This window comes from Vibrio sp. 10N.222.55.B11, from assembly GCF_041473705.1.
In the GTDB taxonomy this organism is placed as follows: Bacteria; Pseudomonadota; Gammaproteobacteria; order Enterobacterales; family Vibrionaceae; genus Vibrio; species Vibrio crassostreae_C.
This window is the reverse complement of sequence record NZ_JBFRST010000021.1, coordinates 1-57,671: the sequence shown is the minus strand read 5'-3', so window position 1 is coordinate 57,671 and position 57,671 is coordinate 1. Positions and strand designations below refer to the sequence as shown.

The window sequence follows — 57,671 nt, the reverse complement described above, 5'->3', positions numbered from 1 at the left end:
CGCGCTTTCTCAACCAAGTGCTGCACAATTGCGGTACCCTGCCCTTGACCTTGCCAGCCAGCTTCGACACCCAGTGAACGGATTTCCGCTAGGCCAGAGTCATACACATAGAGTGATGCACAACCTGTCACCTCACCATGATGCTCTGCGACCGCAAACGAGCCAATATCACGCACCAGTTCATTACGAGAACGAGGTAGGTTTTCACCCATGTTCGCCCAGTAAGCGACCATACCTTCCAACGCTTCAATATCGGTCAGACGAGCAGGACGAACCTTGACGATGGACGTATCACGCTGTGATAAACGTTTCTCAGCTTGGTCAACCGCGTAAGCCACTTGCTGTGGAGATACACCGCCTAGCGCGCTACGTTTTTCAAGACACGATTCAATGGTCAGGATGTCATACACATCTTCCTCAATCACCTCAGAGAACTCTTTCATCTCTGCGATGGTTAATTCTTCTAATGCACAGCCTTTAGCAATCGCCGCCACTACCGTCACACCAACAATATGGTGAGCTTCACGGAAAGGAATCCCTTTCGCTACTAGGTAATCAGCCAATTCAGTTGAGTTCGCGTAGCCTTGTTTCGCGGCTTCAAGTGTACGTTCGCCGTTCACTTTAATGCCGTCAAAACAGAGTGCTGCCATTTCCATACAATCATTCCAAGTATCTAAAGCGTCGAACAGACCTTCTTTATCTTCTTGCATGTCTTTGTTGTACGCCAAAGGCAGAGCTTTTACTGTCATCATCATTGCCGCTAATGAACCGTAAACACGGCCAGTTTTGCCACGGATAAGCTCTAGCGCATCTGGGTTTTTCTTTTGTGGCATCAGAGATGAACCTGACGTCACGGTATCCGCTAACTCGATGAAGTTTGATTCACCTGAGTTGTAGAAAATCATATCTTCTGCAAGACGCGAAAGGTGAAGCATAGAGATAGAAGCAATCGACATTAGCTCCATCACATGGTCGCGGTCAGAAACTGAATCTAGAGAGTTGCGCGTTGCACGACGGAAACCTAAGTTGTGAGCTAACTCTTCACGGTCCATCGGGTAAGCTGTTCCAGCAAGGGCACCAGAACCCAGCGGACATGTGTCTAGACGCTTAATCGCATCATTCAAACGTGAATAATCACGCTCAAGCATTTCAACGTAAGCCAAGCACCAGTGAGCAAAAGTTACCGGCTGAGCACGTTGTAAGTGAGTGTAGCCAGGAAGCACGGTTTCTTGATGCTGAGAAGCAACGTTCACCATTTGGCTTTGTAGGCGATCCAATGCCAGTAGCAGTTGGTTACCTTGCTGACGACACCATAGTTTCAGGTCTGTCGCCACTTGGTCGTTACGAGAACGGCCAGTGTGAAGTTTTTTGCCCAAGTCACCGACTTTGCCGATAAGTTGCTGCTCAACCCAGCTGTGAATATCTTCTGCATCAGAACGTAGAATCTGTTCAGGATCTTCCATCACCTCAAGTTTTAGCTCATTCAGCGCTAACTCAAGCTTCTGTTGCTCTTCTTCTGTTAATACGTTGACCGACAGTAGAGCTTTAGACCAGGCAATTGAGCCCACAATGTCTTGCTCAGCCAATCGGTAATCAAAACGAAGAGAATCGTTAAAATCTTTGAACCGGGTGTCTGCTGCTTGGGTAAATCTACCGCCCCATAATGCCATTGTGTATCTCCTAATTGCACAGTGCTCACTGTTTTTGCAAATGATAATTCTGATTAAGATTCAGTATTTTTCTGATGGTTTAAACTTACGGCAATTCAAAATGAAAATAAAGTATTAATTCATTATTTTCACATATTTATTCACCAACAGTTCAATCCATTGATTATTTTTAGCGTGGAGCGCGAATTATATGCCATCCGATAGGAAAAACCGAAGCTGATTTATTAGGCAAATAGAAAGTAAAAAGCCCACTCACTAATCAATAGTGAATGGGCTTTGCATAATAATGTCTGTTTACTAACCTTCAATCTTTCATCAAAGGCTAGCTCACTAACTCATTGTTAGGATTACTTTTGGCTATTCAAAGCACGGATACGGCTTGATAGCGAGTAAAGGCGGATGAAGCCTTCAGCATGGCTTTGGTCGTAAACTTCATCTTCACCAAAGGTTGCAAACTCTTCTGAGTACAGGCTGTTGTCAGAACGCTTCTGAGTCACCGTTGCATGGCCTTTGTAAAGCTTGATAACCACTTCACCATTCACGTCTTGTGCTAGCTCTTCTGTCGCGGCAAGGATTGACTTACATAGTGGAGTGAACCAACGACCATCGTATACAAGGTGAGAAGCCTTAACACCGAGCTCTTCACGGAATTCGAATGCCGCTTTATCAAGAACCAGTTGCTCTACTGCACGCAGTGCTTCCATCATGATTGTGCCACCCGGAGTTTCGTAACAACCACGAGACTTCATGCCAACAAGACGGTTCTCTACGATATCGATACGACCAACACCGTGCTTAGCACCTTTCTCGTTTAGGTAAACCAGTGCGTTGTATGGCGTCATTGTTTCGCCATCAACCGCAACCACTTCGCCTTTTTCAACTTTAAGCGTCACTGTTTCAGATTCGTTTGGCGCTTGCTCAGGGTCTACAGTCCAAGCCCAGCAATCTTCGTTAGGTGCATTCCATGTGTTTTCTAGAACGCCGCCTTCTGTTGAGATGTGCCATGCGTTTGCATCACGCGAGTAAATCTTAGTAAGAGAAGCCGTACAAGGGATGTTACGCTCAGCCAGGTAATCTAGACACTCTTCACGACTCACTAGATCCCATTCACGCCATGGTGCAATTACGTGTAGATCAGGTGCTAGTGCAGCAAATGCGCCTTCAAAACGAACTTGGTCATTACCTTTACCAGTACAGCCGTGACACAGTGCGTCTGCACCTACTTTACGTGCGACTTCAACCTGTGCTTTCGCGATGATTGGACGCGCCATCGACGTACCTAGTAGGTATTTACCTTCGTAGTAAGCGCCCGTTTTCAGCGTTGGGTAGATGTAGTCAGCAACCATCTCTTCTTTAAGGTCTGCGATGTAACACTCAGATGCACCAGAAGCTTTTGCTTTCTCTTCGATACCAATCAACTCTTCGTCGCCTTGACCAACATCCGCAACAAACGCAACCACTTCACAGTCATAGTTCTCTTTCAACCATGGAATGATTACTGATGTGTCTAGACCGCCAGAGTAGGCTACTACAACTTTCTTTACGTTAACTTTGCTCATTTTCTTTCTCCTAGTTTCCATACTGCACATGGCGGTCAGCGTTGGAAATGACTTCATAATTATATGTTTATTTAATTTGTCTAAATTCTTTAAGTAGTGACTCGTTGTGAAACCTACTGAGGTAAAAACTGTGTTCCTATGCTTTTACCTGAAAACAGTTGTGTTAGCTTTTCTGGGTATCGCCAAGTGGCAACTTCGATTGGTCGTCCAAGGTCGTTAGCGGCTTCTAGTGCGGCTTGAACCTTAACGATCATGCCGTCGGTAATCACTTTGCCTGTAATAAGGTCATCGGCTTGCTGTTGATTAAGACTTGGAATGAGGTGGCCTTTGCCATCCAACACACCACTTACATCAGAAAGCAGTACCAGTTCAGCATCAAGTGCGCCCGCAACGGCAACCGCAGCTTGGTCGGCATTGACGTTCATCAGTTGACCTTGCTCAGTAAGACCAATTGAGCTAATGATTGGCAGTGCGCCCGCATTAAGAATCGCTTGCAGAACGGTTGAGTCGCCCGGCTCCGCTTTTCCTACCGCGCCCAGTTCAGGGTTCAGTTCGCTCACTTTGCATAAACCACCGTCTGCTAGGCTTAAACCAACGGCATTGATACCGTCTTTAATTGCCTGACCTTGAAGTAGTTTGTTGGCCGTGCCCGCTAGTGCACCAGCGATCACAGGGATCTGATCATAAGGAGTAACACGTAGCCCTTCTTTCTTAACGGTTTCTAGATTCAACTTATTCATCAAATCATCAACAAGGTAACCGCCACCGTGAACAATCACGATTGGTCGTTGTGCCTGTTGTTGGTAAGCAGAGATAGCACCAAATAACTTGCTAAGTGTTTCACCACAAGATAGCGCTGCGCCACCTAACTTTATGATTAATGGTTGATTATTAAGGCTCATATCTAGATTTCCTTACACTAACGCAGTTAATGGCGCAAAACCATAACGTAAATTTAAACACTGCATCGCTTGGCTAGATGCACCCTTTAATAAGTTATCAATCGCTGAAACAACGATGATGTGTTGACCTTGAACCTTCCAACCTAAGTCGCAGAAAGGTGTCTGTTCTACATCTTGAATTCTTGGCAGTGTCTCTTCGAGTAGTCTCACTGCTGGTTTACCTTGGTAAGCTTGTTCAAAGGCATCTTGTATCTGTTGTTCTGTCACGCCTTCAGCCAGTTTCATGGTGATGGTCGCTAAAATACCGCGCTTAAAGTTGCCGAGGTGTGGAGTGAAAATCACATCACATCCTAAATGTGCAGCCATTTCAGGTTGATGACGGTGATTGAAGACGCCATAAGCTTGCAGGCTTACTTCGCAGAAGCTGTTAACCATCGTCGTCTTGCGGCCTGCACCAGTCACACCGCTAGTCGCGTTAATCACTGGCCATTGGTTTTCATCCAGTAACTTGGCCTCAACCAAAGGTTTAATCGCCAGTTGTGATGCCGTTGGGTAACAACCCGCGACAGCGACAAGCTGAGCTTCTTTAATTTCTTGTTCGTTCCATTCCGCTAAACCGTAAGCCGCTTTGTCTAGCCATTGTTCGTGTTGATGTTCAAAACCGTAAAACTCTTGATAGAAGTTTTCGCCTTTAACTCTGAATGCTCCCGATAGGTCGAAGACTTGGCAATCGTTCTCTAGAAAGATTGGCGCTAGGTCGTGACTAACCTCGTGTGCCGTTGCTAAGAAAATCACATCAGACTGTTTAGCTACTTCTTCCGGATTTGTTAAAGGTTGTACTGGCATATCAATCAAACCAGCTAACTTACCGTGCAGTGCCGCAATAGGTTTACCTGCGTCTACACTATTGGCTGAGACATATAAACCTGATAGCGTGAGCTCAGGGTGTCTGTTTATCATTAGAGCCAGTTCTGCTCCTGTGTAGCCGCTTGCGCCAATGATCGTGGTTTTCAACATCTCAACACATCCATTTTTGAGGTAAGTTACATTTCAAATTTGACTATTCATACTTAATTTTTAGCTTTATTTGATTTCTTATGCATTAAATATGATTTAATATGTGTTTTACCGACTTATGGTTTTCCTGTCAATAGTAGAAGTGAAGTTATTATGCAATTACCGAGTTTTCTTGAGGTCTACAAAGGCCTAATTTCCACAGACTCTATTAGCTCGACCGATCCAAGCTGGGATCATGGCAACGAGAAAGTGATCGAAAAAATGGCTCAATGGTTTAAAGACGTAGGCTTTAGCGTTGAAGTCGTGGAAGTCGAACCCGGCAAGCATAATATGGTCGCTAAGATGGGATCGGGCGAAGGTGGCTTGCTACTCGCAGGACACAGCGACACAGTGCCATTTGATGAAGGACGTTGGAACTTCGACCCTCACGCACTAACAGAACACAACAATCGCTTCTATGGATTAGGCACAGCCGATATGAAAGGCTTTTTCGCTTTCGTTTATGAAGCGGCAAAGAAGATGGATTGGAGCAAACAGACCAAGCCGCTATATGTATTGGCAACCTGTGACGAAGAGACCACCATGCTGGGTGCGCGTCATTTCACTGAAAATGCACCGTTTAAACCGGATTACTGCATTATTGGTGAGCCAACCAGCCTTGTGCCGATTCGTGGCCATAAAGGCCATGTTGCTAACGCTGTGCGAGTAACGGGTAAATCAGGTCACTCTTCTGATCCTGCATTAGGTGTCAACGCCATCGAGATCATGCATGAAGTGTTGTTCGCTTTAATGCAACTGCGTGACAAGCTAGTCAAAGAGTATCACCACCCGGGTTTCGCAATTCCAAGCCCCACTCTAAACCTTGGCCATATCCACGGTGGCGACAGTGCCAACCGTATCTGTGGTTGCTGTGAGCTGCACTATGATGTGCGTCCTTTGCCAGGTATCAGCCTAGATGGCTTGGATAACATGCTGCGCAGCGCACTCAAAGAAGTAGAAGCAAAATGGCCGGGCAGAATTGAGATTACGCCACTGCACGAACCTATCCCGGGTTACGAGTGCCAACATGACCATCCATTTATCGGTGGCATGGAATCAGTTTGCGAAACTGAATCACAAACCGTGAACTACTGTACAGAAGCACCTTTCCTTCAAGAACTTTGCCCAACCTTAGTGCTGGGTCCAGGCTCAATCGACCAAGCTCACCAACCAGATGAGTTCCTAAGCTTCGATTTTATCGATCCAACGATTGATGTTCTGAGTAAGTCGATCCGCAAATATTGTTTCTAGTTATTACTTTTCTTCCAATATTTTCGTATAAAAGCTACCCGAAAAGGTGGCTTTTATTCTGTTATCCCAGACACAGCCTGATCTTGTAATTAAATTTCACTTTAATTCCGAACTATTGGGAAATTTACTTCTCCCGCATTTCGAAAACTAATAATTGCAAACTTAGAATGCTTTATTTGACTAGATACAGCACTTTTCGCTAGATTGTGTACTTAACAAGGAACAATGGATGTAATTTTTTTACGAGGCAGGATGACAATGAACGAGAAATACGCCGCTCTCAAGAGTAACGTAAGCATGCTGGGACGCTTGCTAGGTAACACAATCCAAGATGCACATGGTGACGTTATCTTAGAGAAAGTGGAGACTATCCGTAAACTTTCCAAATCCGCCCGCGCAGGCAACAAAGCTGACCGTGACAGCCTAGTTGAAGAAATCAAAAACCTGCCGAACGAACAACTCACTCCTGTTGCTCGTGCATTTAACCAATTTCTCAACCTCACCAACATGGCAGAGCAGTACCACACCATCTCTCGCCACTGTGAGGAGCATGTTTGTGAACCAGACGTGCTGCAATCTCTATTTTCCAAATTAAACCAGAATGACATCAGCAAGCTAGACGCGGCTCAAGCCGTTCGCGACCTGAACATTGAACTCGTTCTGACTGCACACCCAACAGAAATCACTCGTCGCACCATGATCAACAAGCTAGTTAAGATCAACGAGTGTCTGTCTAAATTAGAATTAAGCGACCTATCACACAAAGAGCGCGTGAAAACCGAACGCCGCCTAGAGCAACTGATCGCTCAAGGTTGGCACTCAGATGTGATTCGTCAACAACGCCCAACGCCACTTGATGAAGCTAAGTGGGGCTTTGCGGTTGTAGAAAACTCTCTATGGGAAGCCGTTCCTGACTTCCTACGTGAAATGGATGGCCGATTAAAAGGTTATCTTGGTGAAGGCCTGCCGATCGATGCACGCCCAGTACACTTCTCATCTTGGATGGGCGGTGACCGCGATGGCAACCCATTCGTAACGCACACCATCACTAAGGAAGTTCTGCGCCTATCTCGTTGGAAAGCTGCCGATCTTTACTTAGGCGACGTAAACGAGCTGATTACCGAACTGTCGATGACTAAGTGTAATGATGCCGTTCGTGAGCTAGCAGGTGATGAACACGAAGCTTACCGTGCAATCCTGAAGAACCTACGCACTCTACTGAACAACACGCTAGAAGTGCTGGATGCAAAATTGCATGACACAGAGGTTCCGAAGAAAGAAACACTACAGAACATCGACCAACTTTGGACACCGCTTTACGCATGTTACCAATCGCTGCACGAATGTGGCATGGGCGTAATCGCAGACGGTTCTCTGCTTGATACTCTGCGCCGCCTAAAAGCGTTCGGTGTACACCTAGTTCGTCTCGATGTTCGTCAAGAAAGTACTCGTCACTCAGATGTACTGTCTGAACTGACTCGCTACCTAGGCATTGGCGACTACGACCAATGGAACGAGCAAGACAAGATTGCTTTCTTAACCAATGAATTAAGCTCTAAGCGTCCGCTTCTTCCTCGCGATTGGGAGCCATCTGAACAGGTTAAAGAGGTTTTAGACACCTGCAAGGTTATTGCTGCTCAACCTCGTGAAGCCTTCGGTGCTTACGTAATTTCTATGGCTCGTACTGCATCAGATGTACTGGCTGTTCACTTACTACTGCAAGAATGTGGCTGCCCATACCGCATGGACGTATGTCCGCTGTTCGAAACGCTAGACGACTTGAACAACTCAGAAGCAGTAATGAAACAGCTAATGAGCATCGACTTGTACCGTGGCTTTATCCAGAATCACCAAATGGTGATGATCGGATACTCTGACTCAGCGAAAGATGCGGGCGTAATGTCTGCAGGTTGGGCTCAATACGATGCAATGGACAAACTGGTTAAGGTTTGTGATGAAGAAGGCATTGAACTGACTCTATTCCACGGTCGTGGCGGTACGGTTGGTCGTGGTGGTGCTCCGGCGCACGCTGCTCTTCTTTCTCAGCCACCTAAGAGCTTGAAAGGCGGTTTACGTGTAACAGAGCAAGGCGAAATGATCCGCTTTAAACTTGGCTTACCAGACGTTGCTGTAAACAGCTTCAACCTTTACGCAAGCGCGATTCTAGAGGCGAACCTTCTGCCGCCACCTGAGCCAAAACAAGAGTGGCGCGACCTAATGGAAGTGCTATCTCAAGTATCTTGTGAGGCTTACCGCAACGTGGTTCGTGGCGAAGAGAAATTCGTACCTTACTTCCGTCAAGCGACACCTGAACTGGAGCTAGGTAAACTGCCTCTTGGCTCTCGCCCTGCGAAACGTAACCCGAACGGCGGCGTAGAAAGCCTACGTGCGATTCCATGGATCTTCTCTTGGAGCCAAAACCGTTTGGTACTGCCTGCATGGTTAGGCGCTGGTGAAGCGATTCAGTACTCTGTAGATCAAGGCCATCAAGCCCTGCTCGAAGAGATGTGTCGCGAGTGGCCGTTCTTCTCTACCCGTCTCGGTATGTTGGAAATGGTGTACTCGAAGTGCAACATGGAAATCGCTAAGTACTACGACCAACGCCTTGTTGACGAAGAGCTATTACCATTAGGTGAGTTACTGCGTGAAAAGCTGCAAAAAGACATCAAAGCCGTGCTAAATGTTGAGAACAACGAGAACCTAATGCAGAGCGACCCTTGGGGACTTGAGTCAATCCGCCTACGTAACATCTACGTTGAGCCACTAAACATGCTTCAAGCTGAACTGCTTTACCGTACTCGTAAGTGTGAAACACCACCAGCAGAGCTTGAAGAAGCGCTAATGGTGACGATTGCAGGCATTGCAGCAGGCATGCGAAACACTGGTTAATTAGTGATTCCTACCATTCAACAGACAAAAGGTCGCCTAGTGCGACCTTTTTATTTCACAAAATAAGCAATACTGAGTTTTTTGTCAGTTTTTTGGGTTATTTTGTCCATGTATTCTACTTTATGCTTATTATTTAGATATACTACTGCTCCGCTGCGGAAACACTCCAAAAAATAATCTGCAGCATCTTGACCAATAAACTGGTCAACCTAGGTGATAAACGGCTTTGTAAGGTGACATAACCAACCGATGAGTTGGTGCTACTTAGACATAACCAATATAACGTGCCATTAGAAGCACACTTGTTGTTTAAGTATTTGTTTACTGTTTACCATTTGGATTTCAGACATGTCATTACCACACGTAATTCTAACCGTTTTAAGTACACGCGATGCTACTGGTTACGATATCACAAAAGAATTCTCCGCAAGCATTGGTTACTTCTGGAAAGCTAGCCATCAACAAGTTTACCGCGAGCTAAATAAAATGGCTCAGAACGACCAGGTAACTTGCGTGCTTGAGCCTCAAGAAGGCAAACCTGATCGTAAAGTTTACTCTATCACTGATGCTGGCCGTGGCGCGCTAGGTGAATGGTTTGAACAACCAACTGCACACCCAACCGTTCGTGACGAGTTCTCAGCTAAGCTAATGGCTTGTGCTGTACAACCTTCTGACGCTTACCGTGTACAACTTGCTGAGCTAGTAGAAGAGTCTCGCAAACTGGTTTCTCACTACCGTGAAATCGAAGCAGCTTACTACGCAACGCCATCGACACTAGACAAGCAAGCACGCCTTGAGCGTCTAACACTTCGTCGTAACCTACTTATCCGTGAAGCATGGATTGTATGGGCTGAAGAAGTACTGCTTGAACTTGGCGCTCTAGCTTAAGTTAAGCTAGAAAAGCAAAAGGCTTGAACTCTATGAGTCCAAGCCTTTTTTGTATCTATAGGATTTGAAATGTTACTGCCAGAGGCTTTTTACAAGTGCTTAGGCTTTACTTCTTAGACTTTTCTTACAGCGCAGCGACTTGCGGACGAACACCTAGCGTATGGCAAAGTGCATAAGTCATTTCTGCACGGTTTAGCGTGTAGAAGTGGAAATCTTTCACACCTTCACGGCTCAGTGTACGAACCATATCAATTGCTTGGCTAGCACCAACAAGCTGACGAGTCGTTGGATCATCATCCAAACCTTCAAACTGCTTCGCCATCCAGCCCGGTACTTTTACGTTGTTCATCGCAGCAAAGCGAGATGCTTGCTTGAAGTTAGAAACCGGCAGAATGCCCGGTACAATCTCAACATCAACGCCAGCCGCTACACAGCGGTCACGAAAGCGTAGGTAGCTCTCTACATCAAAGAAGAACTGAGTGATGGCACGGTTGGCACCCGCATCCACTTTACGCTTTAGGTTAATAAGATCAGATTGAGCGCTTTTTGCTTCAGGGTGAACCTCAGGGAATGCCGCTACTGAGATATCAAAATCGTGGCGAGATTTAAGTAGCTCGACTAGGTCAGATGCGTACATCTCTGGCGCGCCGCCGCCTGCTGGAATATCACCACGTAGCGCAACAATACTCTCGATACCATTTGCCCAGTAATCGTCGGCAATTTGAATCAGCTCTTCACGGCTTGCATCAATACACGTTAGGTGCGGTGCAGCCACTAGGCCGGTTTGGTTTTTAATTTCTTTAATGATTGAGTGGGTACGGTCACGTTCACCCGAGTTTGCACCGTAAGTTACCGATACAAATTTTGGTTGAAGTGTTTTAAGGCGGTGAACAGAGTTCCACAGGGTCTCTTCCATCTTCTCACTGCTCGGTGGAAAAAACTCAAATGACACATTGATGTTGTCAGAAAGCTCAGCGATATTCTGATTTAAAGCGTCGATATGACTAGCGTGTGTGTATCCCATCTTACTCTCCCTGTGGCAAAAGCAACCACTAAAAACTCAAATCCTTAAACGACGTTTAGACGTCTATATGTCTGTAGAATGTATTGAATACGATTTAATGTCAACAGATCCATTATGAATTTTTCTCAAGTAGATCGTGAGTAAAACTCAAGTCGTTAGATGGGTCGCAAAGCAGAAATAATGTAGAAAAAAGGCTGAAAAACACATCGTGCTTTCAGCCTTATTTATCTTAGTGAATAGTATGCCATTTACGTACTAAAACAATTGATCTGAGTTTCAAACCAACCGATCTGAGTATCAGAACAGGCTAGACATTCTGTTTAAATCAGATTGAATTGCACCTGCCGTTACTTCACGACCGGCACCTGGGCCACGAATAACCAATGGATTATCTTTGTACCATTTGCTCTCAATCGCAAAGATGTTGTCGCAAGGCAACAAGTTCGCCAGAGCATGTTCTTTCGACAGTGCTTCAACGCCTACGGTTGCCTTACCGTTCTTCTCCAAACGCGCTACGTAACGCAGAACTTTCTGTTGAGAGTGCGCTTTCTCTAAACGCTCAGCCAGCTCTTCGCTCAGTACAGAAGCTTTGTCGAAGAAGTCATCCACAGATAGATCTTGCAGCTCTGCAGGTACGAGCGATTCCACTTTTACGTTTTCAGGTTCGATATCCAAACCAGATTCACGCGCCAGAATCACCAGCTTACGCATCACGTCTGAGCCATCTAGGTCAGCACGAGGGTCAGGTTCCGTAAGGCCTTGTTGCCATGCTAAGTCAACCAACTCGCTGAACGGCACGGTGCCATCAAACTGTTGGAACAACCAAGACAACGTGCCCGAGAAAATGCCAGACAACGCAATGATGTCATCGCCACTTTCACGTAGGTCACGTACCGTGTGGTTAATCGGCAATCCAGCACCCACTGTCGCGTTGTACAACCAATGACGGCTGATCTTAGCGAAAGCATCTTGTACTTGATGGTAATACTCGCTCGATGCAGAACCTGCCACCTTGTTCGCCGAGATTAGGTGAATACCTTGTTGTGCGATTTGCAGATACTTTGCTGCAAGCACTGGGCTCGCAGTCACATCCAGAACCACTGCTTCGTCATAACCTTGAATAGAGCCCAAACGCTCTAACCAGTCGTTACCATTGTTAGCAATAGCTTCGTCGTCAAAGCGCTTACCTACCGAAGTCGCATCAATGCCTTGATCGTCGAACCAATAGGTTTGGCTATCAACCACGGCAACCAATTCAAAGTTCATTCCACGGCGCTTTTCAAGTTCCGCTTTTTGCTCAGCAAACAGGCTTAACCAGCTTGAACCAATATTGCCCTTACCACACAAGGCAATCGCAACACGCTTCTGCGCTTGGAACAGTTGAGAATGAATGCCTTTCACTAGACTTGATGTTTCACTCTTACGAATCACAGCCACCAAGCTTAAGCCTGAGTTCGCTTCTGAGATGAACTCAACCGGCGAGCTCTTAAGCTGCTGGTAGAAACCGTAGCAATGGTTAGGGTTCTTAGTCACACCCGCACCCACTGCAGCAATCAGAGAGAAACCTTCTTTTAGCTTAATCTCAGCTTCAATCGCATGGTCTTGGAGATATTCTAATGCACCACCAGCGATCTCTTCTGTGTAGGCAAGACGCAAGCAGTGTTGATCCGGTTCTAGCTCATAAGCAAGCGGCTCAAGTTGAGCACGCTTAAGCCCTTCAAGCACTTCACTCTCTAGACGGTCGAAATCATGGCCGTGACCAAAGGTCAGTTGCACGATAAGCACTTCATCCAAAGAGGTAATGATTTTTGCGCCACGACCCGATGCCAGTACACGCTCGATCTGTGTAGAGCCCGCCTCCGGCTGATAGCTGCAGCGTAAGCTGAGATCCATAGCACTTTGAGCCACAGGCTGTAGCGTTCGGCTGTGAAGCACTGGAGCGGCAAGACGAGCCAATTCGCTGGCTTCATCAAGGCGAAGTAGAGGCAATAGACACGCATCTGAAACCAGACGAGGGTCAGCGCTGTAAACGCCTGCCACATCACTCCAAATCGTCACGCGTTCAACTTCAGCCAAAGCACCAATCACGGTTGCTGAGTAATCCGAACCGTTACGGCCAAGCAATACCGTTTCACCCTCGCAGTTCTGAGCCATAAAGCCCGTAATCACCACGCGGCAATGTGCATGCTGCGCCAAGGCTTCTTTGATCAGAGGGTAAGAACGTGCGCGGTCGACTTCAGGCTGAGCGCCCACTTCTGCACGTAAAAAAGCACGCGCATCTTGAGCAACGGCTTGTAAATCATGCTGGCACAACAAAGCCGCGAGTATACGTGAAGACCAAACCTCACCGTGTCCAAGCACTTTTGCTTTTTGTGCTTCGCTCAAGGGAGCCGTTAGCTCACCCAAAGCGGTAAATTCTTGTTGAATGGTTGAAGTAAGTTGTGCGGCTGATTCACCCTCAAGCAGTGCTTCAATCAGATCGAGTTGGAACTGACGAAGTGCTTGTAGGCATTCATGGGCAATACGACCATCTTTGTCGAGCGCTTCAACAAATTCAATCAAACGGTTGGTTGTTTTGCCTGCTGCCGATACCACCACCAAATCAGATGCTGATGAGTATTCTCTAAGAATGTTGACCACGCGTTGGTAACATTCAGGATTCGCTAAACTGCTGCCACCAAATTTATGTAGCTGGCGAAAGGTTGCCATTATTAACCCTCCCCTTCAGCGATAAAGCGCTGTGTTCTTTCAAACGCTTGCTTGAGGTCATCGATTAGGTCTTCTGCATCTTCAAGGCCAACAGATAGACGCAGTAGTTGCTGAGAAACACCCGCTTCTGCTAAGGCTTCTTCACCCATCGCGCGGTGAGTCATCGACGCAGGGTGACAAATCAGGCTTTCAACACCGCCCAATGATTCTGCCAAAGAAAACAGCTCTAACTTATCAACAAAGTATTTAAGCGCCTCGAATGAGCCCGCAAACTCAAAACTGAGCATGGAACCAAAGCCCGATTGCTGTTTCTTCGCGATATCATGACCCGGATGTTCAGGAAGGCTTGGGTGGTAAATAGTGCCAACAAGATCTTGTTGCTGCAGAGACGCTAGAATTTCACGTGAGCTTTCTTCGTGAACTCGCATACGCGCACCTAGCGTACGAATACCACGTAAAGTCATGTAGCTATCAAATGGTGTGCCGGTCGCACCAATACAGTTGCCCCACCATGCTAACTCTTCAGCGTGTTCTTCTGTCTTAGTGACCACAACGCCACCAATAACATCTGAGTGTCCATTGATGTACTTAGTGGTTGAGTGGATAACAAAATCAGCACCCAGCTCTAAAGGCTTTTGGAACACAGGTGTCAAAAACGTGTTGTCGACAGCAACCAGAGCACCAACCTCTTTCGCTTTACGGCAAGTTTCTGCAATATCAACCACGCGAACCAGTGGATTCGATGGGGTTTCAATTAAGATCAACTTTGGCTTAAGCGCGAGCGCCGCATCCAGCGCTGCTTGATCCGATTGATCAACGAACAGAACTTTGAAGTCACCTTTTAGCGAGCGAGTGTTAAACAGACGGTAAGTACCGCCGTAGCAATCGTGCGGTGCAATAATAAGATCATCGCCGCCTAAGAAAGCCGAAACCCATAAGTTAAGCGCCGAAGTACCACAGTTAGTCACAACCGCGCCTTTGCCTGATTCAAGCTCAAACAGTGCCGTCTCTAATAAACCGCGGTTTGGGTTACCAGAACGGGTGTAATCGTACTTTGGCACTTCACCAAAAGCGGGAAACCCATAGTTAGTCGAAAGATAAATGGGTGGGACAACGGCATGGTGTTGCGTGTCTGACTCGATACCAGTACGTACTGCGATTGTTGCTGGCTTCCGGCTGCTCATAGGTGCTTCCTTACAAGTTTTGCGTCTGAGAATCACAGCGGCTTGTCGGCATTTTGCGGCTGTGTTAGATATATGTTATTCACTTTACTTTCATAAACGTGAGACGTCAACACTTCTAGACGTCTATATGTCTTTGCTTATGGCAGTAAATCCCGCTAAAATCACCACTATTAATTTATTCTAACAACTAAAGTGATGAAGGTACGCAATGGCCGACTGGAATGGTGAATACATAAGCCCATATGCTGAGCATGGAAAGAAAAGCGAACAAGTAAAGAAAATTACAGTTTCTATCCCTCTAAAAGTGTTAAAGGTTCTTACTGACGAGCGTACTCGCCGCCAGATTAATAACCTACGCCATGCAACAAACAGTGAGCTACTGTGCGAAGCCTTTCTACATGCGTACACAGGCCAACCACTACCAACGGATGAAGACCTTCGTAAAGACCGCCCAGACGATATTCCTGCTGAAGTGAAAAAGCTGATGACAGAGATGGGTATCGAGTTCGAAGCGTTTGACGAAGAATAAAAACAACTCAGTCACTGCCTTCATTATTGATTCGCTCTAGCTGAACCTTATTTATCACATCGCGCATAGCTTTTTATGATTGCGCTGTGAATGATAGACATAAAAAAACCGACTCCAGATGAGTCGGTTTTTTATTATTCTTTTTGGCTCAATAGAGCAACAGCTATTAAGCCATATAGTTAGCAGGCATCTCGATACGAGCTACGCCAGATTCAACAGCCGCTTCCGCAACTGCTCGTGCTACGCGAGGAAGTAGACGTGGGTCCATTGGCTTAGGAATGATGTAACCCTTACCGAACTCCAGTGCAGTCTCGCCCGCAGCTGCTAGTACTTCAGCTGGAACTTCTTCTTTCGCCAGTTCACGAATCGCTTTAACCGCCGCTAGCTTCATTTCGTCATTAATTTCGCTCGCACGCACGTCTAGTGCACCACGGAAAATGAATGGGAAACAAAGTACGTTGTTTACTTGGTTAGGGTAATCACTGCGGCCTGTACCCATGATTAGGTCAGAACGAACTTCGTGTGCAAGCTCAGGCTTGATCTCTGGATCTGGGTTTGAACATGCAAACACAACAGGCTTATCAGCCATCAGCGTTAGTGCTTCAGCAGGCAGTAGATTCGGCCCCGATACACCCAAGAACAGGTCAGCGCCTTCGATAACATCTTCAAGCGTACGCTTATCAGTGTTATTTGCGAACAGCTCTTTGTATTCGTTGAGGTCATCACGACGAGTGTGGATCACACCTTTACGGTCAAGCATGTAGATTTTTTCACGCTGAGCGCCACACTTAATCAGTAGCTCCATACAAGCAACCGCTGCTGCGCCAGCACCTAAACAAACGATCTTACACTCTTCAAGTTTCTTACCTTGAAGCTCGATCGCATTCAGCATACCCGCTGCCGTTACAATCGCAGTACCGTGTTGGTCATCGTGGAATACCGGAACATCACAACGTTCAATCAGGCGACGTTCAATCTCAAAACAGTCTGGTGCTTTGATGTCTTCCAGGTTAATACCGCCGAATGTATCTGCGATATTCGCAACTGTATCAACGAACTCATCGATTGTGCGGTGTTTTACTTCAATATCGATAGAATCTAAACCAGCAAAACGCTTAAACAGGAGCGCTTTGCCTTCCATAACAGGTTTAGAAGCAATAGGGCCAAGGTTACCTAGGCCAAGAATCGCTGTACCGTTAGAGATAACTGCAACCATGTTGCCTTTACCTGTGTACTTATAAACGTTATCGACGTTCTGTGCGATCTCGCGAACAGGCTCGGCTACGCCTGGGCTGTATGCAAGTGCTAGGTCTTCTGCAGAGTTTGCAGGCTTCGTCAGTTCTACGGCAATTTTGCCAGGAATTGGGAACTCATGGTAATCAAGAGCTTGCTGACGGAATTGTTCTTGAGGCGATAACGATTTTTCAGATGATAACGCTTGAGAGGATTGAGCTTGGCTGCTGTCTTCAGACATAGGTGTAGGTTCCTAGGATATTATTATTTGGGGGATCTTGTTCATGTTAATGGATGTACTTCAAAGTTCCTAGGTGGTTGAAGCCTCTGTCTCATTAAAAAACGAGATTTCACTACTAATAAGACCAGTGAGCAGTTGAAATTACTATCGCTTGTTGAAGTTTCGTGCTGAATTTTGGTGAAGAGAGATACGCAAGGAATTGCCCTGAAATAGAATAGAGAGGCAACTTATCGTTGGGTGAGAGTGATGCTTGAATAGAAGTCAGTGCTTTCTCAAATTACAGGCAACAAAAAAGGACACCGAAGTGTCCTTTTTCATGTCTAAATAGCGAGAATTACTTCTTGCTAGAAAGAGCACCGAAACGCTTGTTGAAGCGATCAACACGGCCGCCAGTATCTACGATACGTTGCTTACCAGTGTAGAACGGGTGACATTTGTCACATACGTCTAGGTGGATTGATTCTTTTGCTAGCGTTGAGTTGAACTCAAATGTGTTGCCGCAAGAACAAGTTGCAGTAACTGCTTTGTATTCTGGGTGGATTCCAGCTTTCATGGGATAACCTCAAGTAGGCCGTGTCGCTATACGATTCTAAGCCGCACACCACACGTAGTTTAAAAAAAGAAATAAAGACACCGCATCGACACAAAAGAGTGATGAAGCCATACCTTTAAGGCGCAGTATAGTAATGAATCTGTGAAGTAGGATCAACTGATTTGATACATTTTTCGCCAATATCGGCGTTATTTCCTTTGCTGGCTGTGATTCTTGGCTTGGCCCCAACCTCACCCGCTTCTCTGCCACATCACATTCAAACTGCTTCTCGAATTTAACCGCCTTATCCTTTAGACTGTTCGCTCTCGTCAATTCAGATAAAGCCGTCCCTTTATGCGTCCAATGATTGCCCGTGTGGCGCTGCCTGTTCCACTCGACAAGCAGTTCGATTACAAGATTCCAAACCACCTATTCCCGATTATTGGTGGTCGCGTCTCTGTGCCTTTTGGACGACAAACCTTAACTGGGATTGTCACGGCTCTGGTTAACGAATCAGAATTCGAGCTAGATAAGCTCAAGCCCATTAAAGCCTTATTAGACAACCAACCCGTTTGGCCGGAATCTGTCTATTCACTGTTAATGTGGTGCAGTCAGTTTTATCAGTACCCCCTTGGCGAAACCTTTGCTAACGCCCTTCCGAGCGCTCTAAGAAAAGGCAAAGCCGCCGACTTCGCGACGCTGGTTGAGTGGCAGTTAACACCATCAGGCAAAGACCAACTGATGCAAGGTTTTGGTCGCGCGGTCAAACAAGCCAAAGTGATGCACATGCTTGAGCACGGTCCGGTTCCTCATCAAGAGTTCATTGATGAAGAAGTTGGCAGTGCCGTACTCAAAACGCTAGAAGAGAAAGGCTGGATTGAATCAATAGAGAAAAAGCCAAAACGTCAGCCATGGCCAGTTGAACTTGAGAATGACCAAGACAAACCTAAGCTCAATGCCGAACAAGCCATCGCGATTGCGACCGTAAATAGCCAAACCGACTTTGGTTGTTTCCTGTTAGAGGGCGTTACTGGCTCAGGTAAGACCGAGGTTTACCTGAATATGATTAAGCCGATTCTCGATCAAGGTAAACAAGCGTTAGTGCTCGTGCCCGAGATTGGTCTCACTCCTCAAACAATTAACCGCTTTAAGCGACGCTTTAATGTACCTGTTGAGGTTATCCACTCAGGTTTAAACGATTCTGAGCGACTGAATGCTTGGTTATCGGCGCGCGATAAAATAGCGGGCATCGTGATTGGTACCCGTTCGGCTCTGTTCACGCCGTTTGCTGACCTAGGTATTATCATTGTCGATGAAGAACACGATGCGTCTTATAAACAGCAAGATAGCCTGCGCTACCACGCTCGTGATGTGGCGATCATGCGTGCGCACAAAGCGCAGATTCCAGTTGTGTTAGGCTCGGCGACTCCGGCCTTTGAGACGCTGCACAACGCTCAGATCGGCAAATACAGTTATCTCACCCTGACTTCACGTGCGGGTGTCGCACTGCCGACCACCAATAAGGTGTTGGATGTTAAAGGTGAATATCTAGAAAGTGGTTTGTCTGCGTCGTTAATTGCAGAGATGCAAAGACACCTCAAAGCTGGCAACCAAGTGATGCTGTTCCTCAATCGTCGAGGGTTTTCTCCGGCATTAATGTGTCACGATTGTGGTTGGACAGCCGAGTGTAAACGTTGCGATGCTTACTACACCTATCACCAATACAGCAATGAGATGCGCTGCCACCACTGTGGTTCTCAGCAGCATATCGTGCACAATTGCCAAGGCTGTGGGTCTGCAAACTTAGTGACAGTGGGTGTAGGGACCGAGCAGTTAGAAGCTCAACTTGGTCAACTATTCCCTGAATACAAAACCATTCGTATTGACCGCGACAGCACCCGCCGTAAAGGCAGCTTAGAAAGCGCACTCGAGTCGATTCGTAAGGGTGAATTCCAAATTCTTATCGGCACGCAGATGCTTGCTAAGGGTCACCATTTCCCTGACGTGACACTTGTGGCGTTATTGGATGTGGATGGCTCTTTATATAGTAGTGACTTCCGTGCCTCTGAACGTCTTGCGCAGCTATTCATCCAAGTAGCGGGACGCGCAGGACGAGCAAGCAAACCCGGTGAAGTGATCTTACAGACTCACCACCCAGAACATGGGTTGTTGCAAGCCTTGCTACACAAAGACTATAACCACTTTGCTCAGACGGCGCTAGCAGAACGTAAGCAGGCAATGTTACCGCCCTATACCTTTATGACGCTGTTTAGAGCAGAAGCCAATGACACTCGCTTGGTGGAAGAGTTCTTGCGTCAGGTTCGTCACACATTGGAATCGCACCCGCTGTTTGACCAATATTGCATGGTGTTAGGGCCAACCCCGGCTCCGTTAGCAAAACGAGCGGGCAAATCGCGCTGGCAGTTAATCTTACAAACTCAGACGCGCTCGTTAATGCAGAAGCTATTGATGAGTGCCAAGCCGGCCATCAATATGTTACCTGCTGCGAAAAAAGTTCGCTGGTCACTCGATATTGAGCCGCAAGATTTGAGTTAAACCCACTTGGGTTAAAACTAATGATAAGTTTGTTCACAAATATTTCATATTTCTCGTGAGCAACTTCACACTAGTCATGTGATTTTTGTTAATCTAGCCGTAACTTTACACGGATTAAACGAATAAAATATTGCAATAAAAAAAGTGTTAGCAACACTTTCATAATATCTATTCGATTACATTTATTATTCACGCCTTAGATGCTTAGGCGGCAAAGGAACTTAAAAGAGGGTTTAATTTATGGCGACAATGAAGGATGTTGCCCAGCTAGCAGGCGTCTCAACAGCCACGGTATCACGTGCATTGATGAACCCTGAGAAAGTCTCAGTTTCGACTCGCAAACGAGTGGAAACAGCAGTACTTGAAGCTGGATACTCACCCAATACATTAGCTAGAAACTTACGTCGCAACGAATCAAAAACCATCATCACTATTGTTCCTGATATCTGTGACCCTTATTTCGCCGAGATCATTCGTGGTATCGAAGATGCCGCAGTAGAAAATGATTACCTTGTTCTACTGGGTGATAGCGGCCAGCAAAAGAAGCGCGAGTCTTCGTTTGTTAACTTAGTTTTCACCAAACAAGCCGACGGCATGTTGCTGCTGGGTACTGACCATCCGTTTGATGTCAGCAAACCTGAACAAAAGAATTTACCGCCGATGGTAATGGCGTGTGAGTTTGCCCCTGAGCTTGAACTGCCTACGGTACACATCGATAACCTGACCTCTGCCTTTGAAGCGGTGAACTACCTAGCTCAGTTAGGTCATAAGCGTATTGCTCAAATTTCAGGACCAGTATCGGCAACACTGTGTAAGTTCCGCCAACAAGGCTACCAGCAAGCGCTGCGTCGCGCCGGAGTCTCAATGAATCCAGCCTATAGCACGGTCGGTGACTTCACCTTTGAAGCGGGCGCTCAAGCGGTTCGTCAATTACTGGCACTTCCTGAACAACCTACAGCTATCTTCTGTCACAACGATGCGATGGCGATTGGTGCGATTCAAGAAACGAAGAAGCTGGGCTTGCGCGTCCCTCAAGACCTATCGATTGTCGGCTTCGATGACATCCAATTCGCTCAATACTGCGATCCACCGCTAACCACCATTTCTCAGCCTCGTTATGAGATTGGACGCCAAGCGATGTTGATGATGCTTGATCTATTAAAAGGCAACGATGTGCAAGCAGGTTCGCGTCTGCTTGAAGCTAAATTAGTGGTTCGAGGCAGTACAGCGCCACCTCGAATATAACCCTTAGAAATACCCTTATAAATCTGCGGCACATTTTGATGTGCCGCTTCCATTTCTGCACTATTATCCTCGCGCAATCTGGATTACCATGAGGGCAGAATCAGCAACTATTGAATTGTCTTGTGGCTAATAGAGATTATGTAAAGCGCGGTCGTGGCACGAAAAAACCGACCAAAAAACAAGCCCCTCGCCGTAAACCTTGGCGCAGTGGTCTTTTGGCGATCCTCCTTGCCGGTGGTTTTGGTTACGGACTTTACCTATTGAGTAATGATCCTGAGCCGCCTGCACCAGCGCCTGTGGCAACCAAACCAAAACCTAAGCCAAAACCAGCGAAAGTGATTCCGCCGCCTCCTGAAGAGAAGTGGGACTACGTTGAAACGCTGCCAAGCCGCGAGATTGAAGTAAAAGCCAAAGAGCAACAGATCTCTAAGATCCCTTACATCATGCAGTGTGGCGCTTACAAAACCTCGTCGCAGGCAGAAGCACGTAAGTTGGATATTGCCTTCCAAGGTATCTCAAGTGAGATCCGCAAGAAAGATGGCAGTAGCTGGTACCGTGTGGTTTTAGGGCCATACAAGTTGAAGCGTGACGCAGAACGCGATCGCCATAAGCTGCAACGAGCGAAAATTGAACCTTGCGCTATTTGGAAAGACGGGTCTTAATCAACTCAATATATAATAGGGGGAAGAGGATTCCCCCTATTGCTGTTTGAAAGCGTTCAATAGTTCATCGCACAAGCAATACCAGTATGTTAATCAAAAGAGTGCGTTTTAACGAAACTGAGGTACTTGTTCGTAGTACTCAAGCCCAAAGTCAGTCAGGTAGACCTGCTCCTTATTTATCTCGATGTAACCAAAAAAATCCAAGTGCGCTAAAACGTTAGGAAATGGACGTTTAAGAAAAACGTTGACCGAGTTTTTTAGATGTTCTGTTGAACACTCGCCCGCCTCCTGATACATCAGATGATGCAGTATAGACAGCTCATCCAGATCCATATCTCTATTAAAAAAACTGATATTGTCACTATTCATCACACTACTCCTTATGCAGTGAATACCACTGATTAGTGAACATCATTCCTTATAAATCAAACAAAAAGTGTTAACCATTTCACGTTAGAAATTTGTTTTATCTTTTTTTATATTTATCACAAACTATTAACCCACCAACCCTTGCCACACATAGGCTCAACAGGTAATGGATGCTTGAAACAACTGGTAACATTTAGTTTTTTTGATATGGCATACCATTAAAAGTGGCACTTGAATTCATGATAGTGGAGCCACATATAAGTAGTAACCATAAATAATAATCAAAAGAGGTCGACTCGTGACTACCATTGTATCTGTACGTCGTAATAATAAAGTCGTCATCGCGGGTGATGGACAAGTATCTCTGGGCAATACAGTAATGAAGGGCAACGCCCGTAAAGTACGTCGCCTATACAACAACAAAGTACTGGCCGGTTTTGCTGGCGGTACGGCTGATGCTTTCACGCTATTCGAAAAATTTGAAAGCAAGCTGCAAATGCACCAAGGCCATCTCACCAAAGCGGCAGTTGAGCTAGCGAAGGATTGGCGTAGCGACCGTGCTCTACGTAAGTTAGAAGCACTGTTAGCAGTAGCGGATGAGACCGCTTCACTGATCATCACAGGTAACGGTGACGTAGTTCAACCTGAGAACGACCTGATTGCGATCGGTTCGGGCGGAAACTTCGCTCAAGCAGCCGCTACTGCGCTATTAGAAAATACTGATTTAGATGCGCGTGAAATCGCAGAAAAGTCGCTGAACATTGCAGGCGACATCTGTGTCTTCACCAACCATCACCACACTATTGAAGAACTAGAAAGCACCGTTGAGCTGCCAAAGCCAGAGTAACGACCGCTTCCATCAATAACGTTGTATTCAACAGTGATTAAAGAATTAAGGAAAAACCATGTCTGAGATGACTCCTCGCGAAATTGTTCACGAACTCAATCGCCACATTATCGGCCAAGACAACGCTAAGCGCTCAGTGGCTATCGCTCTTCGTAACCGCTGGCGCCGTATGCAGCTTGAAGAAAGCCTACGTGTTGAAGTATCGCCAAAAAACATCCTGATGATTGGCCCAACGGGTGTAGGTAAAACTGAAATCGCTCGCCGCCTAGCGAAATTAGCAAACGCGCCTTTCATCAAGGTAGAAGCGACTAAGTTCACCGAAGTGGGTTACGTTGGTAAAGAAGTTGAAACCATCATCCGTGATCTAACGGACGTTGCGATCAAGATGACGCACCAACAAGCGATGGAAAAAGTACAATACCGCGCTGAAGAACAAGCTGAAGAACGCATTCTTGATGCCCTTCTACCACCAGCGCGTGATGCTTGGGGTCAGAACGAGCAATCAACTGAAGACACAACCTCTTCAAACACTCGTCAGATTTTCCGCAAGAAACTGCGTGAAGGTAAGCTAGATGACAAAGAGATTGAAGTTGATGTAGCCGCACCGCAAATGGGCGTTGAAATCATGTCACCTCCAGGCATGGAAGAGATGACAAACCAGCTGCAAGGCATGTTCCAAAACCTAGCGGGCGACACCAAGAAAAAGCGTAAGATGAAAATCAAAGACGCATTCAAAGCACTGACGGAAGAAGAAGCTGCGAAGCTTGTGAACCAAGAAGAGCTGAAAGAGAACGCGATCTTCAACGCTGAAAACAACGGCATCGTATTCATCGATGAGATCGACAAAATCTGTAAGCGTGGCGACAGTTCAGGCCCAGATGTATCTCGCGAAGGTGTTCAGCGTGACCTACTGCCTCTTATCGAAGGCAGCACAGTATCAACCAAGCACGGTATGGTTAAAACTGACCACATCTTGTTTATCACATCAGGCGCATTCCAAGTGGCTAAGCCATCTGACCTGATCCCTGAGCTACAAGGTCGTCTACCAATCCGCGTAGAACTTGAAGCACTATCAGCACATGACTTCAAACGCATCCTAACTGAGCCAAAAGCATCTCTAACAGAGCAATACATTGCCCTAATGAAAACAGAAGATGTCAGCATTGAGTTCACTGAAGATGGCATCAACCAGATTGCGGACGCAGCATGGCGCGTAAACGAAACCACTGAGAACATCGGTGCGCGTCGTCTACACACGGTAATGGAGCGTCTAATGGATGAAATTTCATTCGAAGCAACAGACAAAGCTGGCAGCAAGCTTGTTATTGATGAAGCTTACGTAACGTCGAAACTTGGTGAGTTCGTAGAAGACGAAGACTTAAGTCGCTTCATCCTGTAGCACACCAAACTCCAACTTATTGCTCTATCTCAAAGAAATAGCAGCTAATAAGCGAATTCAAGGCCCACTTTCGAGTGGGCTTTTTATTACCCGAAAAATGGGCGTATACTCAAATCACAGTATGAAACGAAGACTTACAAAGAATTAGACCTACGATGAAACAATCTCTACTGATTTGGCTTGATGCCGCACGACCAAAAACTCTGCCTCTCGCACTTGTCTCTATTCTTACAGGAAGTAGTTTAGCGTTCGCCGGTGGTCAGTTTTCTTTATCAATAGCATTACTGGCTTTTTTAACCGCCACCCTATTACAGATTCTATCGAACCTCGCCAATGACTATGGCGACGCCATAAAAGGCACAGACAACGAAAACCGTCTGGGGCCTACACGTGCCATGCAATCTGGCGCGGTAACAGCGAAAACCATGAAGCAAGCGATCATCCTCAACATCGTGTTTACCGTGATTGCCGGGCTGATTCTTATTTTTCATTCGCTGAGCTCGCTCGAAAGTATCTTATCTTTCATTGCGTTAGGCGTATTGGCCATTGTTGCAGCCATCGCTTACACCGTCGGTAACAAACCTTATGGCTATATTGGCCTTGGTGACTTATCGGTGTTTATCTTCTTCGGTTTGTTAGGTGTTTCAGGGACTTACTTCTTACACACTGGCCATGTTGAACCAAGCCTGTTTTTGCCTGCTTTAGGCTGCGGACTGATGGCGGTGGCGGTACTCAATATCAACAACATGCGTGATATCGAAAACGACAGCGAATGCGGTAAGCGCACCATGGCGGTTCGCCTAGGACAGCGCAAAGCCAAGCACTATCATTTTGCACTGCTTGGCCTCGCCCTTGCGTCTTTCGCTATCTACCTACTTATTCAAGACAAACCGGTCTGGATCAGCCTGCCGTTTTTACTGAGCATTATTATCGTTTATAAGCATGGTAAGGCTGTTTGGGAAACCGAAAAACCAGCACAGATCGCACCAATGATGCCTGTGATTGTGAAATGTTCATTGGTGACTAACCTATTGTTTGCAGGGGTTGTCGTAGCTCAAACTCTATTGAGTTAATTGAGACTAATCATTGCAAAGGGATCAAGCACCGATATACTCAAAGTAAGCTCATTGTTCAAAAGGTATACGAATGGAATACAACACTTCAGCACTGTGCGACATATATTTGGATCAAGTTGATGTCGTGGAGCCAATGTTCAGCAACTTCGGTGGACGTGCATCCTTCGCAGGACAGATCACGACATTAAAGTGTTTTGAAGATAACGCTTTAATTCGCTCCGTATTAGAACAAGATGGTCTAGGGCGTGTACTGTTAATCGATGGTGGCGGATCACTACGCAAAGCGCTGATCGATGCTGAAATTGCCTTACTTGCCGAAGACAATGAGTGGGAAGGGATTGTAGTTTACGGCTGCGTTCGTGAAGTCGATGAGCTTGAAGACATGAACCTCGGCATCCAAGCCTTGGCTTCTATCCCTGTAGGTGCGAGCCAAGAGGGTGTCGGTGAGTTAGACGTTCCTGTGAACTTTGGCAGCGTGACCTTCTTACCCGAAGATTACCTCTACGCAGACAACACCGGCATCATTCTTTCAGCAGAACCTTTGGACGTAGAACTCGATCTGGATGTTGAAGAAGAAGAGGTCGAGTAATTCACTCAGCTTTGAATAATAAAACAAAGATTAAGAACAAACAAAAACGCCCGCTACTGAGTAGCGGGCGTTTTTTTAAACCTGAAGAGTCGATTACTCTACTTCATCCATTTTACCAAGAAGGTTACGGATGCGATCTTGCCATGCTGAATGCTCTTCCTGCATTTGCTGAGTTTTTTGCTCTAGCTCGTGACGGCTTGCTTTAAGCTCACCAGCTTCTGTTGCTAGTGCTTGTTTCTCTTCTTTAAGCTCTTCCACTTCCATTTGAAGAAGTGCAATTGTATCTACTGCTGTTTGAATTTTTGCTTCTAGCTGCTCTAGTACTTCAAAAGACATTCTGGCCTACCTTTAAGTTATCCGTTTGATGGTGAAGGTTCACTCCACTTATTTCCCCATTCTACTCAGCAGAGCAAGGATAAACACTCAATATATTCGATATTTTGCGCCATTCGATGAAAAAAACAGCACTTTTTACCGAATATTGACGTGAACGATTACCGCCACAACGGCAAACCGATTATTTTGATGAATAATAACTGTTTTCCACTGCGAATTGATCGAGAGCAATCTCCAAAAAACAAAAAGGCAAACGTTTCCTTTTGGATATGGTAAAATTCGCCGCGAAATTTCTATTCCCCCTTTGAAAATTTTGGAGTCCGCATGAAACGCGATTTAGCAATGTCATTCTCTCGTGTCACAGAAGGTGCAGCACTAGCTGGTTACAAGTGGCTTGGCCGTGGCGATAAAAACGCTGCAGATGGCGCTGCTGTAGAAGTAATGCGTAGCCTATTAAACAAAACCGAAATTAGCGGTGAGATTGTTATCGGCGAAGGTGAAATCGATGATGCACCTATGCTATACATCGGCGAAAACGTAGGTGTGGGCGGCGACGCTGTCGACATCGCAGTTGACCCAATTGAAGGGACACGCATGACAGCAATGGGCCAATCAAATGCATTGGCTGTATTGGCTGCGGGCGAAAAAGGCAGCTTCCTTAAAGCGCCTGATATGTACATGGAAAAGTTGGTTGTTGGCCCTGGCGCTAAAGGCGTGATTGACCTAGAACTGCCACTAACAGAAAACCTAGAAAACATCGCTAAAGCACTAGGTAAAACACTTGATACTCTAGTCGTAACCACGCTTGCTAAGCCTCGTCATGATCAAGTCATCGCCGACATGCAAGCAATGGGCGTTCGTGTATTTGCTGTGCCAGACGGTGATGTTGCGGCTTCTATCTTAACCTGTATGCCAGACAGTGAAGTAGACGTCATGTACTGCATCGGCGGCGCACCTGAAGGTGTGGTCTCGGCGGCGGTAATTCGCGCACTCGACGGCGACATGCACGGTCGTCTTCTACCTCGCCACGAAGTGAAAGGCGACACAGAAGAGAACCGCAAGCACGGTGAACTTGAACTTGAGCGCTGCGCAGAAATGGGCGTAACGGCGGGTATCGTATTGAAGATGGAAGACATGGCACGCAGCGACAACGTTGTATTCTCAGCAACAGGCATCACTAAGGGTGACTTGCTAGAAGGTATTTCTCGTCAAGGTAATATCGCAACCACAGAAACCCTGCTTATCCGTGGCCGCTGCCGTACAATTCGCCGCATCAAATCTATCCACTACCTAGAGCGTAAAGATCCAGAAGTAGTAGGTCATATCCTGTAAGCCTAAATTCGGTGAAACAGAATATTCCAAGGCTGATACCTAGTCTCAGCCTTTTGTTTTATTAGCGCACCAGAATCTGACCATGGCAGCCAATAGAGTAAAACGCTATCTATAGAGTAAATTATCATCAATATAGTAAATGGTTTGCTTTATAAACACCTTGCCTCATAATAGTAAGGTTCATTAGGTAGGGATAGTATGAAAACAAGCGACAGAATCTTACAGACCATTAAGCGTCAAGGCGCGGTAACCGCGAAACAACTGTCAGAAGAATTTGGCATGACGACAATGGGGGCAAGGCAACATCTGCAAAGCCTGGAAGATGACGGTATTCTTGCGTTTCATGATGTGAAAGTGAAAGTGGGTCGCCCGACTCGCCACTGGTCCCTGACTCAACAGGGTCATAACCAATTTTCAGACCGACATGGTGAACTCACCATTCAAGTGATTGATGCTGTCGAGAATCTATTTGGTAAAGAAGGGCTGGCTAAGGTTGCTGCCGAGCGTGAACAACACACTCTTAAGCAGTATCAAACTGCGCTGTCTGGCTGTGATTCACTCATCAGCAAGCTTAAAAAACTCACCCAGCTTCGTGAAGACGAAGGCTACATGGCTGAGCTTCAAGAGCATGATGATCACTACATCTTAATTGAGAACCACTGCCCTATCTGTAAGGCTGCAACTCGCTGCCCTAGCCTGTGCCAATCTGAGCTCAACGTGTTTACTGAGTTACTAAAAGATGAGTGTCACGTGAGCCGTACAGAGCACATCATTGCTGGCGAACGACGCTGCACTTACACCTTAACACCCGCCCTTTGATTGCAAAGGTAATCGGCTAATACCGTCTCAATATTGAGAAAATACAAATAGATTAAAATTTGTACAGATTTCTTTCTTAAGCTTAGAGCATATGAAACACGCTTAATGCTAAGGAAGGAATGATGGCGCATCCACAACCCGCTCAAAAACTGCCACCCTTTGATGAACTTGTCCAACTCGCGAAAAGCGACCCGAAAGCATTCAATCAATTCAAACACGAGATGTGCGAACAGATGATTTGTTCGGCTTCAGACGTGATGCAAGACCGACTTCGTGCGCAGCAAAGTCACATCGACTTAGTGGTTAGCCGTTGTAAAAACCCACACCACGCCAATGTCGTACTCATGCAAGAGCTGCGCTGTCAGGTCTGTAAGTTCCAAGATGCACTCGAAGGGCGCTGCGGCTTTGAAGAATCTCTGCCTGAAAATGTCGTGCCTTTTAAGCCGAATACCGAACCTAAAATGTACTGAAATTAGCAAAGCACTAAAAAGAAAAAGGGAGCGTAATGCCCCCTTCTTATTGGTTCGCTGTTCAATATTTACATGGGTCTTCGCCGTAGTCATTACGGCCTTCTGTACCTTTCAACAAACCACACTCAATCAGAATCCAGAAACCACACACTAATGCCGCGACGGTTGCCGCCATATGAATTGGCGATACCGGCTCTGTCGTCGTTGCAACCATTGGCGAAGCTAAACGACCCAATACTAATGGCACATTCAATAGTAGCCAGTAATTAGACTTATTGCGGTCGTGCCAGCGCTTAGCGGTTACCGCAAGGTCTGGGATCACAAGCATCAATAGGATGATTGGTAGCAGGATATAAGAGTAAGCAGGGAACAACACAGAGATACCTGAAGCAAAACCGGTAATCGCTATGTAGTAGAAAACATTCCAAATCCAGTAAGTCTTACGACCAATTCTCCCCTTGAAAGAGAGCAGTAATTCTTTCATCGACATCTTAAATACTCAAATTTATACGCCGCTAAAAGTCAGCAGCAATGGTTAGTTTATTACTTTTTGAAAGCAACTTTTATCCATATCACGAATATTCACCGTTAAGCTTCTTACATGACTTGCTTGTTCTTGCAGGATCTGCATTAACGATCGTGACAATTCTCGCTTTTGCTCTTCCGTTCGTCCCGAAAGTAACTCAAAGCTGATATGAATAAAGTCTACACTATCTTCCTCATCACCGACCAACCAATTATGGCAACGCAGTGAACGAGATTTCACTGATGGCACATCAAACAAGCCACATGTGAGAGCGACTTGGTGGAGATCTTCCAGTAAGCCTTGGATATTTACTCGCTCATCCACTGAATTGGAGTACTCTAGAACTAGATTCGGCATTGTTACTTCCTGTTGTTAACGCAATCGTTTGTCCCTTAATAACAACTAACGATGAAAAATCCGAGAAGTTAGCTATTATTCTGTCTGCCGGATCACTGATATATGCTCAAAATCTACTCTGACCATTGAGTAAGATCCAAGAAAGTCATGACCACAGTCATGATCTGTTGATATTAATCTGTTATATTATTTCGTAATAAAGTTTACTTTTTTACATTCGATTTATTTAAATACTTTGGAGATATTCCTATGCGTCATCCTGTAGTTATGGGTAACTGGAAACTAAACGGCAGCAAAGAAATGGTTGTTGATCTACTAAACGGTCTTAACGCTGAACTTGAAGGCGTAACAGGCGTAGACGTAGCAGTTGCTCCACCAGCACTTTTCGTTGATCTAGCAGAGCGTACGCTTACTGAAGCGGGCAGCGCGATCATCCTAGGTGCTCAAAACTCTGACCTAAACAACAGCGGTGCATTCACTGGCGACATGTCTCCAGCAATGCTTAAAGAGTTCGGCGCATCTCACATCATCATCGGTCACTCTGAGCGTCGTGAATACCACAACGAATCAGATGAGTTCGTAGCTAAGAAATTCGCATTCCTAAAAGAGAACGGCCTAACTCCAGTTCTTTGTATCGGTGAATCTGAAGCACAAAACGAAGCAGGCGAAACTGTTGCAGTATGTGCTCGTCAACTTGACGCTGTTATCAACACTCAAGGTGTTGAAGCTCTTGAAGGCGCTATCATCGCTTACGAACCAATCTGGGCTATCGGTACTGGTAAAGCAGCTACAGCTGAAGATGCACAACGCATCCACGCTCAAATCCGTGCACACATCGCAGAGAAATCTGAAGAAGTTGCTAAGAAAGTTGTTATCCAATACGGCGGTTCTGTTAAGCCAGAAAACGCAGCAGCTTACTTCGCACAACCAGACATCGACGGTGCTCTAGTTGGCGGCGCAGCTCTAGACGCGAAAAGCTTCGCAGCTATCGCTAAAGCAGCAGCTGAAGCAAAAGCTTAATTTAAACCTCACCGTTTAGATTAGATGAAAGGTCAACTTAGGTTGGCCTTTTTTATTACCTGTCGTTTCTGAAACCCAAACGGCAGGCACAAAAAAACCGCTGAATAATCAGCGGTTTTTAAATTCTTTAAGAGAACGCTAAGCGTGGCTTAGAACAACTCTTCTGCAACGCGGAACAGCTCAGAACGGTCTGGGTTCTGCATGTTCTCGATACAATCGATGATGTCGTGGTGAACAAGTTCTTCTTTCTCGATACCAACACAACGACCACCGTGACCTTCTTGAAGAAGGTGAACAGCGTAGTTACCCATACGAGAAGCCAATACACGGTCAAATGCAGTAGGACGACCACCGCGTTGGATGTGACCAAGAACCGTTGCACGAGTTTCACGACCTGTTGAAGATTCGATCTCTTTAGCCAGTTCGTTAGCATCCATCATTAGCTCAGTTAGAGCGATGATTGCGTGCTTCTTACCTTTCGCAATACCATCTTGGATGTTGCTGATAAGCTGTTCTTTATCTAGGCCAGTCTCTGGAGTAATGATGTACTCACAACCACCCGCGATTGCTGACATAAGCGTAAGGTCACCACAGTGACGGCCCATGATTTCAACAATAGAAATACGTTGGTGAGAAGAAGACGTGTCACGTAGACGGTCAATTGAATCAATAACAGTGTTAAGCGCTGTTAGGTAACCGATTGTGTAGTCAGTACCCGCGATATCGTTATCGATTGTGCCTGGAAGACCGATACATGGGTAACCCATTTCAGTCAGCTTCTTAGCACCCATGTAAGAACCGTCACCACCGATAACAACAAGTGCTTCGATACCGTGCTTCTTAAGGTTCTCAATGCCTTTCTCACGAACAGCAACGTCTTTAAATTCAGGGAAACGTGCAGAACCTAAGAAAGTACCACCACGGTTGATCACGTCAGATACGCTTGAACGGTCAAGCTTTTCGATACGGTCTTCAACAAGGCCTTGGTAGCCATCGTAAATACCGTAAACTTCAATGCCAACTGATAACGCAGTACGAACAACGCCGCGAACTGCTGCGTTCATACCTGGAGCGTCACCACCACTGGTCAAAACACCGATCTTCTTAATCATGCTCACCCTCGATTTTTGGGAATCTATTATTCAATTCTTGTTCTTGCTGATTGTATATCAACAAGATTTTAAATCTATATTTGTGCGTTATGTTACATTTCCTCAACAGGAATAGCACTCAAATCGCGTAAAATTATGTAACATTTCTACTTCTGTAAGAGTATTACAGTTTTACTCAATAACTTTGTTGATTCACATCAGAATCAACATTAATTGTTACTAAGGTGGTTTTTGAATCACCTAACAGTTAATAATTTTTACTCACTTTAGTTCAAAAGCCACTCACTTACCATTTGCCCGCTGATTTTTAGCACGCATTACCACGAGTGGAATTTCTGCTGCTTCTCTGGTCCAAATACGACCGAATACGGGTCTTGGTGAATTAATACATCAGCATCAGGGAACACGGAGATAAGCTTAGCCTCTACTTCGTCAGAAATGCGATGCGCTTCAATAAGTGGGATATTATCTTCCAATTCTAGATGCAGTTGGATGAAGCGTATTGGCCCCGAGCGACGCGTTCGTAATTGATGCACACCCAACACGCCTTCCACGCTCAATGATGTCTCTTTAATCTGTTTCAGCTCATCATCTGGCAGCTTATGATCAAGCAGAGACTGAACCGCTTCCATCGCCATTTGATAAGCGCTGTAAAGAATGTAGATACCGATACCGACCGCGAATACTGAGTCCGCCTGACCAATCCCAAACCAGCTCAATGCCAGTGCCAGCATAATCGCGGCGTTCATATAAAGGTCTGATTGATAGTGCAATGAATCGGCTGCAATAGCTTGGCTACCCGTTTTGTTGACCACATGTTTTTGGAAGCGAACCAGACCAAAGGTCATCACTATCGCGAACAGGCTGACGTAGATACCAATTTCTGGAGAGTTCAGTTCATGAGGTCGGAAGAAGCGCTCAATACCATTGAGAATAAGGAAACATGCAGAGCCTGAAATAAACATTGCCTGCGCTAATGCAGCGAGAGATTCAGCCTTACCATGACCAAAGGTGTGCTCTTTGTCGGCAGGCTGCAGAGAGTAACGAACCACGATAAGGTTAACGACAGAGGCCGCGATATCCAGCATTGAATCCACGACGGAAGCCAACAGACTCACGGAACCTGTCACCCACCAAGCTGCGACTTTCACTATCAATAAAATAGTGGCGATGGTGGTGGCTGCCCAAGCGGCGAGCGTAACTAAACGTGCGTATTCTTGTTTCATAACTTGGCTATAAAGTGACTGATAGCACAAAGTATAACCTGCAAACCACCAATTGAATATGACAGCTATGATGTAAAACATTCATTTTTAAGGATCAAAAAAAGCGGCACTCGGCCGCTTCTTTCTAAACACTTTCATTCAACGCTGATTTTTCAAGCAATGAATTACTTGTCTTTGTTCATGCGTTTTCCCATTTTGTCAGCACACTTAGTCATGCGCTCTTGTTGGATTTCTTTCAGTTGAGTCTTTTGCTCAGCCGTTAGTACGCTCATCATTTGGTGTTGCTTCTTAAGCATTGCTACGCGACGCTCAGTTTGCTTCTCAACCATTTGGCTTGCTAGGTCGTTTGCTGCTGCTTCGTCAAAGTTGTCAGCAAGTACCAATGCTTGAACCTTTTCGTGATGCGCTTTCATTTGCGCCATTTTTGCCGTTTTGTTTGCACCGCGCTTTGCTTTCATCTCAGCACGGTCTGCTTCACGCATCTCTTTTAACTGTTCTTTTTGAGCGTCGGTTAGGTCTAGTTGGCGCATTACTTTTTTATCGAAACCGCCACACTTGTCGTGCATACCTTTGTGGTCACCTTTATCACCACCACCGTAAGCATACGCGCTTGCTGTACCAAAAATAAGTGGAAGTGCCGCAGCTGCTAGTACAAGTTTCTTAGTCATTTTCATAATTGTTGCCTCAATTCGGTATAATAAGTCATGTGTTGCGTCTGTTTCTCAGCGCTTGAATATAGATTAGTCTTTCCCTCGTAAAGTGACGTTTAGAAAGCGTAAAGAATCGTAAAGAGTGAAAGTTGACAAATAATTAGCAGTATTATTAACCTAACTAAATGATTAAGGCTTCCCAATGGCGAACATTCTTCTTATTGATGACGACACAGAGTTAACCAGCTTACTTAAAGACATTTTGAGCTTTGAGGGCTTCACTGTCTCCGAAGCCAATGATGGCTATGCCGGGCTTGAAGCGATCAATGATGAGATTGATCTGGTCCTTTTGGATGTGATGATGCCGCGCCTTAATGGCATGGAAACGCTAAAAAAGCTGAGGGAAAATTGGGAAACGCCGGTACTAATGCTGACCGCAAAAGGCGAAGAGATCGACCGTGTGATTGGTCTTGAACTTGGCGCGGATGATTACCTGCCTAAACCTTTCAGTGACCGAGAGTTGTTAGCTCGTATTCGAGCTATCTTGCGTCGTACTCAAACCAACACCGCACCTAAGGCGGCCAGTGATAGAGTTCAATATCAAGACATCGAAGTCTTCCCGGGCAAACAAGAAGCCTACTGCAATGGGGAGCTCATCGACCTCACCACAACCGAGTTCGCCCTACTGAGTCACCTTATCCAAAACCCAGGGCAAGTGATCACCAAAGAAGCATTGAGTTTGGATGTGCTGGGTAAAAGGCTCGCAGCGTTTGACCGCGCGATAGACATGCACATCTCTAATCTACGTAAGAAGATTCCTGAGCGCACTGACGGCAAATCACGTATCAAAACCTTACGAGGCCGTGGCTACTTATTGATAGAGGAAGATTAATGCGTATACCTAAAATCACCAGCTTATATGGACGTATCTTTGCTATCTTTTGGTTCACCATGTTACTGGTGCTTTTGTCGGTGCTGTCACTTCCCCATTTAGACCCTCGAGTCGCGCGAGATGTGCCCGCAGATCACCTCGATAAACTCGAGCGTATCGCTAAAATCACAGAGAAACGCTACGCCAAAGAACCTAATCTGGGCAAGATTGTCTTCCAACTGGAGGCGCCACGCAGCCGCAAGGATTCTAGAGCTCGCATCTACCTGACCGATCTTGAGGGCGCAGTCCTTACCTCGAAAAGGCATTCAGACTATAAGCTAAAGGCGATTCGTAACTTTGTTACCTCGATTGATAACCCTGAGATACCGAAGCAAAAACTCTACGGACACTACATGGTCGCAGGGCCAGTGCCAATTACTCTCGCTGGTGAAGAGTTGCTGATGTATGCCGGAGTGAAGTGGAACCAACCACCGCCATTCTTACTGCGCCTGTTTGATAGACCTCTGCAGCTATTGCTTGCCGTGATGTTGGCGAGTACCCCGCTATTACTTTGGTTAGCTTGGGCACTGAGTCAACCCGCTCGCAGGCTAGAACGCGCGGCACAACGCGTGGCGAAAGGTCAATTCGAGGTCGATCCAACACTCGAAAAAGGTACTTCAGAGTTCAGACAAGCTGGTGAAAGCTTTAACCAGATGGTAGAAGCGGTAAACCAGATGATTTCGGGGCAACAACGCCTGCTCTCTGATATCTCACACGAGCTCCGCTCGCCACTGACACGTCTTCGCATGGCCAATGCACTGGCGATTCGTAAACAAGGCGAGAGCCAAGAGTTAGAACGCATTGATACCGAAGCACAGCGTTTGGAACAGATGATCAGTGAGCTGCTGACGCTATCTCGTATGCAGGTCGACAGCCATATTACTCGTGAGGTTCAGCCTATCTCGAGCCTATGGGAAGAGATCTTAAAAGACGCAGAGTTTGAAGCCGAACAGATGGACAAACAACTGACGTTCTCGGAGATCCCAGAACGCTCTATTTCGGGGAACCCTAAACTGCTGATGAGTGCGCTAGACAACATTACACGCAATGCCATCTACTACGGTAAAGACCAAGTGGATGTACAGTTCCATGTGGTTCAAGATCAGCTAACAATTTGCGTCAATGATAATGGTGATGGTGTTCCAGAGGATGAACTCGATTCTATCTTCAGACCTTTTTACCGTGTCTCAACAGCGCGTGACAGAAACTCTGGCGGCACAGGGCTTGGATTAACCATTACTGAAAGTGCGATTCGCCAACACAGCGGAACCATCACCGCAACCCGCAGCCAGCTCGGTGGATTACAACTCGAAATCACCCTGCCTATCTTACCGGTGTAATACCCCCACAAAGATCGTAGTTGATAATGATTGTCATTACCATTATGGTAAATCCTCTAATTAAGGAGGATTTACCATGTCGCACACTTTCCCTGCTTTACCCTACGCTTACGATGCCCTAGAGCCTTACATTGACGCTAAGACAATGGAAGTGCATTACAGCAAGCACCATAGAACCTACTACGATAAGTTTGTTGCGGCGGTGTCTGGCAGCGAGCTAGAACAGCAATCTCTGACCGAGATCTTCGCCAACATCTCTCAGCACAGCCCGGCTGTTCGTAACAATGGCGGTGGCTACTACAATCACATCTTGTACTGGAACTGCATGTCGCGAGACGGCGGTGGTGAACCTACGGGCGAGCTTGGTGAGGCTATCAAGAGTACCTTCGGTGATTTCGAGACATTCCAAGATCAGTTCGCCCAAGCGGCGATCAATACCTTTGGCTCCGGCTTTGCTTGGCTAGTGGTAGAGCAAGGGCAACTGAAGATCATCTCAACCTCGAACCAAGATAATCCGTGGATGGATACCGTTGTCAGTGATGGCGAACCGATTCTTGCGCTCGATGTTTGGGAACACGCCTACTACATCAGCTACCAAAACCGTCGTCCTGATTACATCAACGCATGGTGGAATGTGGTGAATTGGAAGGCGGTTGCTGAAAACTACGCACAAGCACTCGCGAATAAAGCGTAAGCGAATGGTGGTGAACTGTACTCACTCAGCTTGCCACCGTATACTCGGGCTATCTTTGATTACTCTTGTGAACCAACATGTTTGATATCGCTCTATACGAACCAGAAATTGCACCCAATACGGGTAACATCATCCGCCTATGTGCTAACTGCGGCGCAAACCTGCACCTGATTGAACCGCTTGGCTTTGATTTTGAAGAGAAGAAGGTTCGTCGTGCTGGCTTGGATTACCACGACCTTGCGCGAGTTAAGCGTCACAAGAACCTAGAAGCTTTCCTTGAGTATCTTGAGAATGAACGCGAGGGTAACTTCCGCATCTTTGCCTGCACCACTAAAACGACAGGTCACCACGTTGATGCAAAATTCCAACAAGGTGATGTGTTGATGTTTGGCCCAGAGACTCGCGGCCTGCCTGCTGAGTTCATTGAAAGCATGCCAATGGAACAACGCATTCGTATTCCAATGATGCCAGACGCGCGCAGCCTGAACCTGTCTAACGCAGTGGCAATCATTGCTTTTGAAGCATGGCGACAAATGGGCTTTGAAGGCGCGGTATAACCGAACGCTCAAACTGCCTGTTATCTGTAATCGCTAATGCGCAATAAAAAGGCTCTTACCATTATCACTTTCTTGCGAAGGATAAAGGTAAGAGCCTTTTCTGTTTTCCCTCTATATAAAGAGAGAAAAAATTAATTAGTTTAAGCGGTTACGATCGTTGTCGTCGTCTTTCTTCTCAAACTCACCTTCAAAGGTGTTGCCGTCTTTTGATTGGTCAGATGGATCGCGATTGAATGGGTCTTGTCCAAATGGGCTCTGGCCAAAACCAGCTTGTCCACCGGCATGGAAACCACCAGACATGTTGGTCACCACCATTTTCTTGGCAATCATCGCTCTTGGTGCTGGCAATAATACCAACATACCGAGTGCGTCCGTCATAAAACCCGGAGTCAGCAGCAATACACCGGCAACTGCAAGCATCACGCCTTCAAGAATCTGTTGTGCTGGCATTTCGCCTTGTTGCAAACGACCTTGCACAGACATAAGTGTCTGAATGCCTTGGCTACGAACCAGCGATGCACCCACAAATGCAGTGATCAAAACCAACGCAATAGTTGGCCACAATCCTAAGAAGCCACCAACTTGAATAAATAGCCCAATCTCAATGATGGGTACGAAGATAAATAGTAATAATAAGATAGGAAACACACGCCCTCCTTTGTTACTTGCAGTTTACGCTGAAAGCCCTAACAATCTCAAATTTATCCTGTAAATAAGCGTGTTTATTGACCAAGAATAACTTTGCAAAATATTGACGAAACAAAACCGAAAAAGGTGATCCACTTAATATTTTTATGCGCTAAGTACAGTATCATGTGCCACATAAGTCAGGACGGATTTATCAGCCCAATATTCTAGCGAACGGAGTATTTGCACACAGAATAGGCTAATAACTAACTATATAATCAGAATAATTCTCTAAGGATCCTGTTATGGCTACTCAATCAGAAGCTCAAGTTGAAGCTCCTCAAGCTACTCGTCTCGAAGAAGATCTATTAGGTCAACGTCATGTTCCGGCTGATGCTTACTACGGCATCCACACTCTACGCGCAGTTGAAAACTTCAACATCTCAAATGTAACGATCTCAGATGTACCTGAATTCGTTCGCGGTATGGTGATGACTAAGAAAGCAGCGGCTTTAGCAAACAAAGAGTTAGGTGTAATTCCAAGCGAAGTGGCTAAATACATCATCCAAGCTTGTGACCTAATTCTAGACACGGGTAAGTGCATGGATCAGTTCCCATCGGACGTTTTCCAAGGTGGTGCTGGTACTTCTGTAAACATGAACGCAAACGAAGTTGTTGCGAACGTGGCTCTTGAACTTATGGGCAAAGAAAAAGGCCAATACGAGTTCATCAACCCGAACGACCATGTAAACCGCAGCCAATCTACAAACTGTGCTTACCCAACTGGCTTCCGTATCTCTGTTTACAACAGCGTTCGTAAACTGATTGATGCGATCGAATACCTAAAAGGTGCATTCGAGCTTAAGAGCCAAGAATTCAACACGATTTTGAAGATGGGTCGTACTCAGCTTCAAGACGCAGTTCCAATGACGGTTGGCCAAGAGTTCCACGCTTGGGCTGTAACCATCAATGAAGAAATCAAAAACCTAGAATACACTTCAAAACTACTGCTTGAAGTAAACCTAGGCGCAACGGCTATCGGTACAGGTCTGAACGCAGCACCGGGTTACCAAGGCCTAGCAGTGAAACACCTAGCAGAAGTAACAGGCCTAGAGTGTGTAGCGGCTGAAGATTTAATCGAAGCAACGTCTGACTGTGGCGCATACGTAATGACGCACGGCGCACTTAAGCGTCTAGCCGTTAAGCTATCTAAGATCTGTAACGACTTGCGTCTACTTTCTTCAGGTCCACGTACTGGTTTGAACGAGCTAAACCTACCTGAACTGCAAGCAGGTTCTTCAATCATGCCTGCTAAAGTAAACCCAGTTGTACCTGAAGTAGTAAACCAAGTTTGCTTCAAAGTTCTAGGTAACGACAACACGGTTTCTTTCGCTGCGGAAGGTGGTCAACTTCAACTGAACGTAATGGAACCTGTTATTGCACAAAGCATGTTTGAGTCTCTAGACATTCTGACAAACGCTTGTGTGAACCTGCGCGACAAGTGTGTAGACGGCATTACGGTAAACAAAGAAGTATGTGAAGCGCACGTATTTAACTCTATCGGTATCGTCACTTACCTAAACCCATACATTGGCCACCACGAAGGTGACATTGTTGGTAAGATCTGTGCAGAAACAGGTAAGAGCGTTCGTGATGTGGTTCTAGAGCGCGGTTTATTAACCGAAGAAGAACTTGATGACATTTTCTCTGTTGAAAACTTGATGCACCCTCAATACAAAGCAAAACGCTACGAGTAACGAATGAACAAAGAAAGGCTCTGTTTCCAGAGCCTTTTTTCTTGCTTAATAAAATTATTAATAACTATATATTTTAGGAGTCACTCATGTTTTTACTTGAGCTATTCGTCGTATTGGGATGTATCCTGATCGGTGCTCGTATCGGGGGGATAGGCCTCGGCGTTATGGGCGGTGTTGGCCTTGCAGTACTCAGTTTCATTTTCGGGATTCAACCAACCAGCCCACCAATCAACGTAATGTTAATGATAATGGCGGTTGTGGCAGCCGCAGCCGCAATGCAAGCTTCTGGTGGTTTGGATTACATGATCAAGATTGCCTCTGGGATTTTGCGTAAAAACCCTCGCCACATCACTTTCATTGCTCCTTTAGTAACCTATTTTTTCACAATGATGGCAGGTACTGGCCACGTTGCTTACTCGGTTCTTCCAGTTATTGCCGAAGTGAGCCGTCGTAGTGGTATTCGCCCTGCGCGCCCACTAGGTATGGCCGTTATCGCATCACAATTTGCGATTGTTGCAAGCCCAATTGCGGCAGCGGTTGTCGCTTTGGTTGCCTTCTTGGAACCACAAGGCATCACGCTAGCTGATGTTCTTTCCGTCACTATCCCAAGTACTTTCCTTGGCCTTGCTTGTGCTTGTGTCATTGTCAACAAACTCGGTAAAGAGCTCAAAGACGATCCTGAATACCAACGCCGCATGCAAGATCCTGAATTCCGTAAAGAGATGGAACAAGAGGAAGCGGTTGAAAATATTACCATCACACCACAAGCGAAAAAATCAGTCGGTATGTTCCTATTTGGTGCGCTGACGGTTGTTGTCATGGGGGCATTCCCATCACTTCGCCCTCAGTTTGATGGATCACCTATGGGTATGGCACACACTATTGAAATCGTCATGCTAACGGTTGCTGCTCTTATTATTTTAATCTGTAAACCAGACGGAAATGCAATTAGCCAAGGTTCTGTATTCCACGCCGGTATGCGTGCGATTGTTGCTATTTTCGGTATTGCTTGGTTAGGCGATACCTTCATTGGTGGCCATGCTGCAATGGTCAAAGAAGCGGTATCGGGTCTAGTAGAAGTTGCACCATGGACATTTGCATTCGCACTATTTGCTCTATCAGTAATGGTAAACAGCCAAGGTGCAACCACTGCAGTTCTTGTACCTGTGGCGATTGCTTTAGGGCTTCCGCCAGCAATTATTATTGCAACCTTCGTTGCGGTTAATGGTTACTTCTTTATTCCAAACTACGGTCCTATCATCGCGTCAATTGACTTTGATCGAACGGGTACCACGAATATAGGTAAGTACATCTTCAACCACAGCTTTATGCTCCCAGGCTTACTAAGTATGGTATTTAGCATTGCGTTTGGTCTGCTGCTATCGAATGCCATGATCTAATCGAATAGACTTTCGTTCTGGATAAAGAGAAGTGACACCACTTCTCTTTTTATTCCCCTCAAAAATATCGCTCTTTTCCTCTTCTAATCCCCCACCATACCCGCAACTTAATGTTAACCATTTAATTTACAGATACCCATCCCTTATCCTTATTTGATATAAATCAAATATTACTTAATTAATCCATAAATTTTATAAATTTTCATTTTGCATAAAATTCCACACATTTATTCTCTACATACTCTAGGCAACCTAAAATAAAAGAATCGTAGATAAACCACCAGCATAGATAACCACTTTAATCACACTAATACCCTGATAATTTTCAGTGTAATTATTGAGCAATAAATTAGTACAATAAAAATGTGAACAGTCGCTAGGTTAGAGTTAAAAATGAGATTTAAAATACCCAACAGATAAATAAAAGCTCAAGTCTAATATCTGATTTAATTTAAAAATCAAAAATATAAACGTTTGTTTTAATTAATTATTAAATTAACTGATCAATTCGAATTTTATTACATTTATTGATTTACCTTTTTTAGGATCAGCTATTTATTTTTGACTCGCGAATTCACACTGATCTGCCTGGGGGCATTGACGTGAAAGGAGATGGCTATGACGACCGAAACGATTAAAAAGGCAGAAAAAGGCGGCTTCTTTGCCAACTTTAAGTTCCCTTCTGCCTACACCATTTTATTTATTCTTATTGCGCTCGTGGCTCTGTTCACATGGATTATTCCAGCAGGTCAATACGACCGAGCAATGAATGAAGAATTAGGCCGAGAAGTACCGGTTACCGGCACCTATCAAACGGTAGAAGGTAACCCTCAAGGCGTGATTGATGTACTACTAGCACCGATTGACGGCTTCTACGACCACAATAGCTATGAAGCTGCGGCAATCGACGTTTCGCTGTTCATCCTAATTATTGGTGGCTTCTTAGGGCTAGTCACCAAAACCGGTGCGATTGATGCCGGTATCGAACGCGTTACCGCCCGCTTAGAAGGGCGAGAAGAGTTGATGATACCAATACTGATGGCGCTATTTGCCGCAGGTGGTACCGTCTACGGCATGGCGGAAGAATCACTGCCCTTCTATACATTGCTAGTGCCGGTAATGATGGCAGCTCGCTTTGACCCTCTTGTTGCCGCTGCGACGGTACTGCTTGGCGCGGGCATTGGGGTACTAGGCTCAACCATTAACCCATTCGCGACCGTTATCGCAGCCAACGCCTCTGGTATTCCATTTACCGACGGTATCGCGCTGCGTGTTGGCATGCTGATTGTTGGTTGGGGTATCTGTGTTGCCTACGTCATGCGTTACGCAAGAATGGTTCAAGCCGATCCAACAACATCAATTGTCTACGACAAATACGAAGAGAACAAAGCGCACTTCTTAGGTAATGCGAGCGGCGAAAAACTTGAGTTCACCGCGACTCGCAAACTGATTCTGACCATTTTTGGTGGCTCGTTCGCTGTAATGATTTATGGTGTATCCGTTGCTGGATGGTGGATGGCTGAGATCTCAGCGATGTTCTTAGCAGCAACCATCATCGTTGGTATTGTGGCTCGCATGAGCGAAGAAGAGTTTACCACCAGCTTCATTGATGGTGCCCGCGACCTACTTGGCGTTGCGCTCATCATAGGTATTGCACGTGGTATCGTAGTGGTGATGGACCGCGGTATGATCACCGATACCATTCTCTTCTCAGCAGAACAGATGGTAACGGGGCTTTCTTCGGTTATCTTCATTAACGTGATGTTCTTCTTAGAGATTCTACTGTCGTTCTTAGTGCCATCGACCTCTGGCTTAGCGGTACTGACCATGCCAATCATGGCACCACTGGCCGACTTTGCTGGCGTAGGTCGTGACTTGGTTATCACTGCGTACCAATCTGCATCTGGCTTGGTGAACCTAATCACCCCAACCTCCGCGGTGGTGATGGGTGGTTTGGCGATTGCTCGTGTCCCTTACGTGCGCTGGGTTAAATGGGTGATGCCACTAGTCGGTATATTGATGGTGTTCTGCATTGTTGTACTGAGTATTGGTGCGCTGATCTAACTAACAGCACTTCACTCCTTTCTCATCCAAAGCCGCTTCTCACAGCGGCTTTTTTATTGTTCCCTCTCAATGTAACCCTCTGCCACTGAAACAGATCCTCAAAGCCATACACGCGATATTCAAGGTTCTTCTGTTCGTAGCCAAGCTCAACTAAACTCAAAGCACTCGCAATAGAAGAATCAATCCTACTTTTAAACATCTAATTTTCTTGATGAAATAACACTCTATTTTCAACCATGATGTTTAAACAAATAGTTAGTCACTTATTAGCGTTAATTATATTTAAAGTAATTAATAGCCTAATAAACAGACGAGGATTAATGCCCTTTTCTATCAAAAAACACACTTAAACAGCCGATTTTAAAATGTGATCGCAACAGCTTTATTCGCATTTACTTTGTTAATAAACAATTAATTCCACATCCAAAATTAAATATCTAAATAAAAACACTGCATACTTCCAAGCTAAGTACACTCTTATCAATAAAACTATTCTGCATATAATCCCTCGTAAATTAGATTCTAGTAAGTTTCGTCAAAAAAGCGTGCATAAAGTTCCCTAACTGCTAACTATTTAGAATGTATTATTCATAAATGAAAGTGCATAAAGTTTGTTAAAACCCTTAATTTTAAAGGGCTGCGGGATAAAAAACGATTTGTGATAGATCTCTAAGAATACCTGACTAGCAGGCGTAATATTAATTCCAGACAAGAGATATGAATAAATAATTCATTCTTCTCAACTGAAAATAAATAATTACTCTTAGCGATAAAAGTAATTCAAATATATAAGAGAGAGACGATCATGAGTAAGTTCTATGTAGGTTCTGAAATAGGTCAATTACGCCGCGTTCTAGTTCACCGTCCAAGACGCGCACTGACTCACCTAACACCCTCTAACTGTCACGATTTACTATTTGATGACGTACTGGCTGTTGAACGTGCTGGTAAAGAGCATGACGCATTTACTCAAACGCTGCGTGATCAAGGTGTTGAAGTTCTTCTTCTTACTGACCTACTAGCAGACACGCTAGCAGTGCCAGAAGCGAAAGATTGGCTTTTGAATCATCAAGTTTCTGATTACCGCTTAGGCAAAACCTTTGCTAACGATGTGCGCTGCTACTTGGGCGACTTACCAAACCTAGAACTAGCAAAAATCCTAACGGGTGGTCTGTCTTACGCTGAGATGCCAATGAAATCATCTTCAATGATGCAAGGCATGCACGCACCAACCGACTTCATTATCGAACCGCTACCAAACCACCTATTTACTCGTGACACATCTTGCTGGGTATACGGTGGCGTATCCATCAACCCGATGGCGAAACCTGCTCGTCAACGTGAAACCAACCACGTTCGCGCTATTTACCGCTGGCACCCAACATTTGCTGGCCAAGACTTCATTAAGTACTTCGGCGATGAAGAAAACATCAGCTACGACAACTCAACCATTGAAGGCGGTGACGTTCTTGTAATCGGTCGCGGTACGGTTCTTATCGGTATGTCTGAGCGTACAACAGCACAAGGTGTTGAGCACTTAGCATCGAGCCTATTCAAACACGGTCAAGCGAAACAAGTTATCGCAATGCAGCTACCAAAACACCGCTCTTGCATGCACTTAGACACCGTTATGACGCACATGAACGAAGATACGTTCTCTGTTTACCCTGAAGTGGTGAGTAAAGACGTACAGTGCTGGAACCTAACTGGTGATGAGTCTGGCGCAGTGAAAGTGAAAGAAGAAGGCTACTTCGTAACAGCTATCGAAAAAGCACTTGGCGTAGACAAGCTAAACCTAATCACGACCGGTGGTGACAACTTCCATGCAGAACGTGAGCAGTGGAACGATGCAAACAACGTTCTAACGGTTAAACCTGGCGTTGTGATTGGCTACGAAGGCAACACCTACACCAATGAAAAATACGATAAAGCAGGCATCACAGTTCTTCCTATCCCTGGAGATGAACTTGGCCGCGGTCGCGGTGGCGCACGCTGCATGAGCTGCCCAATTGAGCGTGATGGTATCTAATCACTAAGACGAAAACGGCCAAGTTGAATGATCTTAAATAATCTCAGCTTGGCCAAAATGAGAGAACACAATTATGACTAAGCAAACTGTTGTTGTTGCACTCGGCGGTAATGCCTTACTTCGTCGCGGTGAGCCGTTAGAAGCCGATGTTCAACGCCGTAATATTGAAACAGCGGTTAAAACCATCTCTGAAATCGCGAAAGTGTACAACGTGGTTCTAGTACATGGTAATGGCCCACAAGTTGGTTTACTGGCTCTGCAAGGTTTGGAATACAAAAAAGTAAACCCGTATCCGCTAGATGTATTGGGCAGTGAGACTCAAGGCATGATCGGCTACATGCTGATGCAAGAGTTCAAGAACTATCTACCTAACCGCAACATCTCGTGCATGTTGACGCAAATGACCGTTGATCCAAACGATCCTGCATTCGCCGATCCAACGAAGCCGATTGGCCCGATCTACGAAGAAGCGGAAGCGCGTGAATTGGCGGAGAAATTCCACTGGATCGTCAAACCAGACGGCCAACACTTCCGTCGCGTTGTGCCAAGCCCACGCCCTACTGGCATTGTTGAGCACGAAGCGATCACCCAACTTATCGATGCAGGCCACCTAGTGATTTGTACTGGCGGCGGTGGCATCCCAGTGAAAAAAGAGAACGGCAAATTAGTCGGTGTCGAAGCGGTTATCGACAAAGACATGTCAGCGGCTTTCTTAGCGAAACAACTGGATGCGGATGCACTGCTTATTTTGACCGACGCGGACGCTGTTTACCTTGATTGGGGCAAACCGACTCAACACGCACTGCGCAGCACCACACCAAGTGAACTGGCGAAATTCGAATTTGATGCAGGCTCTATGGGACCAAAAATTGAAGCATCGTGCGAATTCATTCAGCAAGGCGGCAAAGTCGTCGGTATTGGTGCACTCGAAGATGGTTTGCAAATCCTGCAAGGCTTGGCGGGCACCAACATCACCAAAGATTAATCTACTCGCGAGCTTTTCAAACCTTGCGAGAAAACTGAATCACCGTTTGAACTGAAATTAATACACAAAAATTGAATCGCGCTTTCTTGAATTTTCTTTCCCTGTAACAAGAAAGCGCCTAAATCTAAGAAGGAATACATCATGGCTTTTAACCTACGCAATCGTAACTTCCTAAAATTACTAGATTTCACTCCACGCGAAATTCAACACTTGTTAGATCTTTCTATGGAGCTAAAAAAAGCGAAGTACAACGGTTACGAACAGCCAACACTAACTGGCAAAAACATTGCGCTTATCTTTGAGAAAACCTCAACTCGTACTCGCTGTGCATTCGAAGTAGCGGCATTCGACCAAGGCGCTCGCGTGTCTTACTTAGGCCCATCTGGCTCTCAAATTGGCCACAAAGAATCAATGAAAGATACCGCTCGCGTTCTTGGCCGTATGTACGATGGCATTGAATACCGCGGCTTCGGTCAAGAGATTGTTGAAGAGCTCGGCGCTTACGCTGGAGTTCCAGTATGGAATGGTCTGACTGACGAATTCCACCCTACACAAATTCTTGCTGACTTCCTAACCATGACGGAATACGGCCGTGGTAAACAACTGCATGAAATCAGCTTTGCTTACCTAGGTGATGCTCGCAACAACATGGGTAACTCTCTGATGGTTGGCGCTGCGAAAATGGGCATGGACATTCGCCTTGTTGCTCCAAAGCAATTCTGGCCACAAGAAGAGCTATTGGCTCAATGTCGTGAAATCGCAGAACACACGGGCGGCAAAATCACGCTAACCGAAGATGTTCAAGAAGGCGTGCAAGGTTGTGATTTCCTATACACCGATGTTTGGGTATCAATGGGCGAAGCAAAAGAAGCGTGGGCTGAGCGTATTAACCTAATGATGCCTTACCAAGTCAACATGGACATGATCAAGGCAACAGGCAACCCACATGTGAAATTCATGCACTGCCTACCTGCTTTCCACGGCGAAGATACCACAGTAGGCAAACAGCTTGCTGCTGAATATCCGCAGCTTAAAGATGGCGTAGAAGTGACGGATGAAGTGGTCGAGTCTGAATACTCTATCGTGTTCGATGAGGCTGAAAACCGCATGCACACCATCAAAGCAGTCATGGTTGCGACATTAGGCAGTTAATAAGCTAAACAACTAAGAATCTAGGTAGCTAATAATCTAAATAGTTAAGCACTCACTTGTTCGCAAGCATTAACAAGTTAAGTGCAGTAGCAGGGAAATGCGGGTGGCATACTTGGGTTTTAACCCTTGGATAAAGCCCGCATTTTTTTTCATTCGATTGAAGAGATTATAACCAAAAAAAACACAAGTTTTTCAGCTTCAACAAAGGCTTAAATGGAAGTTAAAAACGGACGTTATTTCGCATAAAAATCCATTAAATGAATACTTTACAGAAAGTATTGCATGGCCTTTTTATCTGAGTATAATCCTCCGCAATTTGTCTTAAGAGAGCAAAAAATGAACCGCAATTTTGTCGCACATGATTGTCAACCAATACGCCTTAGAATGGCGTTGGTGTCATTTTTATTTTGCTCTATTGATCGTTTCGAAGCCTCCTATTTTTAGGGGGCTTTTTTTTGTCCGCAATTTGACTGTATGCATAGAAGGAAGACCCGTTATGGCGCATTCGTTATTTAACAAGCACATCATCTCCATACCTGAGCTCACTCGTAATGAACTGGAGCTTATCGTCGACACAGCAGCAAGACTCAAGGCCGAGCCAAACCCAGAGTTGCTGAAAAATAAAGTCGTTGCGAGCTGCTTCTTTGAGCCTTCAACTCGAACTCGCCTTTCATTTGAGACCGCCGTCCAGCGCCTTGGTGGCACGGTCATTGGCTTTGATAATGGCGGTAACACCTCACTGGCGAAGAAAGGCGAAACACTTGCCGATTCAGTGCAGGTTATTTCATCCTACGTCGATGCCTTTGTAATGCGTCACCCACAAGAAGGGGCAGCACGTTTAGCGTCTGAATTTTCTAACGGTGTGCCGGTAGTAAACGGCGGCGACGGTGCTAACCAGCACCCGACGCAAACCTTGCTGGACCTGTTCTCGATTTACGAAACACAAGGCACGCTCGATAACCTCAATGTGGCGTTCGTCGGCGACCTAAAATATGGCCGTACCGTGCACTCATTGACCCAAGCACTATCGAAATTCAATAACGTGCGTTTCTTCTTTATCGCGCCAGAAGTCTTAGAGATGCCAGATTACATCTGTGAAGAATTGGAAGAGATGGGCATCCAATACAGCACTCACAGCAGCATTGAAGAAGTCGTGCCGGAACTGGATGTTCTGTACATGACTCGCGTGCAGAAAGAGCGCTTTGATGCGTCGGAATACGCACACATGAAATCGGCTTACATCCTCACCGCCGATACATTGAAAGACGCTCGTCAAAACATGAAGGTACTTCACCCGCTGCCACGCGTCGACGAAATCACCACCGACGTTGATAAAACGCCACACGCTTACTACTTCGAACAAGCTGAAAACGGTGTATACGCTCGCGAAGCCCTATTGGCCCTAGTTCTTAACGACACTTTATAAGCAGGAGAAACAGTCATGGTTAAACAAACTCAGCTACAAGTAGAAGCGATCCGTAACGGCAGCGTGATTGACCACATCCCTGCTCACCTTGGTATCAAAATCCTTAAACTGTTTAAGCTACACAAGACAGAACAGCGCATCACTATGGGCTTAAACCTGCCATCATCGGCACTTGGCCATAAAGATCTAATCAAGATTGAGAACATCTTCCTGACCAAGGAACAAGCCAACCAATTGGCTCTTTATGCTCCGCAGGCAACGGTCAATCAGATTGAAGAGTATAAAGTGGTTAACAAGCTAACCCTTGTGCTGCCAGAGCAAATCCACAGTGTCTACTCTTGCCCGAATAGCAACTGTATTTCGCACGGTGAACCTGTCGAAAGCAGCTTTAAAGTGCAGCTAAAACAGGAAAACGTGCAGCTAAAATGTCACTACTGTGAAAAAGTATTCTCTCGCGAGATCATGAGTGAAATTCGCTAACCCTTAGCGCCATTATCACGGTCTCCAAAGCACCCTAATACCGATGGATATTTATGCCAAACTTGGAATAAATATCCATTTAACAAAAGAATAAAACTCCAAAATAAAAGCAATTAACTAGAATTTTATTTGGTGATCCCCTTCAAAAAGATAACTATCCTTTAGTGGTAGACTCAATGGATAGACGATCATACATCACGCATACCTTCCCTCTTTATTTCGGGATTCATCGGTAAGCCCTATTTAACAATCGTACTCTACGGCTTTGGGAGTACGCTCGGCGCTATGGACAAGCGATAACCACATGTTGACCTTAAGGAGTTGTTCATGAACCCAATCACTGAGCACGGTTGCTTGTATTCAGCTGAAGATAAAACACTGACTGCAGCGTGCAAACGCTTACTACAACAACAAAGCTTCTCGACCCAAAATCAACTGCGAGAGAAACTCGTCGATATTGGCTATACCGGTATCAGCCAATCGACCGTATCTCGTATTTTGTCACAGCTTGGTGTTGTCAAAATTCAGAATGCTTGCGGTAAAAAGGTTTACTGCATCACGGTTGAAAGTGCACCGGTTCGTGTCGATGCATCCATCTCATCGCAAATCGAATTCATCACTCATAACCAAGCGATGGTCATCGTAAAAACTCATCCAGGTTGTGCTCAATTAGTCGCAAGATTAGTCGATATCGACCCACATACTGAGATTATCGGCACCGTTGGCGGTAATGATACCGTGCTTATTATTCCAAAAGATACGATGAATATTGATGCTTGCGAACAAGTAGTAAAAGCACGCTTGGGTGTAGCTTAAATGTCTCTTTTACAAAGGCAAGTCACTCAAGTTGAATTGCAGCTCCCCACTCGATTACCCAATAAAATCGCTATCCCGCCTTAGGGGATATTTGTTTGCCGATGAAACTAATAGCAAACTATTACGGTCTGATTGAGTTAAGATACCTTCAACTCCATTTTGATGACTAAATAGTATGCGACGACTTGCCACATTACTTTTTGTTTGTGTTTCCCTATTCACCCAGCCTGCGTGGGCGCTATTTGGGAACGACAACGCCGAGCCAAGCTTCGGAGGCAATAACAATGGTTTTGTCCCTGTAGACCAAGCTTTCCCTTTCAATTACTACCAGCAAGACGACAAAGTCCTTCTCGACTGGCAAGTAAAAGAGGGCTACTACCTCTATCAACATAGCCTCTCGTTCACCGGGCAAAATCTCGCTATCGGTAATGTTGAATTAGAAGATGGTAAGCCGCACCAAGATGAATTCTTCGGTGAGGTGAGCATTTATACTCAGCCGTTATTCGTGCAAGTTCCTCTGCAGAGTTACCAAGATGGCTCACAGCTGATCGTTAAGTATCAAGGCTGTGCGGACGCAGGGTTCTGCTACCCACCAGAGACTCGTATCATCGACATTGAACCTTTCACAGCAACAGGTTCTGCTAATTCGCAAGGTAGTGACTCACAAGCTTCATCTTCTGCTGGCAACGAAACCGATGTTTCTACGCAACCAACATCTCCGAAAGCAGACGTTGTAAGTAACACGACTCAACAGCCAAATGCCCCTGTTTCAAAAGAAGCAGGCTTAGCCGATAAGCTCGGTGACAGTTGGTGGACCCCTCTATTATTCTTAGCACTCGGTGTTGGTTTAGCCTTTACGCCGTGTGTGCTGCCTATGTATCCGATTCTAACGGGTATCGTTTTAGGTGGTGGCAAACTCAGCCAAGGTCGCGCGCTGATGCTGTCCTTTATTTACGTGCAAGGCATGGCGTTAACCTACACCTTATTAGGTTTAGTGGTTGCTTCAGCAGGCATGCAATTCCAAGCCGCTATGCAGCACCCTTACGTGCTGATCGCGCTGAGTGTTCTGTTCGTGGCGTTAGCAATGTCGATGTTTGGCGTTTATAACCTGCAACTGCCAAGCAGCATCCAAACTTGGCTCAACAACCAAAGCAACAAGCAGCAAGGTGGCAATACCTTGGGCGTATTCGCAATGGGCGCTATCTCTGGCTTGGTGTGTTCACCTTGTACCACGGCGCCATTGTCAGGCGCACTGCTGTATGTGGCTCAGAGTGGTGACCTATTTACCGGTGCAATTGCTCTGTATGCATTAGCCATGGGTATGGGTATCCCACTGATTTTAGTGGCAGTGTTTGGTAATAAGCTATTGCCTAAAGCGGGCAGCTGGATGAACAAGGTGAAGATCGTATTCGGCTTTATCTTGCTTGCCGCGCCTATCTTCCTGCTAGAGCGAATCATTCCTGAGTTGTGGGCAACCGTGCTTTGGTCTGGCCTTGGCTTCATCGCCTTTGGTTGGCTTTACCACAGTAAGAATGCACTGCCATTTGGTGGCTGGAAGCAAAGCGCTGTGGGCATCATTGCGATGCTTGGCCTGTTCGCATCAGCTCAACCTGCGCTCAATTACTGGTTTGCAGAAAAGAGCGTGACGGTAGAACAACACATCCAATTTGCACGCATCAACACGGTTGAAGAACTAGAAATCCAGCTCATCGAAGCGAAGAAACTCGGTAAGCCTGTGATGCTCGACTTCTACGCCGATTGGTGTGTGGCATGTAAAGAATTCGAGAAGTACACCTTCCATCAAGCTGATGTGGAAAACAAGCTTTCTGACTTCGTACTGCTACAAGCCGATGTAACGAGAAACATGCCTCAAGACATTGAACTGCTTAAACAATTACAGGTACTTGGCTTACCTACGATTGAGTTCTGGGATGGTGAGGGTAACCATGTTCCAAATGCTCGTGTAACCGGTTTTATGCCTGCCGATGTATTCTTAAAACACATGCAAAACCACCAGCTATAACGGCAATATTCACTAAAATATAAGCCGAATCGAAAGCCGCACCGCCCCTCCGTAACGAGATGGCAGTGCGGCTTTTTTGCTATTCAGAGTAACGCTTTCTTATTCCGGGGATAAAAGTCGATATGGTTCAGACTTTTAATGCATAGATATTGTCCACATACTCAATCAGGATGATAATAAATATTAACTAAATTGTTAAAAGTATGAACGTCATGGACTCGACCTATACCATCATCATTGCTGATGACCACCCTCTCTTTCGCAACGCCCTGTTTCAGTCAGTTCATATGGCGATCAGTGGTGCGAACCTGCTTGAGGCCGATTCTCTCGATGCCTTACTGACTCTGCTAAAGAAAGAAGGCGAGCCGGATCTATTACTGCTCGATCTGAAAATGCCGGGCGCCAATGGCATGTCAGGCTTAATTCAACTGCGCGCTGAATACCCAGATCTACCGATTGTGGTGGTTTCTGCCAGTGAAGATGCCAGCGTGGTCACTCAGGTGAAGAGCCACGGTGCGTTTGGCTTTATTCCTAAGTCGAGTGATATGCGTGAGTTGGTGAGTGCACTGAATCAAGTGCTGAATGGCGACCCGTTCTTCCCTGAAGGGCTTATCACCAATAATGCAGCGTGTAGCGACCTTGCAGAAAAGATTTCCACACTGACGCCTCAGCAATACAAGGTATTAGGGATGCTTTCTGACGGCTTGCTTAACAAGCAAATCGCGTATGAATTGAATGTTTCGGAAGCGACCATCAAAGCACATATGACGGCCATCTTCCGTAAACTGGATGTGAAAAATCGTACTCAAGCGGTTATCTTGCTACAAGAAGTCCACAATTAAGCTTCACTGATATCCTCTTCTAAAGTCGTCTTAGGTAAACATAAACCCAACCTGACGACTTTATGATCATCTATCTCTGCAACCACCCAAGTGATGTCATGCCACTCAAAGCTATCACCCAATACAGAGTGTGCGCCAAGCTCTTGAGCAACCAATTGTTTTAGCGTCATTTCTCGCTCTTCTTCCGAGCCAAGTTCAATACCATAACAATCACTCACTGCCGCAACTGATAGCTCAACATCCAAGAAGAAGTCACCAAAGAATCGTGCCGCCTCTTCTGCTAGAGGCGCCTCACTGAACAACGAACTTAAGCTGTCCAAATCTTTGTCTTGACCAAGCACACATAAGATATCGTTCGCCTCTAACACGGTGCTGCCTGATGGGTGAAGCAAGGCATCCTTTCTAAACAGTGCAGTAATTCGCGTTCCTTCCGGCATAGACAAACGCTTTAGTGGTTCGCCCACACACCACTTCTCTTCTTTCAGCTTGTAGACAAACATCTCCCACTCACTAGCAGGGTAAATTTCAATGCCAGTACGAGAAACCGGTGTCGGCGTTGGAGGTAGCGTCACTTGAGCCAATCTCGCGACTTTCATCAAGCTGCCGCCTTGAACAATCAGCGACACCATAACCACGAAGAACGCGATGTTGAAGTAAAGCTGAGCATTAGGCAGGCCAGCCATCATCGGGAACACCGCCAGAATGATCGGTACCGCGCCGCGTAGACCGACCCAAGAAACAAACCAACGTTCCTTGGTGGTAAAGCTTCTGAACGGCAGCAAACCCAACCAAACCGACAGCGGACGAGCAAACAAAATCATACCGAAGGCCAGTGCCAGCGCAGGCAGAGCAATGTCCATCAACGTTGATGGCGTCACCAATAAACCCAATACCAAGAACATCACGATCTGGCTTAGCCACGTCATGCCATCAAGAACATTAAGAATCGAGTGTCGCGAGCGCGTCGGACGATTACCAATGAACAAGCCCACTAGGTAAATCGATAAGATGCCGCTGCCGCCAAGCATGTTAGAGAACGCAAACAGAGCCACGCCCCCACTGAGTACCAGAATGGAATAAAGGCCATCAGCCAATTGTACTCGATTGATTAAGCTCCATAGAACCCAGCCGCCGCCAATACCAACAAGAGTACCGATACCAAACTGCATCGCAAAACTTTGCAGTAGGAAGTTCATTTCCATCTCAGCGTCAGGGTTACCTAACAGCGCAATTAAGGTCACCGTCAGGAAGACCGCCATTGGGTCGTTAGTGCCCGATTCGATCTCTAGGGTTGAGCCAACACGCTCATTGAGACTCTGTCCTTTCAGCAAAGAGAATACCGCTGCCGCATCGGTTGAACCAACAATCGCCCCGACCAAGATGCCCTGCATTAATGACAAGTCAAACAGCCAAGCCGCCATTAATCCGGTTAAGGTTGCTGTACATGCGACACCTATCGTCGCCAGCGAGAGCGAAGGCCAGAAAGCGACCTTGAAGCTCGCCACCTTGGTTCGCATACCGCCATCCAACAGAATCACGGCAAGCGCAAGGTTACTCACCAAGTAGGTCAGTGAGTAATCATCGAAATGAATATTACCGGGTCCATCTTCACCCGCTAACATACCAACGAACAAAAAGATCAAAAGAATAGGAACGCCCAATCGAGAGGACACTTGTGAGAAAAGCACGCTGATGGCGATGAGTACGGCACCAGTCAAGAATAAGTGGTTAATGGTTATTGCGTCCAATTCGTTCCCCCAAAGAATAAAATCCGAGCTTTAAGCCTGTTGATCTTTTGCCACTAGCTTGTTGATCTTCTGCCGTTTAGCAAGGCACGGTCGGTGAAAGTGCCGTTGTTACTATAACAAACTTATGTTTCGCTTCGTGTCATAAGCAGGGCTAAATACCGTTTCTCGGTCATTTAGTTGTTAAATTTTATGACTCGCAGTCTAATTCATCCCTTTTTGTTAGACCTTTGGCTAATTTAACAACATTGTAACATCACATTTTTCTATGGTTATGTCTCCTAGCTCCCATATTTCAGTACATTAGCGCTAATACCATCCCGACTAAAGTTGCACAGATCCCTTGACTTATCCTTGCTACATTCTAAATCGTAACATTACGTTAACACGCTATTTTACAAAACGGTTTCACAAAAACAGTTTCTACGAAAACGGAATAAAGGAGAAGGCAATGGCGTTCGAATCTACGGAACATGCTCAAGCCTACTGGAAGGAAAACTTGGGAATTATGGGAACACTGCTCGCGGTCTGGTTTGCGGTGTCTTACGGCGCTGGCATCTTATTTGTGGATGCCCTCAATACCGTTCAGTTTGGCGGGTTCAAGCTAGGATTTTGGTTCGCTCAGCAAGGTTCGATATACACCTTCGTGGCGCTGATATTTATTTACGTTGTCCGCATGAATGCGCTCGACAAAAAATACAACGTACAGGAAGACTAGAGGCTAGAACATGGATATTCAAACTTGGACGTTTATTCTCGTCGGTATTACTTTCGCGGTATATATCGGCATCGCAATCTGGGCTCGTGCAGGGTCTACTAGTGAGTTCTACGTTGCTGGCGGTGGTGTACACCCAGTAGCAAACGGCATGGCGACCGCCGCTGACTGGATGTCGGCAGCATCATTCATCTCAATGGCAGGTATCATCTCATTCGTTGGTTACGACGGTGCGGTTTACCTAATGGGTTGGACAGGTGGTTATGTACTACTTGCGCTATGTTTAGCACCTTACCTACGTAAGTTCGGTCAGTTTACGGTTCCTGATTTCATCGGTGAGCGTTACTACTCGAAAACGGCACGTATGGTAGCGGTATTCTGTGCAATCTTCGTATCGTTTACGTACGTTGCAGGCCAGATGCGTGGTGTGGGCGTTGTATTCTCTCGTTTCCTAGAAGTTGATATTAACCTAGGCATCATCATTGGTATGGGTATTGTGTTCTTCTACGCAGTACTAGGTGGCATGAAAGGCATCACTTATACGCAGGTAGCTCAATTCTGTGTCCTCATTTTCGCCTTCCTTGTTCCAGCAATCTTTACCTCAATCATGATGACAGGTAACCCACTTCCACAAGTTGGTATGGGCTCTACGCTATCAGGCACAGATGTTTACCTTCTTGATAAACTGGATGGACTGACCGAAGAACTCGGATTTACCGCCTATACCGAAGGTAACAAGAGCATGGTAGATGTATTCTTCATCTGTGCGGCTCTAATGGTCGGTACTGCGGGTCTTCCACACGTAATCATTCGTTTCTTCACGGTACCAAAAGTACGTGATGCTCGTATCTCAGCGGGTTGGGCACTACTGTTCATCTCATTGCTATACACAACAGCACCAGGCGTTGCAGCATTCGCTCGTGTAAACATGATCGAAACAATCAACGGCCCTGACATGCAAGGTGTCGCTGCAGCGGACGCACCAAGCTGGTACAAAAACTGGGAAAGCACTGGCCTAGTAGGTTGGGAAGATAAGAACGGCGATGGCAAAATGTTCTACTCGGGCGATGAGCGCAACGAGATGAAGATTAACCGTGACATCATCGTACTGGCTTCTCCAGAGCTAGCGAAACTACCAAACTGGGTTGTAGCACTGCTTGCAGCCGGTGGCCTAGCAGCCGCACTATCAACAGCCGCGGGTCTACTATTGGTCATCTCAACGTCGATTTCACATGACTTGTTGAAGAAAGGCTTCAGACCAAACATGACCGACAAGCAGGAGCTGTTAGCCGCTCGTCTGGCAGCCATGGTCGCGATTGTCGGTGCCGGTTACTTAGGTATTAACCCACCAGGCTTTGTAGCACAGGTAGTAGCGTTTGCCTTCGGCTTAGCCGCAGCATCCTTCTTCCCAGCGATTATCCTAGGTATCTTCTACAAGAAGATGAACAAGGAAGGCGCAATTGCAGGTATGTTGTCAGGTATTGCCTTCACAGCAAGCTACATCATCTACTTCAAGTTCATTAACCCAGCAGCAAGCACACCTGAAAACTGGTGGTTTGGTATCAGCCCAGAAGGCATCGGTACGCTAGGTATGTGTCTAAACTTCGTAGTATCGATTGCTGTAAACAAAGTAACTGCTGAAGTACCACAAGATGTACAAGATATGGTTGAGAACATCCGTTACCCGAAAGGTGCAGGTGAAGCTCACGACCACTAAGCACGACCATTAAACAAAGATGTTTAGCAAAAAATGAATCAGTACTTACATTGTAGGGATTAGGTACTGACTCCAGAAAGCCGATACTTCGTGTTGAAGTGACCCCGTAAAGT

50 protein-coding genes (1 of these 50 running past the window's edge) are annotated in these 57,671 nt (G+C 45.9%); 32 read left to right on the top strand and 18 right to left on the bottom strand.

Annotation, left to right across the window (positions count from 1 at the left end):
- From argH to argC, 4 genes are all read right to left on the bottom strand, one after another.
- Positions 1-1,670: the 5' portion of an argininosuccinate lyase gene (gene argH, locus AB4503_RS09785; protein ID WP_017061136.1), read on the bottom strand. It extends 205 nt beyond the left edge of the window; the window shows 1,670 of its 1,875 coding nt (coding positions 1-1,670); the start codon lies at positions 1,668-1,670; the stop codon falls past the left edge of the window.
- A gap of 347 nt (positions 1,671-2,017) precedes the next feature.
- Positions 2,018-3,229, bottom strand: a complete 1,212-nt coding sequence (locus AB4503_RS09780) for an argininosuccinate synthase (RefSeq protein ID WP_017061137.1) — start codon at positions 3,227-3,229, stop codon at positions 2,018-2,020.
- 113 nt (positions 3,230-3,342) lie between these two features.
- On the bottom strand, positions 3,343-4,131 hold the full coding sequence (argB, locus tag AB4503_RS09775; RefSeq protein ID WP_017061138.1) for an acetylglutamate kinase: 789 nt from the start codon (positions 4,129-4,131) through the stop codon (positions 3,343-3,345).
- A gap of 12 nt (positions 4,132-4,143) precedes the next feature.
- Positions 4,144-5,148 (bottom strand): N-acetyl-gamma-glutamyl-phosphate reductase, encoded by a 1,005-nt coding sequence (gene argC / locus AB4503_RS09770; protein ID WP_372114467.1) that lies wholly within the window; start codon positions 5,146-5,148, stop codon positions 4,144-4,146.
- Positions 5,149-5,301: 153 nt separating this feature from the next.
- On the opposite strand from argC, the gene argE reads away from it, so the two are divergent.
- The 3 genes from argE (at position 5,302) to AB4503_RS09755 (ending at position 10,215) form a co-directional block, all read left to right on the top strand.
- Entirely contained in the window at positions 5,302-6,438 is a 1,137-nt protein-coding gene (gene argE / locus AB4503_RS09765; protein ID WP_009848891.1) for an acetylornithine deacetylase, read from the top strand.
- Between the two features lie 252 nt (positions 6,439-6,690).
- Positions 6,691-9,327, top strand: a complete 2,637-nt coding sequence (gene ppc, locus AB4503_RS09760) for a phosphoenolpyruvate carboxylase (RefSeq protein WP_372114465.1) — start codon at positions 6,691-6,693, stop codon at positions 9,325-9,327.
- 348 nt (positions 9,328-9,675) lie between these two features.
- Positions 9,676-10,215, top strand: coding sequence for a PadR family transcriptional regulator (locus AB4503_RS09755; RefSeq protein WP_017061141.1), 540 nt, complete (start codon positions 9,676-9,678; stop codon positions 10,213-10,215).
- Between the two features lie 124 nt (positions 10,216-10,339).
- Here AB4503_RS09755 and metF read toward each other — a convergent pair whose 3' ends face one another.
- From metF to AB4503_RS09740, 3 genes are all read right to left on the bottom strand, one after another.
- Positions 10,340-11,239 carry a methylenetetrahydrofolate reductase gene (gene metF / locus AB4503_RS09750; protein ID WP_004729683.1) on the bottom strand — a complete coding sequence of 300 codons (900 nt, stop codon included), beginning with the start codon at positions 11,237-11,239 and terminating at the stop codon, positions 10,340-10,342.
- A gap of 297 nt (positions 11,240-11,536) precedes the next feature.
- Positions 11,537-13,948 (bottom strand): bifunctional aspartate kinase/homoserine dehydrogenase II, encoded by a 2,412-nt coding sequence (locus tag AB4503_RS09745; RefSeq protein ID WP_137001065.1) that lies wholly within the window; start codon positions 13,946-13,948, stop codon positions 11,537-11,539.
- A gap of 2 nt (positions 13,949-13,950) precedes the next feature.
- Positions 13,951-15,132, bottom strand: coding sequence for an O-succinylhomoserine (thiol)-lyase (locus AB4503_RS09740; RefSeq protein ID WP_017063681.1), 1,182 nt, complete (start codon positions 15,130-15,132; stop codon positions 13,951-13,953).
- Between the two features lie 208 nt (positions 15,133-15,340).
- Here AB4503_RS09740 and metJ point away from each other — a divergent pair, with 208 nt between their 5' ends.
- Positions 15,341-15,661 (top strand): met regulon transcriptional regulator MetJ, encoded by a 321-nt coding sequence (gene metJ, locus AB4503_RS09735; RefSeq protein ID WP_004415993.1) that lies wholly within the window; start codon positions 15,341-15,343, stop codon positions 15,659-15,661.
- 166 nt (positions 15,662-15,827) lie between these two features.
- Here the strand turns inward: metJ and AB4503_RS09730 are convergent, their stop codons facing one another.
- Both AB4503_RS09730 and rpmE read right to left on the bottom strand, forming a co-directional pair.
- Positions 15,828-17,135 (bottom strand): malic enzyme-like NAD(P)-binding protein, encoded by a 1,308-nt coding sequence (locus AB4503_RS09730; protein WP_017063680.1) that lies wholly within the window; start codon positions 17,133-17,135, stop codon positions 15,828-15,830.
- 334 nt (positions 17,136-17,469) lie between these two features.
- On the bottom strand, positions 17,470-17,688 hold the full coding sequence (gene rpmE / locus AB4503_RS09725; protein WP_004737142.1) for a 50S ribosomal protein L31: 219 nt from the start codon (positions 17,686-17,688) through the stop codon (positions 17,470-17,472).
- A gap of 333 nt (positions 17,689-18,021) precedes the next feature.
- Between rpmE and priA the strand changes: the two genes are divergently transcribed.
- From priA to AB4503_RS09710, 3 genes are all read left to right on the top strand, one after another.
- Positions 18,022-20,223, top strand: a complete 2,202-nt coding sequence (gene priA / locus AB4503_RS09720) for a primosomal protein N' (RefSeq protein ID WP_372114464.1) — start codon at positions 18,022-18,024, stop codon at positions 20,221-20,223.
- 240 nt (positions 20,224-20,463) lie between these two features.
- Positions 20,464-21,468, top strand: a complete 1,005-nt coding sequence (gene cytR, locus AB4503_RS09715; protein ID WP_017061147.1) for a DNA-binding transcriptional regulator CytR — start codon at positions 20,464-20,466, stop codon at positions 21,466-21,468.
- 122 nt (positions 21,469-21,590) lie between these two features.
- On the top strand, positions 21,591-22,130 hold the full coding sequence (locus tag AB4503_RS09710) for an SPOR domain-containing protein (RefSeq protein WP_372114462.1): 540 nt from the start codon (positions 21,591-21,593) through the stop codon (positions 22,128-22,130).
- Positions 22,131-22,238: 108 nt separating this feature from the next.
- On the opposite strand, the gene AB4503_RS09705 is transcribed toward AB4503_RS09710, so the two are convergent.
- Positions 22,239-22,499, bottom strand: coding sequence for a hypothetical protein (locus AB4503_RS09705; protein ID WP_017061149.1), 261 nt, complete (start codon positions 22,497-22,499; stop codon positions 22,239-22,241).
- 298 nt (positions 22,500-22,797) lie between these two features.
- Between AB4503_RS09705 and hslV the strand changes: the two genes are divergently transcribed.
- The 4 genes from hslV (at position 22,798) to rraA (ending at position 26,410) form a co-directional block, all read left to right on the top strand.
- Positions 22,798-23,346: an ATP-dependent protease subunit HslV gene (hslV, locus tag AB4503_RS09700; RefSeq protein WP_004729692.1), complete on the top strand. Its 549-nt coding sequence runs from the start codon at positions 22,798-22,800 to the stop codon at positions 23,344-23,346.
- A gap of 58 nt (positions 23,347-23,404) precedes the next feature.
- The gene (gene hslU / locus AB4503_RS09695) at positions 23,405-24,745 is read left to right on the top strand and encodes an HslU--HslV peptidase ATPase subunit (protein WP_017065988.1); all 1,341 of its coding nucleotides are present in this window, start codon (positions 23,405-23,407) and stop codon (positions 24,743-24,745) included.
- 155 nt (positions 24,746-24,900) lie between these two features.
- Positions 24,901-25,818 (top strand): 1,4-dihydroxy-2-naphthoate polyprenyltransferase, encoded by a 918-nt coding sequence (locus AB4503_RS09690; RefSeq protein WP_372114460.1) that lies wholly within the window; start codon positions 24,901-24,903, stop codon positions 25,816-25,818.
- 73 nt (positions 25,819-25,891) lie between these two features.
- Positions 25,892-26,410, top strand: coding sequence for a ribonuclease E activity regulator RraA (gene rraA, locus AB4503_RS09685; protein WP_017071322.1), 519 nt, complete (start codon positions 25,892-25,894; stop codon positions 26,408-26,410).
- A 93-nt stretch (positions 26,411-26,503) separates the two neighbouring features.
- On the opposite strand, the gene zapB is transcribed toward rraA, so the two are convergent.
- Positions 26,504-26,746: a cell division protein ZapB gene (gene zapB, locus AB4503_RS09680; protein ID WP_008219652.1), complete on the bottom strand. Its 243-nt coding sequence runs from the start codon at positions 26,744-26,746 to the stop codon at positions 26,504-26,506.
- A gap of 324 nt (positions 26,747-27,070) precedes the next feature.
- Here zapB and glpX point away from each other — a divergent pair, with 324 nt between their 5' ends.
- From glpX to AB4503_RS09665, 3 genes are all read left to right on the top strand, one after another.
- Positions 27,071-28,078: a class II fructose-bisphosphatase gene (gene glpX / locus AB4503_RS09675; RefSeq protein WP_017061153.1), complete on the top strand. Its 1,008-nt coding sequence runs from the start codon at positions 27,071-27,073 to the stop codon at positions 28,076-28,078.
- Positions 28,079-28,276: 198 nt separating this feature from the next.
- Complete coding sequence (locus tag AB4503_RS09670) at positions 28,277-28,897, top strand: metalloregulator ArsR/SmtB family transcription factor (protein ID WP_017063674.1); 621 nt, start codon at positions 28,277-28,279, stop codon at positions 28,895-28,897.
- Between the two features lie 122 nt (positions 28,898-29,019).
- Positions 29,020-29,367, top strand: a complete 348-nt coding sequence (locus tag AB4503_RS09665; protein ID WP_017061155.1) for a DUF3135 domain-containing protein — start codon at positions 29,020-29,022, stop codon at positions 29,365-29,367.
- 61 nt (positions 29,368-29,428) lie between these two features.
- Here AB4503_RS09665 and AB4503_RS09660 read toward each other — a convergent pair whose 3' ends face one another.
- Together AB4503_RS09660 and AB4503_RS09655 are read right to left on the bottom strand one after the other, a co-directional pair.
- Positions 29,429-29,857, bottom strand: a complete 429-nt coding sequence (locus AB4503_RS09660; RefSeq protein WP_017063673.1) for a DUF805 domain-containing protein — start codon at positions 29,855-29,857, stop codon at positions 29,429-29,431.
- A 45-nt stretch (positions 29,858-29,902) separates the two neighbouring features.
- A complete protein-coding gene (locus AB4503_RS09655; RefSeq protein ID WP_017061157.1) occupies positions 29,903-30,250 on the bottom strand; it encodes a 5-carboxymethyl-2-hydroxymuconate Delta-isomerase in 348 nt (115 codons plus the stop codon).
- A gap of 249 nt (positions 30,251-30,499) precedes the next feature.
- Here AB4503_RS09655 and tpiA point away from each other — a divergent pair, with 249 nt between their 5' ends.
- Entirely contained in the window at positions 30,500-31,270 is a 771-nt protein-coding gene (gene tpiA, locus AB4503_RS09650; protein WP_017061158.1) for a triose-phosphate isomerase, read from the top strand.
- A 149-nt stretch (positions 31,271-31,419) separates the two neighbouring features.
- Here tpiA and pfkA read toward each other — a convergent pair whose 3' ends face one another.
- The 3 genes from pfkA to AB4503_RS09635 form a co-directional block, all read right to left on the bottom strand.
- A complete protein-coding gene (pfkA, locus tag AB4503_RS09645) occupies positions 31,420-32,382 on the bottom strand; it encodes a 6-phosphofructokinase (protein WP_017061160.1) in 963 nt (320 codons plus the stop codon).
- A gap of 317 nt (positions 32,383-32,699) precedes the next feature.
- Positions 32,700-33,608 carry a CDF family cation-efflux transporter FieF gene (fieF, locus tag AB4503_RS09640; protein WP_050649603.1) on the bottom strand — a complete coding sequence of 303 codons (909 nt, stop codon included), beginning with the start codon at positions 33,606-33,608 and terminating at the stop codon, positions 32,700-32,702.
- A 164-nt stretch (positions 33,609-33,772) separates the two neighbouring features.
- The gene (locus AB4503_RS09635; RefSeq protein WP_017063671.1) at positions 33,773-34,282 is read right to left on the bottom strand and encodes a CpxP family protein; all 510 of its coding nucleotides are present in this window, start codon (positions 34,280-34,282) and stop codon (positions 33,773-33,775) included.
- Between the two features lie 178 nt (positions 34,283-34,460).
- Here AB4503_RS09635 and AB4503_RS09630 point away from each other — a divergent pair, with 178 nt between their 5' ends.
- The 4 genes from AB4503_RS09630 to trmL all read left to right on the top strand — a co-directional run bounded on the left by AB4503_RS09630 (position 34,461) and on the right by trmL (position 37,780).
- A complete protein-coding gene (locus AB4503_RS09630; RefSeq protein WP_372114457.1) occupies positions 34,461-35,150 on the top strand; it encodes a response regulator in 690 nt (229 codons plus the stop codon).
- The gene (gene cpxA, locus AB4503_RS09625) at positions 35,150-36,529 is read left to right on the top strand and encodes an envelope stress sensor histidine kinase CpxA (RefSeq protein ID WP_372114456.1); all 1,380 of its coding nucleotides are present in this window, start codon (positions 35,150-35,152) and stop codon (positions 36,527-36,529) included. The genes AB4503_RS09630 and cpxA overlap by 1 nt, the downstream gene beginning before the upstream one ends.
- Positions 36,530-36,605: 76 nt before the next feature.
- On the top strand, positions 36,606-37,223 hold the full coding sequence (locus AB4503_RS09620; protein ID WP_017066564.1) for a superoxide dismutase: 618 nt from the start codon (positions 36,606-36,608) through the stop codon (positions 37,221-37,223).
- A gap of 77 nt (positions 37,224-37,300) precedes the next feature.
- Complete coding sequence (gene trmL / locus AB4503_RS09615; protein WP_372114454.1) at positions 37,301-37,780, top strand: tRNA (uridine(34)/cytosine(34)/5-carboxymethylaminomethyluridine(34)-2'-O)-methyltransferase TrmL; 480 nt, start codon at positions 37,301-37,303, stop codon at positions 37,778-37,780.
- 135 nt (positions 37,781-37,915) lie between these two features.
- On the opposite strand, the gene AB4503_RS09610 is transcribed toward trmL, so the two are convergent.
- The gene (locus AB4503_RS09610; protein ID WP_372114452.1) at positions 37,916-38,428 is read right to left on the bottom strand and encodes an FxsA family protein; all 513 of its coding nucleotides are present in this window, start codon (positions 38,426-38,428) and stop codon (positions 37,916-37,918) included.
- A 284-nt stretch (positions 38,429-38,712) separates the two neighbouring features.
- On the opposite strand from AB4503_RS09610, the gene aspA reads away from it, so the two are divergent.
- The 11 genes from aspA (at position 38,713) to AB4503_RS09555 (ending at position 53,381) form a co-directional block, all read left to right on the top strand.
- A complete protein-coding gene (gene aspA, locus AB4503_RS09605; protein ID WP_017063668.1) occupies positions 38,713-40,164 on the top strand; it encodes an aspartate ammonia-lyase in 1,452 nt (483 codons plus the stop codon).
- 86 nt (positions 40,165-40,250) lie between these two features.
- Positions 40,251-41,564 (top strand): anaerobic C4-dicarboxylate transporter family protein, encoded by a 1,314-nt coding sequence (locus AB4503_RS09600; RefSeq protein ID WP_372114450.1) that lies wholly within the window; start codon positions 40,251-40,253, stop codon positions 41,562-41,564.
- Positions 41,565-42,182: 618 nt separating this feature from the next.
- Positions 42,183-43,628: a YfcC family protein gene (locus tag AB4503_RS09595; protein ID WP_372114449.1), complete on the top strand. Its 1,446-nt coding sequence runs from the start codon at positions 42,183-42,185 to the stop codon at positions 43,626-43,628.
- An 805-nt stretch (positions 43,629-44,433) separates the two neighbouring features.
- The gene (gene arcA / locus AB4503_RS09590) at positions 44,434-45,657 is read left to right on the top strand and encodes an arginine deiminase (RefSeq protein WP_017062724.1); all 1,224 of its coding nucleotides are present in this window, start codon (positions 44,434-44,436) and stop codon (positions 45,655-45,657) included.
- A 73-nt stretch (positions 45,658-45,730) separates the two neighbouring features.
- Positions 45,731-46,642, top strand: a complete 912-nt coding sequence (gene arcC, locus AB4503_RS09585; RefSeq protein WP_017062723.1) for a carbamate kinase — start codon at positions 45,731-45,733, stop codon at positions 46,640-46,642.
- Positions 46,643-46,783: 141 nt separating this feature from the next.
- Complete coding sequence (locus AB4503_RS09580) at positions 46,784-47,794, top strand: ornithine carbamoyltransferase (RefSeq protein ID WP_004729719.1); 1,011 nt, start codon at positions 46,784-46,786, stop codon at positions 47,792-47,794.
- 496 nt (positions 47,795-48,290) lie between these two features.
- Positions 48,291-49,220: an aspartate carbamoyltransferase gene (gene pyrB, locus AB4503_RS09575; RefSeq protein WP_017062721.1), complete on the top strand. Its 930-nt coding sequence runs from the start codon at positions 48,291-48,293 to the stop codon at positions 49,218-49,220.
- A 15-nt stretch (positions 49,221-49,235) separates the two neighbouring features.
- Positions 49,236-49,700, top strand: coding sequence for an aspartate carbamoyltransferase regulatory subunit (pyrI, locus tag AB4503_RS09570; protein ID WP_017062720.1), 465 nt, complete (start codon positions 49,236-49,238; stop codon positions 49,698-49,700).
- Positions 49,701-50,027: 327 nt separating this feature from the next.
- Positions 50,028-50,516 carry an arginine repressor gene (locus AB4503_RS09565; RefSeq protein ID WP_017063664.1) on the top strand — a complete coding sequence of 163 codons (489 nt, stop codon included), beginning with the start codon at positions 50,028-50,030 and terminating at the stop codon, positions 50,514-50,516.
- A gap of 175 nt (positions 50,517-50,691) precedes the next feature.
- Entirely contained in the window at positions 50,692-52,539 is a 1,848-nt protein-coding gene (locus tag AB4503_RS09560; protein WP_102333892.1) for a protein-disulfide reductase DsbD, read from the top strand.
- A gap of 212 nt (positions 52,540-52,751) precedes the next feature.
- Positions 52,752-53,381, top strand: a complete 630-nt coding sequence (locus tag AB4503_RS09555) for a response regulator transcription factor (protein ID WP_017062717.1) — start codon at positions 52,752-52,754, stop codon at positions 53,379-53,381.
- Here the strand turns inward: AB4503_RS09555 and AB4503_RS09550 are convergent.
- Complete coding sequence (locus tag AB4503_RS09550) at positions 53,378-55,129, bottom strand: potassium/proton antiporter (RefSeq protein WP_372114446.1); 1,752 nt, start codon at positions 55,127-55,129, stop codon at positions 53,378-53,380. The genes AB4503_RS09555 and AB4503_RS09550 overlap by 4 nt on opposite strands.
- Before the next feature lie 448 nt (positions 55,130-55,577).
- On the opposite strand from AB4503_RS09550, the gene AB4503_RS09545 reads away from it, so the two are divergent.
- Positions 55,578-55,844 carry a DUF4212 domain-containing protein gene (locus AB4503_RS09545; RefSeq protein WP_010435433.1) on the top strand — a complete coding sequence of 89 codons (267 nt, stop codon included), beginning with the start codon at positions 55,578-55,580 and terminating at the stop codon, positions 55,842-55,844.
- A gap of 10 nt (positions 55,845-55,854) precedes the next feature.
- Positions 55,855-57,558 (top strand): sodium:solute symporter family protein, encoded by a 1,704-nt coding sequence (locus tag AB4503_RS09540; RefSeq protein WP_017062715.1) that lies wholly within the window; start codon positions 55,855-55,857, stop codon positions 57,556-57,558.
- The last annotated feature ends 113 nt before the right edge of the window (positions 57,559-57,671 follow it).

Excerpts from the sequence above, each read along its gene's own strand:
- AB4503_RS09780 (WP_017061137.1), bottom strand. The coding sequence starts at position 3,229 with ATGAGCAAAGTTAACGTAAAGAAAGTTGTAGTAGCCTACTCTGGCGGT.
- argB (WP_017061138.1), bottom strand. The coding sequence starts at position 4,131 with ATGAGCCTTAATAATCAACCATTAATCATAAAGTTAGGTGGCGCAGCG.
- argC (WP_372114467.1), bottom strand. The coding sequence starts at position 5,148 with ATGTTGAAAACCACGATCATTGGCGCAAGCGGCTACACAGGAGCAGAA.
- argE (WP_009848891.1), top strand. The coding sequence starts at position 5,302 with ATGCAATTACCGAGTTTTCTTGAGGTCTACAAAGGCCTAATTTCCACA.
- ppc (WP_372114465.1), top strand. The coding sequence starts at position 6,691 with ATGACAATGAACGAGAAATACGCCGCTCTCAAGAGTAACGTAAGCATG.
- AB4503_RS09755 (WP_017061141.1), top strand. The coding sequence starts at position 9,676 with ATGTCATTACCACACGTAATTCTAACCGTTTTAAGTACACGCGATGCT.
- metF (WP_004729683.1), bottom strand. The coding sequence starts at position 11,239 with ATGGGATACACACACGCTAGTCATATCGACGCTTTAAATCAGAATATC.
- AB4503_RS09745 (WP_137001065.1), bottom strand. The coding sequence starts at position 13,948 with ATGGCAACCTTTCGCCAGCTACATAAATTTGGTGGCAGCAGTTTAGCG.
- AB4503_RS09740 (WP_017063681.1), bottom strand. The coding sequence starts at position 15,132 with ATGAGCAGCCGGAAGCCAGCAACAATCGCAGTACGTACTGGTATCGAG.
- metJ (WP_004415993.1), top strand. The coding sequence starts at position 15,341 with ATGGCCGACTGGAATGGTGAATACATAAGCCCATATGCTGAGCATGGA.
- AB4503_RS09730 (WP_017063680.1), bottom strand. The coding sequence starts at position 17,135 with ATGTCTGAAGACAGCAGCCAAGCTCAATCCTCTCAAGCGTTATCATCT.
- rpmE (WP_004737142.1), bottom strand. The coding sequence starts at position 17,688 with ATGAAAGCTGGAATCCACCCAGAATACAAAGCAGTTACTGCAACTTGT.
- priA (WP_372114464.1), top strand. The coding sequence starts at position 18,022 with ATGCGTCCAATGATTGCCCGTGTGGCGCTGCCTGTTCCACTCGACAAG.
- cytR (WP_017061147.1), top strand. The coding sequence starts at position 20,464 with ATGGCGACAATGAAGGATGTTGCCCAGCTAGCAGGCGTCTCAACAGCC.
- AB4503_RS09705 (WP_017061149.1), bottom strand. The coding sequence starts at position 22,499 with ATGAATAGTGACAATATCAGTTTTTTTAATAGAGATATGGATCTGGAT.
- hslU (WP_017065988.1), top strand. The coding sequence starts at position 23,405 with ATGTCTGAGATGACTCCTCGCGAAATTGTTCACGAACTCAATCGCCAC.
- AB4503_RS09690 (WP_372114460.1), top strand. The coding sequence starts at position 24,901 with ATGAAACAATCTCTACTGATTTGGCTTGATGCCGCACGACCAAAAACT.
- rraA (WP_017071322.1), top strand. The coding sequence starts at position 25,892 with ATGGAATACAACACTTCAGCACTGTGCGACATATATTTGGATCAAGTT.
- zapB (WP_008219652.1), bottom strand. The coding sequence starts at position 26,746 with ATGTCTTTTGAAGTACTAGAGCAGCTAGAAGCAAAAATTCAAACAGCA.
- glpX (WP_017061153.1), top strand. The coding sequence starts at position 27,071 with ATGAAACGCGATTTAGCAATGTCATTCTCTCGTGTCACAGAAGGTGCA.
- AB4503_RS09670 (WP_017063674.1), top strand. The coding sequence starts at position 28,277 with ATGAAAACAAGCGACAGAATCTTACAGACCATTAAGCGTCAAGGCGCG.
- AB4503_RS09665 (WP_017061155.1), top strand. The coding sequence starts at position 29,020 with ATGGCGCATCCACAACCCGCTCAAAAACTGCCACCCTTTGATGAACTT.
- AB4503_RS09660 (WP_017063673.1), bottom strand. The coding sequence starts at position 29,857 with ATGTCGATGAAAGAATTACTGCTCTCTTTCAAGGGGAGAATTGGTCGT.
- AB4503_RS09655 (WP_017061157.1), bottom strand. The coding sequence starts at position 30,250 with ATGCCGAATCTAGTTCTAGAGTACTCCAATTCAGTGGATGAGCGAGTA.
- tpiA (WP_017061158.1), top strand. The coding sequence starts at position 30,500 with ATGCGTCATCCTGTAGTTATGGGTAACTGGAAACTAAACGGCAGCAAA.
- pfkA (WP_017061160.1), bottom strand. The coding sequence starts at position 32,382 with ATGATTAAGAAGATCGGTGTTTTGACCAGTGGTGGTGACGCTCCAGGT.
- fieF (WP_050649603.1), bottom strand. The coding sequence starts at position 33,608 with ATGAAACAAGAATACGCACGTTTAGTTACGCTCGCCGCTTGGGCAGCC.
- AB4503_RS09635 (WP_017063671.1), bottom strand. The coding sequence starts at position 34,282 with ATGAAAATGACTAAGAAACTTGTACTAGCAGCTGCGGCACTTCCACTT.
- AB4503_RS09630 (WP_372114457.1), top strand. The coding sequence starts at position 34,461 with ATGGCGAACATTCTTCTTATTGATGACGACACAGAGTTAACCAGCTTA.
- cpxA (WP_372114456.1), top strand. The coding sequence starts at position 35,150 with ATGCGTATACCTAAAATCACCAGCTTATATGGACGTATCTTTGCTATC.
- AB4503_RS09620 (WP_017066564.1), top strand. The coding sequence starts at position 36,606 with ATGTCGCACACTTTCCCTGCTTTACCCTACGCTTACGATGCCCTAGAG.
- trmL (WP_372114454.1), top strand. The coding sequence starts at position 37,301 with ATGTTTGATATCGCTCTATACGAACCAGAAATTGCACCCAATACGGGT.
- aspA (WP_017063668.1), top strand. The coding sequence starts at position 38,713 with ATGGCTACTCAATCAGAAGCTCAAGTTGAAGCTCCTCAAGCTACTCGT.
- AB4503_RS09600 (WP_372114450.1), top strand. The coding sequence starts at position 40,251 with ATGTTTTTACTTGAGCTATTCGTCGTATTGGGATGTATCCTGATCGGT.
- AB4503_RS09595 (WP_372114449.1), top strand. The coding sequence starts at position 42,183 with ATGACGACCGAAACGATTAAAAAGGCAGAAAAAGGCGGCTTCTTTGCC.
- arcA (WP_017062724.1), top strand. The coding sequence starts at position 44,434 with ATGAGTAAGTTCTATGTAGGTTCTGAAATAGGTCAATTACGCCGCGTT.
- arcC (WP_017062723.1), top strand. The coding sequence starts at position 45,731 with ATGACTAAGCAAACTGTTGTTGTTGCACTCGGCGGTAATGCCTTACTT.
- AB4503_RS09580 (WP_004729719.1), top strand. The coding sequence starts at position 46,784 with ATGGCTTTTAACCTACGCAATCGTAACTTCCTAAAATTACTAGATTTC.
- pyrB (WP_017062721.1), top strand. The coding sequence starts at position 48,291 with ATGGCGCATTCGTTATTTAACAAGCACATCATCTCCATACCTGAGCTC.
- pyrI (WP_017062720.1), top strand. The coding sequence starts at position 49,236 with ATGGTTAAACAAACTCAGCTACAAGTAGAAGCGATCCGTAACGGCAGC.
- AB4503_RS09565 (WP_017063664.1), top strand. The coding sequence starts at position 50,028 with ATGAACCCAATCACTGAGCACGGTTGCTTGTATTCAGCTGAAGATAAA.
- AB4503_RS09560 (WP_102333892.1), top strand. The coding sequence starts at position 50,692 with ATGCGACGACTTGCCACATTACTTTTTGTTTGTGTTTCCCTATTCACC.
- AB4503_RS09555 (WP_017062717.1), top strand. The coding sequence starts at position 52,752 with ATGGACTCGACCTATACCATCATCATTGCTGATGACCACCCTCTCTTT.
- AB4503_RS09545 (WP_010435433.1), top strand. The coding sequence starts at position 55,578 with ATGGCGTTCGAATCTACGGAACATGCTCAAGCCTACTGGAAGGAAAAC.
- AB4503_RS09540 (WP_017062715.1), top strand. The coding sequence starts at position 55,855 with ATGGATATTCAAACTTGGACGTTTATTCTCGTCGGTATTACTTTCGCG.